The organism is Stenotrophomonas sp. AB1(2024) (assembly GCF_037482345.1).
Taxonomy (GTDB): Bacteria; Pseudomonadota; Gammaproteobacteria; order Xanthomonadales; family Xanthomonadaceae; genus Stenotrophomonas.
In genome coordinates this window covers 1-57671 of the sequence record NZ_JBBHKO020000001.1, presented here as the reverse complement: position 1 = coordinate 57671, position 57671 = coordinate 1, and the positions used below count along the sequence as shown (strand labels likewise).

Annotated in this window: 45 protein-coding genes (1 of these 45 running past the window's edge); 31 read left to right on the top strand and 14 right to left on the bottom strand. The window is 65.6% G+C overall.

The genetic code is table 11. The features are described from left to right. The 3 genes from WIX41_RS00225 to WIX41_RS00215 all read right to left on the bottom strand — a co-directional run. Positions 1 to 1096 carry the beginning of an ATP-binding protein gene (locus WIX41_RS00225; RefSeq protein ID WP_339445195.1) on the bottom strand. The gene continues 1259 nt to the left of window position 1, outside the view, so only the first 1096 of its 2355 coding nucleotides appear in the window; the start codon lies at positions 1094 to 1096; the stop codon falls past the left edge of the window. Further along, positions 1093 to 1704 (bottom strand): response regulator transcription factor, encoded by a 612-nt coding sequence (locus tag WIX41_RS00220; RefSeq protein ID WP_339445194.1) that lies wholly within the window; start codon positions 1702 to 1704, stop codon positions 1093 to 1095. The genes WIX41_RS00225 and WIX41_RS00220 overlap by 4 nt, the downstream gene beginning before the upstream one ends. Positions 1705 to 1851: 147 nt before the next feature. Next, on the bottom strand, positions 1852 to 2841 hold the full coding sequence (locus tag WIX41_RS00215; protein ID WP_339445193.1) for a helix-turn-helix transcriptional regulator: 990 nt from the start codon (positions 2839 to 2841) through the stop codon (positions 1852 to 1854). 118 nt (positions 2842 to 2959) lie between these two features. Between WIX41_RS00215 and WIX41_RS00210 the strand changes: the two genes are divergently transcribed. From WIX41_RS00210 to WIX41_RS00190, 5 genes are all read left to right on the top strand, one after another. Beyond that, positions 2960 to 3565, top strand: coding sequence for a glutathione S-transferase family protein (locus tag WIX41_RS00210; RefSeq protein ID WP_339445192.1), 606 nt, complete (start codon positions 2960 to 2962; stop codon positions 3563 to 3565). 156 nt (positions 3566 to 3721) lie between these two features. Next, a complete protein-coding gene (locus tag WIX41_RS00205) occupies positions 3722 to 5113 on the top strand; it encodes an amidohydrolase family protein (protein WP_409187422.1) in 1392 nt (463 codons plus the stop codon). A gap of 558 nt (positions 5114 to 5671) precedes the next feature. Then, positions 5672 to 5896 carry a hypothetical protein gene (locus WIX41_RS00200; protein ID WP_339445190.1) on the top strand — a complete coding sequence of 75 codons (225 nt, stop codon included), beginning with the start codon at positions 5672 to 5674 and terminating at the stop codon, positions 5894 to 5896. A 51-nt stretch (positions 5897 to 5947) separates the two neighbouring features. After that, positions 5948 to 6325: a hypothetical protein gene (locus WIX41_RS00195; protein WP_339445189.1), complete on the top strand. Its 378-nt coding sequence runs from the start codon at positions 5948 to 5950 to the stop codon at positions 6323 to 6325. 469 nt (positions 6326 to 6794) lie between these two features. Beyond that, positions 6795 to 7346: a hypothetical protein gene (locus WIX41_RS00190; RefSeq protein WP_339445188.1), complete on the top strand. Its 552-nt coding sequence runs from the start codon at positions 6795 to 6797 to the stop codon at positions 7344 to 7346. Here WIX41_RS00190 and WIX41_RS00185 read toward each other — a convergent pair. Further along, positions 7289 to 8899, bottom strand: coding sequence for an MASE1 domain-containing protein (locus WIX41_RS00185; RefSeq protein WP_339445187.1), 1611 nt, complete (start codon positions 8897 to 8899; stop codon positions 7289 to 7291). The genes WIX41_RS00190 and WIX41_RS00185 overlap by 58 nt on opposite strands. Before the next feature lie 731 nt (positions 8900 to 9630). Here WIX41_RS00185 and WIX41_RS00180 point away from each other — a divergent pair. The 10 genes from WIX41_RS00180 (at position 9631) to WIX41_RS00135 (ending at position 20782) form a co-directional block, all read left to right on the top strand. Further along, a complete protein-coding gene (locus WIX41_RS00180; protein WP_339445185.1) occupies positions 9631 to 10386 on the top strand; it encodes a hypothetical protein in 756 nt (251 codons plus the stop codon). A gap of 71 nt (positions 10387 to 10457) precedes the next feature. Continuing rightward, the gene (locus tag WIX41_RS00175) at positions 10458 to 10958 is read left to right on the top strand and encodes a CS1 type fimbrial major subunit (protein WP_339445183.1); all 501 of its coding nucleotides are present in this window, start codon (positions 10458 to 10460) and stop codon (positions 10956 to 10958) included. A 90-nt stretch (positions 10959 to 11048) separates the two neighbouring features. After that, positions 11049 to 13595, top strand: a complete 2547-nt coding sequence (locus WIX41_RS00170) for a TcfC E-set like domain-containing protein (protein WP_339445181.1) — start codon at positions 11049 to 11051, stop codon at positions 13593 to 13595. Next, a complete protein-coding gene (locus tag WIX41_RS00165; protein ID WP_339445179.1) occupies positions 13592 to 14830 on the top strand; it encodes a hypothetical protein in 1239 nt (412 codons plus the stop codon). The genes WIX41_RS00170 and WIX41_RS00165 overlap by 4 nt, the downstream gene beginning before the upstream one ends. Before the next feature lie 182 nt (positions 14831 to 15012). Further along, the gene (locus WIX41_RS00160) at positions 15013 to 15189 is read left to right on the top strand and encodes a hypothetical protein (protein WP_339445177.1); all 177 of its coding nucleotides are present in this window, start codon (positions 15013 to 15015) and stop codon (positions 15187 to 15189) included. A 137-nt stretch (positions 15190 to 15326) separates the two neighbouring features. Next, on the top strand, positions 15327 to 16346 hold the full coding sequence (locus WIX41_RS00155; RefSeq protein ID WP_339445175.1) for an alpha/beta hydrolase: 1020 nt from the start codon (positions 15327 to 15329) through the stop codon (positions 16344 to 16346). A gap of 115 nt (positions 16347 to 16461) precedes the next feature. Further along, positions 16462 to 17844, top strand: a complete 1383-nt coding sequence (locus WIX41_RS00150) for a YncE family protein (protein WP_339445173.1) — start codon at positions 16462 to 16464, stop codon at positions 17842 to 17844. Between the two features lie 52 nt (positions 17845 to 17896). Beyond that, the gene (locus WIX41_RS00145; RefSeq protein WP_339445171.1) at positions 17897 to 18952 is read left to right on the top strand and encodes a heme/hemin ABC transporter substrate-binding protein; all 1056 of its coding nucleotides are present in this window, start codon (positions 17897 to 17899) and stop codon (positions 18950 to 18952) included. A gap of 13 nt (positions 18953 to 18965) precedes the next feature. Next, positions 18966 to 20006 (top strand): FecCD family ABC transporter permease, encoded by a 1041-nt coding sequence (locus WIX41_RS00140; protein ID WP_339445169.1) that lies wholly within the window; start codon positions 18966 to 18968, stop codon positions 20004 to 20006. Beyond that, positions 20003 to 20782 (top strand): heme ABC transporter ATP-binding protein, encoded by a 780-nt coding sequence (locus WIX41_RS00135; protein ID WP_339445167.1) that lies wholly within the window; start codon positions 20003 to 20005, stop codon positions 20780 to 20782. The genes WIX41_RS00140 and WIX41_RS00135 overlap by 4 nt, the downstream gene beginning before the upstream one ends. A 98-nt stretch (positions 20783 to 20880) precedes the next feature. Here WIX41_RS00135 and WIX41_RS00130 read toward each other — a convergent pair whose 3' ends face one another. Together WIX41_RS00130 and WIX41_RS00125 are read right to left on the bottom strand one after the other, a co-directional pair. Continuing rightward, positions 20881 to 22278: a TonB-dependent siderophore receptor gene (locus WIX41_RS00130; RefSeq protein WP_339445165.1), complete on the bottom strand. Its 1398-nt coding sequence runs from the start codon at positions 22276 to 22278 to the stop codon at positions 20881 to 20883. After that, positions 22239 to 23069 (bottom strand): TonB-dependent siderophore receptor, encoded by an 831-nt coding sequence (locus tag WIX41_RS00125; protein WP_339445163.1) that lies wholly within the window; start codon positions 23067 to 23069, stop codon positions 22239 to 22241. The genes WIX41_RS00130 and WIX41_RS00125 overlap by 40 nt, the downstream gene beginning before the upstream one ends. Positions 23070 to 23653: 584 nt before the next feature. On the opposite strand from WIX41_RS00125, the gene fusA reads away from it, so the two are divergent. The 6 genes from fusA to WIX41_RS00095 all read left to right on the top strand — a co-directional run bounded on the left by fusA (position 23654) and on the right by WIX41_RS00095 (position 32844). Beyond that, a complete protein-coding gene (gene fusA / locus WIX41_RS00120; protein WP_339445161.1) occupies positions 23654 to 25690 on the top strand; it encodes an elongation factor G in 2037 nt (678 codons plus the stop codon). A gap of 249 nt (positions 25691 to 25939) precedes the next feature. Next, positions 25940 to 26875 (top strand): M14 family metallopeptidase, encoded by a 936-nt coding sequence (locus WIX41_RS00115; protein ID WP_339445159.1) that lies wholly within the window; start codon positions 25940 to 25942, stop codon positions 26873 to 26875. 43 nt (positions 26876 to 26918) lie between these two features. Further along, complete coding sequence (locus WIX41_RS00110; RefSeq protein WP_339445157.1) at positions 26919 to 28124, top strand: hypothetical protein; 1206 nt, start codon at positions 26919 to 26921, stop codon at positions 28122 to 28124. A 136-nt stretch (positions 28125 to 28260) separates the two neighbouring features. Further along, positions 28261 to 29685 (top strand): basic amino acid/polyamine antiporter, encoded by a 1425-nt coding sequence (locus tag WIX41_RS00105; RefSeq protein WP_339445155.1) that lies wholly within the window; start codon positions 28261 to 28263, stop codon positions 29683 to 29685. Between the two features lie 13 nt (positions 29686 to 29698). Continuing rightward, a complete protein-coding gene (locus WIX41_RS00100) occupies positions 29699 to 31126 on the top strand; it encodes a basic amino acid/polyamine antiporter (RefSeq protein ID WP_339445153.1) in 1428 nt (475 codons plus the stop codon). Further along, positions 31123 to 32844, top strand: coding sequence for an alpha/beta hydrolase (locus tag WIX41_RS00095; protein WP_339445151.1), 1722 nt, complete (start codon positions 31123 to 31125; stop codon positions 32842 to 32844). Before WIX41_RS00100 ends, WIX41_RS00095 begins: the two co-directional genes overlap by 4 nt. A 1-nt stretch (position 32845) precedes the next feature. Here WIX41_RS00095 and WIX41_RS00090 read toward each other — a convergent pair whose 3' ends face one another. The 3 genes from WIX41_RS00090 to WIX41_RS00080 all read right to left on the bottom strand — a co-directional run bounded on the left by WIX41_RS00090 (position 32846) and on the right by WIX41_RS00080 (position 34457). Further along, on the bottom strand, positions 32846 to 33382 hold the full coding sequence (locus WIX41_RS00090) for a YqhA family protein (protein ID WP_339445149.1): 537 nt from the start codon (positions 33380 to 33382) through the stop codon (positions 32846 to 32848). Positions 33383 to 33419: 37 nt separating this feature from the next. Next, the gene (locus WIX41_RS00085) at positions 33420 to 33914 is read right to left on the bottom strand and encodes a DUF6491 family protein (protein ID WP_339445147.1); all 495 of its coding nucleotides are present in this window, start codon (positions 33912 to 33914) and stop codon (positions 33420 to 33422) included. A 78-nt stretch (positions 33915 to 33992) separates the two neighbouring features. Further along, positions 33993 to 34457 (bottom strand): glycine zipper 2TM domain-containing protein, encoded by a 465-nt coding sequence (locus WIX41_RS00080; RefSeq protein ID WP_339445145.1) that lies wholly within the window; start codon positions 34455 to 34457, stop codon positions 33993 to 33995. A 312-nt stretch (positions 34458 to 34769) separates the two neighbouring features. Here WIX41_RS00080 and arcA point away from each other — a divergent pair, with 312 nt between their 5' ends. From arcA to WIX41_RS00050, 6 genes are all read left to right on the top strand, one after another. After that, positions 34770 to 36020 (top strand): arginine deiminase, encoded by a 1251-nt coding sequence (gene arcA, locus WIX41_RS00075; RefSeq protein WP_339445143.1) that lies wholly within the window; start codon positions 34770 to 34772, stop codon positions 36018 to 36020. A gap of 69 nt (positions 36021 to 36089) precedes the next feature. After that, entirely contained in the window at positions 36090 to 37250 is a 1161-nt protein-coding gene (locus WIX41_RS00070; protein WP_339445141.1) for an efflux RND transporter periplasmic adaptor subunit, read from the top strand. After that, entirely contained in the window at positions 37247 to 40396 is a 3150-nt protein-coding gene (locus WIX41_RS00065; RefSeq protein ID WP_339445139.1) for a multidrug efflux RND transporter permease subunit, read from the top strand. Before WIX41_RS00070 ends, WIX41_RS00065 begins: the two co-directional genes overlap by 4 nt. Beyond that, positions 40389 to 41807, top strand: a complete 1419-nt coding sequence (locus WIX41_RS00060; RefSeq protein WP_339445137.1) for an efflux transporter outer membrane subunit — start codon at positions 40389 to 40391, stop codon at positions 41805 to 41807. Before WIX41_RS00065 ends, WIX41_RS00060 begins: the two co-directional genes overlap by 8 nt. A 41-nt stretch (positions 41808 to 41848) precedes the next feature. Then, the gene (locus tag WIX41_RS00055) at positions 41849 to 43300 is read left to right on the top strand and encodes a DcaP family trimeric outer membrane transporter (protein WP_339445135.1); all 1452 of its coding nucleotides are present in this window, start codon (positions 41849 to 41851) and stop codon (positions 43298 to 43300) included. Positions 43301 to 43308: 8 nt separating this feature from the next. Next, positions 43309 to 44691, top strand: coding sequence for a MipA/OmpV family protein (locus WIX41_RS00050; protein WP_339445133.1), 1383 nt, complete (start codon positions 43309 to 43311; stop codon positions 44689 to 44691). Here WIX41_RS00050 and WIX41_RS00045 read toward each other — a convergent pair. Beyond that, positions 44688 to 45284 (bottom strand): DUF308 domain-containing protein, encoded by a 597-nt coding sequence (locus WIX41_RS00045; protein WP_339445131.1) that lies wholly within the window; start codon positions 45282 to 45284, stop codon positions 44688 to 44690. The genes WIX41_RS00050 and WIX41_RS00045 overlap by 4 nt on opposite strands. Before the next feature lie 158 nt (positions 45285 to 45442). On the opposite strand from WIX41_RS00045, the gene WIX41_RS00040 reads away from it, so the two are divergent. Continuing rightward, positions 45443 to 46828 carry a metal-dependent hydrolase family protein gene (locus tag WIX41_RS00040; RefSeq protein WP_339445129.1) on the top strand — a complete coding sequence of 462 codons (1386 nt, stop codon included), beginning with the start codon at positions 45443 to 45445 and terminating at the stop codon, positions 46826 to 46828. A gap of 18 nt (positions 46829 to 46846) precedes the next feature. Here the strand turns inward: WIX41_RS00040 and WIX41_RS00035 are convergent, their stop codons facing one another. Both WIX41_RS00035 and WIX41_RS00030 read right to left on the bottom strand, forming a co-directional pair. After that, positions 46847 to 48265, bottom strand: coding sequence for a DUF1552 domain-containing protein (locus WIX41_RS00035; RefSeq protein WP_339445127.1), 1419 nt, complete (start codon positions 48263 to 48265; stop codon positions 46847 to 46849). Further along, on the bottom strand, positions 48262 to 52281 hold the full coding sequence (locus WIX41_RS00030; RefSeq protein ID WP_339445125.1) for a DUF1592 domain-containing protein: 4020 nt from the start codon (positions 52279 to 52281) through the stop codon (positions 48262 to 48264). The genes WIX41_RS00035 and WIX41_RS00030 overlap by 4 nt, the downstream gene beginning before the upstream one ends. Before the next feature lie 380 nt (positions 52282 to 52661). Here WIX41_RS00030 and WIX41_RS00025 point away from each other — a divergent pair, with 380 nt between their 5' ends. Beyond that, positions 52662 to 55661, top strand: coding sequence for a YadA-like family protein (locus tag WIX41_RS00025; RefSeq protein WP_339445123.1), 3000 nt, complete (start codon positions 52662 to 52664; stop codon positions 55659 to 55661). A gap of 88 nt (positions 55662 to 55749) precedes the next feature. Here the strand turns inward: WIX41_RS00025 and WIX41_RS00020 are convergent, their stop codons facing one another. Beyond that, complete coding sequence (locus WIX41_RS00020; protein WP_339445121.1) at positions 55750 to 56124, bottom strand: hypothetical protein; 375 nt, start codon at positions 56122 to 56124, stop codon at positions 55750 to 55752. A gap of 210 nt (positions 56125 to 56334) precedes the next feature. Here WIX41_RS00020 and WIX41_RS00015 point away from each other — a divergent pair, with 210 nt between their 5' ends. Then, positions 56335 to 56778, top strand: coding sequence for a hypothetical protein (locus WIX41_RS00015; RefSeq protein WP_339445119.1), 444 nt, complete (start codon positions 56335 to 56337; stop codon positions 56776 to 56778). Between the two features lie 77 nt (positions 56779 to 56855). Here WIX41_RS00015 and WIX41_RS00010 read toward each other — a convergent pair whose 3' ends face one another. Next, positions 56856 to 57014 carry a hypothetical protein gene (locus WIX41_RS00010; protein WP_339445117.1) on the bottom strand — a complete coding sequence of 53 codons (159 nt, stop codon included), beginning with the start codon at positions 57012 to 57014 and terminating at the stop codon, positions 56856 to 56858. Positions 57015 to 57094: 80 nt separating this feature from the next. Between WIX41_RS00010 and WIX41_RS00005 the strand changes: the two genes are divergently transcribed. Next, positions 57095 to 57671: ESPR domain-containing protein (locus tag WIX41_RS00005; protein ID WP_339445115.1), on the top strand; the 577-nt coding region annotated here is incomplete at its 3' end.

Here is a 57671-nt window from a genome sequence, read left to right as displayed (position 1 = left end):
CGGTGGCCAGCCGTGAGTAGTCCAGCGCGTGGCCCAGCAGGTGGCGCAGCCCGGCGCCGGCACTACGGGCGGCGTTGACCAACTGCCGCTGGCCCTGGTCCAGGCCCGACTGATGCAGTAGATCGACCGAGGTGACCAGTGCCTGCGCGGCATTGCGCACTTCGTGGCTCATCATCGCGATGAAGCGCGTCTGCTGGCGCTCACTGCGCCGCGCCGACTGCTGCGCGATGCGCATCCATACCCCGGCGCTGAGAAGTGCAAGCAGGGTCAGCCCGGTGGCCAGCAACTCCCAGCGGAAGTGCCGCGACATCACCTGCAGTGACGGTCCGCTCAGGTAGGTGGCCTTGGTCCAGCGCTGCACCAGCATCGCGTGCTCCTGCGGGCTGATCGAGCGCATGGCCTGGTGGATCTGGTCCAGCAGGCCGCGGTCGCGGTGGCGCACCACCAGGTGCAGGCTGCCGGGAAGGGTCGACGGGCCGCCGTGCAGCAACAGGCTGTCGCCGAATTCGCGGCGTGCCAGCGGGCGCATGGCCACGTCCAGGTCCAGGGCCGCATCCACCACGCCTGCTTCCACCGCAGATAGTGCCTCGCGCAGGCTGGGCAGGCCGATCACCTGCAGGTGCGGGTGGTAGGTGCCCAGCCATTCGGCCAGGCGGGTGCCGCGCACTACCGCCACCCGGCGCAGGTGCGCAAATTCCGGCGCATGCGCCTGGGTGTGGCGGCTGGCAAGCAGGGTCTGGCCGCGGTAGTACGCCGGCGAGGCGGCAAGTGAGGTGCAGGGCGTGTTGTCCAGGGGGCCCAGCAGCACCATCAGGTCTGCGCGTCCATCGCAGAGCGCCTGCAGCGCAGCGGCGGCCGATTCAACCGGCTGCTCGCGGAATGTCAGGCCTGCCTGTTCTTCAACCAGCCGGGCATAGCCGCTGATCAGGTTGGTGTTGCGCGCCGCGCGGCTGTTGCTGGCCAGCAGGCCGTGCTGCGAGGGATCGGCGGCAACCCGGACCACCTGCGGTTCTGCCGCGGTGCCTGCCGCAACCGGCAACAGCAGGGCGACCAGCGCCCCGGTCAGGGTGCCGGTCCAGGCCCGGTCGGCGCTCACCACACCGCCAGCTGGTGACGCAGGGTGAACAGATCGCGGTCGGTACGCAGGCCCAGCTTGCGGAACGCGGCGTGCTTCTGCGTGCTGATGGTCTTGATGCTGCGCTTCCGTTGCAGTGCGATATCGGTCACGGTCATGCCGCTCAGGCACAGCTGCAGTACTTCGCGCTCGCTCTGCGACAGCCGATGCTCGGCATGTTCATCGCGGTAGTTGGCTGGCACATGCGTGTGCCCGGCGGCAACGCGGATGGCCGCGCCTGCCAGGGCCTCCAGCGTTTCACCCTTGGACACCACGCCTGCCGCGCCAGCTGCCATGGCGTTGGAAATCATGACGTGATGTACGTTGGCCGAAAACATCAGCACGCGTACCTGCGGAAACCGCCGTCGCAGCATGCGCAGCAGTTCCATGCCCTGCAGGTCGCCTTCGGCCAGGGTGTAGTCGATCACCGCCACATCCACATGGTGGCGGTGCAGGGTGCTGATCAGCGCACGGGTGTGGGCATGGTTGCCGACCACGTGGAAGCGTGGGTCGGTGGACAGGTGTACATAGCTGCCATGCCGGACGACATCGTGGTCATCGAGCAGGACGATGTTCAGGACGGACGGCAACAGCGGTCCGTATACGGGGCCTGGATAGCGTCGGGACAAAGGAGGCACGCAATCGTGGGATTTGCGCCATTCTTACTGCTTCGATGCGCGTTGGAGATACTCTGATGTCAGATTAGGACTATTCCTATGCGCGGGACGAGAGGTGCGTCACTTTCTGAGCGCACCCGGATCACCGTCTGCGCGCGCCAGGCTGCGCGCCACCCGCGCACCGGCGGCGCGCATCATCGCGTGCAGGGCGGGCGGCCCGAGCACCTCGAATTCAAGCTCCAGTGCCAGCAGCCAGTAGACCACCGGGCCCTGCGGGTGCGCGCCGCACCGCAGCAGGCAACGCTGCGCGTCCACCGCTTCGAGCATGCCTGCCGACGCAGGTATGCGTTCGCGCACGATGTCGATCGGCGCGTGCAGGATCACCCGCGCTTCATCACCGTAAGGGCCCAGCGACAGTGACTGGCTGACGAATGCGCGCAGGTCACCGTTGGCTGGCGACGGGCGCGGGCGGAAGTGCGCACCCACCTCCGGCGCGCTGGTCATGCGGTCGATGCGGAACGTGCGCCAGTCCAGGCGCAGCGTATCCCATGCCACCAGGTACCAGCGGCGTTCGGCATGCACCACGCCCTGCGGTTCCACCTGGCGACGGCTGGGCTGGCCCTGGCGGTCGGCGTAGTCGAACCGCAACTGCAACTGGTCGCGGCAGGCGCCGGCCAACGTGGCCAGCAGGCCGGCGTCGACCATGGGCCCGGTCTGATCGATCGGCAGGATCGCCGTGCGAAGCGCATCCAGGCGCCGCCGCAGCCGTGCTGGCATGACCTGCTCCAGCTTGACCAGTGCGGTGATGGCGGTCTGCTCGATGCCGCTGATGGTGCCGGTCACCGCAGTGCGCAGCGCCAGCGCGGCCGCCAGCGCCTCTTCATCGTCGAGCAGCAGCGGTGGCAACGCGCGTCCGGCGCGGAATGCATAGCCGCCGGCCACGCCACTGCTGGCCTGGATCGGATAGCCGAGTTCGCGCAGGCGCTCGATGTCGCGGCGCAGCGTGCGCGGATGCACGCCGATGTCGGCGGCCAGCGTGGTGCCGGGCCAGTGCGGTCGGGATTGCAGCAGCGAGAGCAGGCGCAGCAGTCGGGCGGAGGTGGTGAGCATGGTGGCAGGATCGCGCCTGTCGAGGACAGGATCTGTCCGCAATGGTGGCTAGCCTGTGGCCACGGTGCAAGGCCCGTCGCGGCGCACCTTTCCACACGACCATCACAAGGAGTTCCGCATGTCCGTCGTCTTCTACTGGCACCCCATGTCCAGCGCCACCCCCGTCGCCTGCGCCCTGGCCGAACTGGGTGTTGCCCATGACCGGGTACGGATCGACATCCGCAACGGTGAGCAGCGCATGCCGGAGTACCTGGCGATCAATCCCAACGGCAAGGTGCCCTGCCTGGTGGTGGATGGCACGCCGATCTTCGAAGGCCTGGCCATCCACCTGTGGTTGGGTGACCGCTTCGGCGTTGCGCGCGGGCTGTGGCCGGCGTCCGGCACGCCCGAGCGCCTGCAGGCGCTGTCGTGGTGCGCGTGGGCTTATGTGACCTACGCGGCGGTGATCAACCGGCTGATGCTGGCCACCGTCCCGGGGCCGCTGCGCGATGCCGTGCAGGCCGCCGCTGCGGGGGAGGGTGCGGCCGAACTCCTGGCGCTGCTGGAGGCCCGTCTTGGTGGGCAACCCTGGATGCTGGGTGACCAGTACTCGTTGGTGGACCTGGTGGTGGCACAGGTGGTTGGCTATGGCACCTATGTTGGTGCCCGCGTGGATGCGTACCCCGCCGTGGCTGCCTGGCTGGCGCAGGTGCAGGCCCGCCCGGCAATGCAGGGCGAGGTCTGAGTGGCACCTGGTTTGCAGATGATCGGCAAACCGGATTTCAGCTGGTCAATGAGGACCTCCACGCCTTATGGTGGAGGTCTTTCCTGTCGCCTCGTTGCCATGAACCCATTCGTGCTTTCTGCCTTCCCGGTGCTGCTTGCGCTGGCCCCCTCCGCCATGGCCGTCGAGCAGGCCGATCTGATCATCCGCCACGCCACGGTTGTCGATGTCGAACAGGCCACCACCCGCGCCGGCCAGGCAGTGGTGGTGCGCGGCAATGACATCGTGGCAGTGGGCGATGACCGCGCCATCGCCAAGGCATGGAGCGCGCCGCAGCGGATCGATGGCAAGGGCCGCTACCTGATTCCCGGTTTGTGGGACATGCATGTGCATTTCGGCGGTGGGCCGGAGCTCATCGACGAGAACAAGGCGCTGCTGCCGCTGTACATCGCCCATGGCATCACCACCATCCGCGACTGCTCCGGCGACCTGCCCGCGCAGGTGCTGCAGTGGCGCGACCAGATCGCCGAAGGCAGCCTGGAAGGCCCGCAGCTGTTCAGCTCCGGCGCCAAGATCGAGGGCATCAAGCCGGTCTGGAAGGGCACCCTTGAAGTAGGCAGCCAGGCCGATCTGGATGCGGCGCTGGCGCAGCTCAAGCGTGATCGCGTCGACTTCGTCAAGATCACCGACAGCACCCTGACCCCGCCGCTGTTCCTGGCAGCGGTAAGCGGGGCGCGCGCCAACGGACTGCGCGCCTCCGGCCACATTCCGATGGCCTTGACCGTGCAGCAGGCGGTGGATGCCGGGATCAGTTCGATCGAGCACCTCGATTACGCGTACAAGGCTGGCGTGAAGGACGAGGCGGGCATCGCCGCCGATTTCGCCGCCAAGCGCATCGATCGTGCCGAAGCGAACCGCCGCTTGGACGCTGGATTCGATCGTGAAACGGCGATGGCCGCCTACCGCGGCTTCGCGGCGAAGGGGGTGTATGTCACGCCGACCCTCAATGGCGGGCGCATCCTTGATTTCCTCGACCAGGACAACCACGCCAACGATCCCTACCTGGCCTATATCGGCCCGAAGCTGCAGGCGACGTACCAGTGGCGCGTGGAGCGCGCCGCCAAGGCCAGCCCGGAGCAGATCGCCGAGCGCCACCAGCAGTACCACCAGGTGGCGGCGGTGTTGCCGATGCTGCAGCAGGCAGGTGTGACCATCATGGCCGGTACCGACGCCGGCTTCCTCAACTCCTTCAACTACCCGGGTATCGGCCTGCACGACGAGCTCGGCCTGTTCGTCAAGGAAGGCCTGACCCCTGCGCAGGCGCTGTCGTCGGCCACCCGTGCCGGCCCGTCCTGGTTCGGTACGCTGGACCGTTATGGCGGCATCGCGCAGGGCAAGGCGGCAGATCTGGTGTTGCTGGATGCCAATCCGCTGGATGACATCCAGGCCACGCGCGCGATCAATACCGTGGTACTGCGTGGCCAGGTGTACGACCGCAAGGCGCTGGATGCACTGCTTGCGCAGGCGCGCGCCAACGTGGCAGCGTGGCAGGATGCCGCTCTGAAGTAAGCCCCGGGAATGCCCGCCGCCGGCGGGGACGGACGACAGAGATTGATTGACAGTGTCGATATGGGAACGCGGGAAACACCGACTACGCAATATGACTGGAGCAACGGGGGGTATGTGCTTGTCGCCGTACCAAGCAGGGCAATTCAGCGGCCCGGGCTCAATGAGGATCTGAAGTTGATAGCGGACCTAGCAGTCTTCAAGTCCATCGACTTCTCCCAGCATGTAATCGTCTCGGTAGGCTCCATGACCGAGGTGATCCAGCCTGGTATGTGATGTTGCCGGCAGCTTCGGTAACGCTAGCCCATGGCTGGCAGCATCAACGGGGTGACTTGGGCAGCCCACAGCGAGCTGGCTGCCAATGGCTCTCGATCTCCCGCAAGCCAACAGGCAACTACCGCTATCGGGTAAGTGCCGGCAACGATGCGGGCTGGAGTGGGGTTTATTCCAATATGGCAAGCGTGGCATCGCTGCAGCCCCGCAGGCAACGGCGGTTACCTCTTTCCCGGGTGAGTTGGACGAGTGTTACGTTCATGGCTGGGGCGATGACTGGAATTGGTATTGGCGGTTCCGTTATTTACAATGCCCGATAATGAGCTTGATACCTTTTTAAAGGGAGTAAATGATATGCGTGAATTGACGAGTCTTGAGGTTGAGGGCGTCGACGGAGCTGTTGTGCCGGTCGTCATTGCGGTTGGCATTGCCTTTGGCAAGGGCTTTGTTACCGGCGTTGGTATTGCTGGTGCTGGGTATGCTGGCTCCCAGTTCTATCAGATGGCTTGGTAAATAATTAGCTGGAGCGCAAGGATTTCGTCTTGCGCTCTTTTGAGGGCGGGTATGAGAATTACTGATGGATTTGACGGGCGACATGGAAAGTTCTATTTTATTTCGCTGGCAGCAATGGCGTTTGCCTCAGGGCTTATGCTGGTGGTTGCGCTTCGGGGTGTTAAACCTATGCAGGTGCCTCAGGAGGTTGGGGTTTCCGTGGCCGCATTCTCGCTGCTGTGTTCGACAGCAAGTTATCTGTTAATTAAAAATGTTAAGTATTCATTTCCGCTGCTTGGAGTTTCGGCTGTCGTATTTTCCGGTGCGCTCTGGACGTTTGGTGCGCCCTTGTCGTTTGTGCTGCTTTTAGGGCTTCCAGCTCTATTAATGTCTTTCATTTCAATTCTTTGTAAGGATAAAGCTGATGTGCAGATCGAGAGGGATGACTAACGCTCTTTATCTATAGCGGGATTTCTTTTAATTCATTGGCTGAGGCTGACCTCCCTGATGCTACTTGTTGTTTTTGGGGTTCTTGAAATCGGTGGGTAGTGAAAGGTTGACGTTCCGGGGATGGGGCGCCCCGTGCCAATCCCGATGGAACTACCGCGCCGACTCCTCATGTGAAAGATGCCGGTCAGAAGGGCGTGCGATCGGTTGGAGAAATCAAGGGCACTAAGGATGCTCTGAACAAATGCTCCGATAGTGCCAGCCGCTGGCCAGTAGCCTGAGAGACAATGGCAGCACGCGTTGAGGAGGCATCCATGCAGCTGACATTCGGCGACGCCGAAGGCTTGGGCAAGCAGTCGGCCGCAGATCGAGCCTGACCCGAGAATTCAGGGCTCAAAGATGGTTGTTCAGAGCATCCCAAGCGAGCGGTAAACACTCTGGAAGCTGCGCCACACCGCCCGCCATCTTTAGGATGCTATTCAATGTGGTAGCGCCCTGCACCGGCTACAGTGATCTCCAGGTATATCTTTTGAACTTGGAGGTTGGTGTGGGCATTTTACAGCGTAGTACTGCGATATCTGCGGTGGTGCTGGCGGCGATGCCGATGGTGGCATTTGCTGCGGGTCAATTGGAAGAAACGGTCTCAGGTTTTTGTTGCCTAGGCGGAGATCACGGGCAGGAAGCGCTTTCAACTGGCTTGGGTCAATCACACCCGTCGGTTGCTGACTTGAGTCTGGATCCAACGTGGCGGGTTTATAGGTTCAAGCGTGATGGCATTGAGTACTTTCAAGTAAATGATCTTGGAGGGCGGGTGCAGCTGATTGTCGGCAGCCTGGACGGCCTTCTCTGGGCATTGCCTGCCGGCGAAGCGTCGACTCAGCTCGTACTTCCCCCGCAGCGCATAGTGATCCCGCAGACCGCCATACGCTCCGAGGTTTACCTGCACCCCTCGTTCTCGATTGCGCGCTATCGAGCGGGCGACAGCGTGGTGTGGTCAGTAGAAGTATCCAGCGCTGCGCATTGAGCGCCTGGCGCCTCCACGAACAGCATGCGGATACGATTGCGGCGGCACTGCACGGTGCCGTCGTAGGTCAGAGCGCGACCTGATAGCCGGTTGATCGCCAGTGCGCGGGTTTTCTTGGATAGTCGATAGTGCGAATCAAGAACTGCCACCACAACAAGAATGCCTTCGCGGTCACCGACGCGCCCGCAACGGGCGCTGACGCGCATTTGTCCGGACTCATGTTGCAGCAGGAGTGATACCGCTTCGGTAAGCGTGCGGTAAGCAGCCAGCTGCAAGGCTGTCGTCAGGCGACACGGATCGCCGATCAGCCGTGGTTGGGCGATGCATCCGGTATTGGACCACGCTTCGCTGATTCCGCCCACCTGCAACGCCAGATACAAGCCCACATGCTCCAGTGTAGTGGGGTAGACCATGCTGGCCTGTTCGCGGAACTTGCGTGAGTACAGGCTGGTGGTGCGGATCAGGTTGCTGGCAATCTCGTCATGGCCTTGGCGCTTCAACCAGTCAGCTGTTTCGCTGAGGTAGGAGTCGATGCCGTCGCCGATACGGTTTATTTCCATGGCGCGATGCCGAAGGTCCATTTCGCCGGCCAGCTGCGACGTCTTGGCAAGTGATGCGGCATTTTCTCCATTGACAGCGTGGACCCTGTAGCGGTGGTAGTAGTTGCTGATGGTTGATCCAAGTGCAAGCAAGGCAGCGCTTGCCACTGCAAGGATCTGCTGAAGGGTGAACGTCGCAGAGTCGAATGACCAAGGCAGGCCACTGGTAGGCATCGTCAGACCCACGATCAGATTCAGCAGTGGGACAGAGAGTGCCGCACCTCGCCAACCGCAGATGCAGGTAAGGGCAATGGCCGGAAGGGCCGTCAGCAACAGCAGGCTGGTTTTGGCTGCTATGTGATCCGTAGCAATTTGTGTGGATAAGAAGCCAAGCACGAGCATCATGGAAAGGGAAATGCTGGTAGGAACAATCATCCGGCTACTCCAGTCCACCAGCGTGTTCCGTCGCACCCACAGCAGCGCGAGGGGGGCCAGGGTCAGAATGCCGATGAAGTCGCCGAGGACGTAACGAGTTGCTCGGGAGACCAGCGGAATACTTGGCGGAGCTGGCCACAGTAGTTGAGACATGCCGACATTAAGCAGTGTAACGACGATGGCCGTCGTTGCCGCCATAGAAAGTATCCAGGCATCTTTCGAACCTTCCAGAATTTTGCCATCCAACACCTTGCGATGCAGTCTCACGATCAGCATCACAACCGGCATCAGGATGGCCGAGCCGAGCACTACCCAAGGGAGTCCGTGTGTTTCGATCATCGGAGACCGCGTGTATGCAAAACAAGCGTACTCGCCTATGAGGAGGTATGGCCATAGCCGAGGCGGGCAAACCAGCAGCGCTGCGACACGGGTTCCGGCAGCGAGTGAGAATTGATCCACTGACATCTGTCGCGCAGTCCAGAAGATCAGCCCGTAGAGAGCCGAAATCAGCAGTCCATCGGGATAGATACGCATCCCCAGCTTCACCTGAAGCCCGTTCTTCCACCAGTTCAACAGCACTTTCCGCCTCCTGTTCAGTGCACAACTGCATCAATGGTGTGATGTCGGCGCGCATCGGTGCGGGGAAGATATCTGCGGCAGGTGGCGTATGCAATTGGATGGATGCAATTTCAGAGTTGGTTGAATTTCCGATCCTGATCTCGAAATGAGATGGCTATCACTGTGCTGGTCGGATGTGATGCCATCGTCGGTGTCAGGAGCGACTTTTCATGTCTATTTTCTGCGTGATTGACGCGTCGAGTCACTTGGCGTCAATGGCTCGCCGTGATGCGGGGATTTCATGAATGTTCAATCCACATCGTGGCCGGCGTCAGCACCTTCGCTCGACATCGCATGACGCAGCCGTTGTGTGACCGAGCGACTCGTCTGTAGAACCGCATCTGCCCGACACCGGCCCGGCACGGCGCCTCATCGTGGTGGTTAATGCATATAAGTGTGTACGAAATTTGCGTCTTTTATCCGCAGTCACTACAACAAGTTGCACTTATGTTTGAAGAATCTTGCATGTGACGACATGGCGAGGCTGCCTAAGCTGCGCACCTCATTCAACAAGGCAATACCCGTCGACTTGAATGATCACCATGTCAATCACACTTGCAATAAGTTGCAGTGACGTTTGAAAGATGTTGCATATGACGACATGGGGGTGACGCATAACCTGCGCACTCGATTCAGGGCAGTTATGACAACTGAGCTGAACATTCACCCAGTCAATCATAGGAGCATCTTCGATGAAGCGTCTGATGACCGCCATGGCGGTGCTGTTGGCGATGTCCGCCGTGCAGGGCAGTGCGCATGCCGCGGCGCCCAGCATCCACGTAGGCGCGATGTATGAATATGCAGAGCCCGGCAAGGGCGCGTTGCTCAAGCGCGTGCGCAATACCGGCGACGCCACCGCGTTTGTCCGGGTGCAGATCACCGAAGTGCGGTATGCCGCAGACGGCACCCACCACGAAGTTCCGGTCGATACCTCCGGTGCAGGCGCGGGCGCGGGCCTGATCGCCAGCCCTTCGCGGCTGATCGTTCCCGCCCAGGGCCAACAGGCCACGCGTCTGCTGGTGCAGGGCGACCGCAGTACTGAGCGCTACTACCGCGTGCGCTTCGTGCCCGTGCTGCCGCAGTCTGAAGATGAGTTCGCGCTGACCGATGCCCAGCGGGAGGACTACCGCAAGGAACTGTCGGCCGGCGTCAACGTGCTCACCGGCTATGGCGTGTTCGTGATCGTCCATCCCGACCAGACGCGTTACGACGTGCAGACCGAAACCCACGACACCTACGTGCAGCTGAGCAATGCCGGCAACACCACCGTCGTGCTGGACGACATCCGCCAATGCAGCACGCAGGACAAGGCGGCCAAGTGCTCGCCGTCGCGCAAGGTCCATCTGCTGCCCGGGCGCAGTGAACGCTTCCCGCGCGAAGCGGGCAAGCAGCATCAGTTCCAGATCGTTGAGGGGGACGCCCGCAAGGACGTCCTGCTCAGCCCCTAGGTTCCGCTTGGAACCACCGTCCCGTCGCCGGACTCCAGGCGACACCTTTCCACTCTCGGAGATGTACTGACATGAGCTTCAAAACCACCGTCCTGGCCGCTGCGGCTGCCCTGATCCTCACCCCGGCCGCCGCGATGGCTGCCACCGAACAGTTCCCCATCCAGGTCACTGTTGAAGCGGTCGTGCCGTCGGCTACCGGCCTGCAGATCTCGCCGGTTGGCGACTGGGCCGGCCAGACCCAGAACATGCGCTGGAACATCGCCACCCAGCGTCTGGATCCGATCCAGCAGCAGGTCGACATGAAGAGCGGCCTGGGCGCGATCAATGCCTACCTGACCACCGAGGCGATGCTGACCAGCGCCGGTAACGCGATCGACCTGACCGTGGCCGTTGCCGGCCAGGACCTGCAGGTTGGCGCCGCCAACGCGGTCGAAGTTGCCACCCCGACCGAAGCCGCTGCCAGCAAGCGTGCGGCCGTGGCGATCACCGCCGCTGCTGCGGGCGAAGAAGGCTACGCCCACGGCAACTACCAGGGCAACGTTTTCATGATGTTCGAAAGCGGCACCCCGTAAGTCAACGCGCCTCAGCACGCGTTACCCCGGCAGCCCCGGCTGCCACAGGAGGGGCGCTCACGCGCCCCTCTTTCATACACAGGAATGGCCATGTCACCGCGTCTGCTTCCCATCGCCACCGCCGTAATGCTCTATTGCAGCAGTGCAGTAGTGCAGGCTGCGCCTGCGGCACTGGAAAGCCTCACCCTGCTTGACCAGGCGGGGGGCTTGCCCGATGACTTCCGTGACCACTTCTTCGACGTACCCCTGGTGGTGCGTGTCGAACGCGATGGGCAGTACCTGGGCGACGCCCGGGCCGTACTGTCCCGCGAAAATACCTTGTCGCTGTTGGAGTTCACCGACAGCCACGACAGCACCGAACCGGCCGCCGAACGCGAGCGCTGGTTGAAGGCGCTGTCCGCGCCGCGTCCGCTGGGCGCATGCGCGCAGGCCTGCACAGACGGCCTGCTGCAGCTGCACTACAGCCTGGAGAGCTCGCTGCTGTCCATTGCCACCGAAAACGGGGGCCGCGCCGGCGTGGCCCAACGCCACCTCGCGCTGCCCGAAGGCGGCAGCCGTGGCCTGATCCTGCGCCACCAGCTCAACGCCTATGCAGGGCAGGGCATCGATGCGGCCGGCCGCTACGCGCTCGACGCGCAGGGCAGCCTGGGCCAGTGGAGCCTGGTGGGCAATTACCAGGTAGACCGCAGTGGCGACGAGGAGGGCGAGCTGCGCCACTCGGTGCAGAGCCTGTACGCGCAGCGCGAATTCCGCGACAACTTCCTGCGCGTGGGGTACTTCCTGCCCAACTTCCAGGGCGTCACCCGCCAGCCGCGTGCGCCTGGGTCGCTCAGTCATACCACCGTGGGCATGATGGCCGGCTCGTCGGACAGCCTGGCCATCGATTCGCGCGCGCCCAGCCTGTACCCGGTCTACGTCACCGCCAACCGCGAGGGCACGGTGGAAGTGTTCCGCGACGGCAGCCTGATCCTGACCCAGCCGCTGCAGCCGGGCCTGCAGGAGCTCGATACCCGGCGCCTGCCGGGCGGCATCTACGAGGTTGAACTGCGGGTGATCGAGGACGGGCGCGAAAGCTCGCGCGAGACCACGGTGATCCACAAGCCGGGCAACTGGCGCGATCCGAGCCGCCGCTGGCGCTACAGTGCATTCGCCGGTGTCCAGCACAGCCTGCTGGACAGCCTGGAGGACCCGAACGCCGGTGCATTCGCCGCAGGCGGCATCGTCAACTACCTGGCCCATCCGCGTGCGATTGTCGGCCTGTCCGCCCAGCACCTGGACGGCGAGAACGCGTTCGCCGGTTCGCTTGACTGGCAGATCAACGACCGCGCCAACCTCTACACCAACGCCTATTCCGGCGACCACGGTAGTGGCGTGGACCTGCAGGGCATGTGGCGCTACCGCCACGGCACGGTGATCGCCTCACACAACCGCAGCTGGCAGGAGCGTCGCCGCCCCGGCGATGATGCCTTCCCGCCGCTGCCGCCGGGCGCCGAGTTGCCGCAGACCCGTTCGGGCTGGCTGCAGACCAGCGCTCTGAGCGTGAATCATCGCCTGGGCGACAGCAGCCACATTGCCGCACGCGTGTCGCATCACTCCGGCGTCAGCAATGGTGTCGGCGTGGACCTGTCGTTCAGCCGACGCCAGATGCTGTTCGGCAGCGATGCCACCTGGCGCGCGGCCGTGTTCGACCGCCCGGCCAACGTGAGCAGCGGCATGCGCCGCAACCGCGGGGTCGACTTCACCCTGAACATCGCGCTCGGCCGCGAAGATCGTCGCTACAGCGGCAGCCTGGGCAGCCGCACCGCCACCGACGGCGGGCGCAGCCTGTATGCCAGCGCGGGCGTACAGCAAAGCTTCGAGCAGGGCCTGCTGCGCAGCGTGGCCGGCCAGGCTACGGTGGACAGCGACGGGCTGGGCCTGAGCACCAACGCGTTGTTCGAACACCCGGCGCTGCGCGGCGACGTGCATGCGCAGCGCTCGTCGCTGGGCGGCACCCTCAGCGGTGGCCTGAACCTGGAAAGCACCATGGCCATTGGTGGCGGCAAGCTGGCCATCGCCGGTGCAGGGCAGATGAGCAGCATCGATACCGGCATGATCGTGGATGTGAGCTCGGAGCTGCCCGATGTGGAGCTGCGCGCACACGACAGCCGCGGCGGTTCGTACGTCCTCCAGCCGGGCCGCAACTTCCTGCCGGTGACCGCCTACCGCAACGGCGCGCTGCAGATTGACTTCGATGGGCGTGCCGCGCCGGCCGCGAGCATCCAGCCGGCGACCCTGGACTATCACCTCAACAAGGGTGGGGTGGCGTACGGCAAGGTGGAAGTGCTGAGCACCTTCACCGTGATGGGCCACCTCAAGGATGCCGCCGGCCAGCCGCTGGCCGGCGCGCACGTGATCAACCATGCCGGGCGCAGCGTGGCCGAAGCCGATGGTTTCTTCGCGCTGGAAATGAGCGCAAAGGCGCCGAGCCTGGAAGTGCGCCACCCGGCAGTGGCCGGCTGCAGTTTCGTGCTGGATGGCACCACCACCCGCCCGCAGGGCGACACATGGATGGCCGGCATCCTGAAATGCCCGCCGACCTCCCTTGACACTGCGCAGTCGTCGTCGGCTGCATCCGCTGCAGGAGCAATGCCGTGATCCGTGATTTTTCCCTCTCTGCCGGGTTGCGCCGGCTGCGTGGCGCAGTGTGTGTCATTGCGCTGGTCGCCGCTGCCGGCGGCGCCCATGCGGCCGATATCCACATCACGGCGGAGTTCAAGCCTGATATCAATGACCCCAACAAGCGCGAGTTCGTCAATACCACGCCGTGGTCGGGTGTGTGCAACGGCACGCACCTGCAGGCGTGCATCAACAACAACTGGTGGAGCATCGATACCAAGGTCCGTGGCACCAAGCAGGGCATTCGCACGAACGATTATGGGCGCGACAGCTTCTTCATCGGCATGCCGGAGCCGCGCACCGTCACGGTCACCTCCGATGATGGCCTGCACACGTTCGACCTGGGGGTGAAGATCATCGGTGCTGCGCTGCGTCTGGTCGACCAGGACGGGGACGGACCCACCGAGCCTGCGTCCACGGGCAACGCGAGGAACTGCAGCCGGGCATTGAGCAACACCAACGCAAACAACCGGAGTGTCATGCGCCTGTGGCTGCGCCAGGACGGGGGTGACGGTGTGCTGGAGTGCTCGCTGCATTGGCTAAACACGAACAATTACGCCATCTCGGAGTTCGACTTCACCTACAAGCTGACAACCCCGGCGCCGTTGGCAATGCGCAGCGGCATCTATACGGGCATGACCACCTACCGGGTGGGAGGAACCGGCGAAGGCGCCGATTTCGACCTGGGCAACGGCGTGGTGCTGGACGACAATATCGTGAACGTTCATTTCCGGCTGGATGTCCAGCATGCCTTCCAGCTCGACCTGCCGCCGGGCAGCGATCGCGCGGTGCTCGCGCCGAAGGGTGGCTGGACGCAGTGGAGCGACCACGGCATCGTGCCGAAGGCGCTGGAGCGCGAGCTGCCGTTCAGTCTGAGCAGTTCCGGTCAGTTCAGCGTGTCGCTTGAATGCCAGTACCCGCTGCCGGACGGCCGCTGCGCGATCCGCAACGTCACTGAAACGGCGGACGATGCGCCGCTGGATATCCGCCTGACGCTGCCTGGGTTCCGCGATGCGGCGTCCGGGGTCGACGCGGTGGGACTGCCATTGACCACGACCATGGCGCCACCGGTGCTCACGGCGGACGCTTTCATCATCCGCCGTCCCTCGCAACTGCATTTCGCGGTCAACGGCGACGCGGTCAAGGCAATGCTGGATCATCCCGGTAGTCACTACCGGGGTGAGGTTACCGTGATATTCGACGCTGATCCGTGATGCTGCGCGGTCTGTATCGCGTTGCTACAACGGTGTGACTGCCACCAGTTGAGTTGTGAACTGTTTACCCAGATGCGCGATACGTGTACGTGGGCTTGCATCCACGTACGCGGTGGTAACAGGCAGGCCCCTAGTGTGGATTCACCGGCATCGCTTTCGACGCCGTCTACCGGAGATACGTAATGGGCAACCAGCAGAATCCGCAGAAGGGGCAACAGAACCCGCAACAGGGCCAGCAGAACCAGCAGAACCAGAAAGACCAGCACGACAAGCAGCGCCAGGGTCAGCAGCAACAGCAGGACCCGAACCAGAAGAGCGAGCCCAACCAGCAGGGCGGCCAGCAGGACGAAGAAGAATAAACCCCTGCGCAAACGGAATAACCGAAGTCCGGCCATCTGGCCGGACTTTTCGTACGCGCGGCGCTCACAAGGCAAGTGATACCCATTCGCATTTGAGGTACACTGGGGTGATCGCCTTGCCTTGAGTCGCACCTGCCGTGCTTTCCAGCCTGATTCCTGCTTTTTCTCCGTGGTTGCGCAATGTGGGCGTGGCCGCTGCATTGGGCGTGGTTGCGATGGCACCGGCACCGGCAGCGGCACAGCAGCGCAACCCGCTGCAGAAGGTCGGTGAAACGGTGTTGGACCAGCCGGCACAGAGTTACCGCTTCGAGCGTTTCGTGATCGAGAGCGGCGCACCCACGCGGCGCTGGCGCGTCAATGTCGGCATACCAACACGCAATGCGGCCGCGCTGGCGCCGGTGCTGTACATGCTGGACGGCAACGCCGCGGCGATGGTGTTCGACCAGGCGCTGTTGAGCGACCTGGCCGCGCATGCAGCACCGGTGCTGGTGTTCATCGGCTACGACAACGACCTTCGCATCGATTCGCCTGCACGCACGTTGGATTACACCGCCTGGGTGGACACGGCCGATGATGAGAACGGCACCTCGCAATCCAGCGGCGGTGGCGCCAAGGCCTTCCTCGATGTCATCCAGCAGCAGATCAAGCCAGAGGTGGAACGCCGCGCCCGCGTGGACACGCAGCAGCAGTCGCTCTGGGGCCACTCGTTGGGCGGGCTGTTCGTGCTCAGCACGCTGTATACCCAGCCCACCGCATTCCAGCAGTACGTGAGCGCGAGCCCCTCGTTGTGGTGGAGCCAGGGCGCACCGCAGGGCACGATGGAGCGGGGCTTCATCGCCCATCCTGCGCCTGCCAAGGTATGGCTGATGCTCGGCGGTGACGAACGCAGCGGCAACCGTGGCGTGCGTGACATGAACAATCCACGCGTGGTTGCGCACCTGCGCCGCATTGCAGGCGCCACGCCGGATGCAGCGCATGCGCTGGGCGGGCGCCTGGCAGATGTACCGGGCCTGCAGGTGACCTACCGCGAGTTTCCCGGTCTCGGCCACGGTCCGATGCTGCCGGCATCGCTGAAGGCGACGTTGGCCGCGTTGTATGGCGTGGCCGACCGCAGCGCTGCACCGGCTGTGGCGCCCGCCGATACAAGCACCGATTGATTTCCCCCCTACCCAGGCAGTACGTGGCCCCGTGTCACCGCCGCAGCGATGCGGCCACGCCAAGGCAACCCTTGTGACACGCGCTTCCGGCGCGCCCCTACAGAAGGAGTCTGCTATGTCCCGATTGGTTTCCCTGCCGCGTGTTGCGGCGTTGGCTTTGGCCTTGTCGCTGGTGACCGGTGCGGTGTCCGCACAGCCGGTGTTCGATACGCCGGCCAATGGCTTCCGTGGCAAGGTCAGTGCGCGCAATGAGAATGTGATTCCAGGCAGCACCGCCGAAGTGACCGGGCGCGCGTTCGTGCCGGGCCAGCAGGTGACCCTGCTGCGCGGCGAAACCGTGCTCAATGCAACCCCGGTAGTGGTGGATGAGCAGGGCAGCTTCAAGGCGAGTGTGCAGATCCCGGCCGATGCCGTGCCGGGCCAGCACCCGGTGGTGGTGCGTGCCAGCCGGCCGGCTGCGGCGGTGGTGGTGGCACTGCGGGTATCGCCGAACCTGCCGCTGAGCGGCCAGCAGGCGTTCCAGCAGCAGTCCGGCAAGCTGGTGCAGGGCCTGTACCAGAGCGCCTACAGCGCCGGCAGCACTGCCTTGTTCGTGACCTCGGCGGTAGGCCGCCCGCCGGTGACCCAGTCCCAGCTGCTCAAGGTGGACCCGAAGACGCTGAAAGTGGTCAAGGCGATCACCCCGGCGCAGGTGCCCGACGCCAAGGGCGGCAGCGTGTTCGCGGTATACGGCGTGGGCGTGGACGATGCCAACGGCAACGTGTGGGTCAGCAATACGCGGCAGGACACGGTCGCGGTGTATCGCCAGTCCGACCTGTCCCTGGTGCACCAGTTCCCGGTGGGCGCGGTGCCGCACGCGCGCGACGTGGTGGTGGATGCCAAGCGGGGCAGGGTGTTTGCTTCGGCGGCCGGTGAAGACCATCTGTCGGTGTTCGATGCGAAAACCTTCAAGGCGCTGGAGCCGATCACGCTGGCCTCCGGTGTGGATGACGAGAAGTTCGTACCGATGAGCCTGGTGCTGGATGAAGCCAGCGGCAAACTGTTCACGGTGAGCATCGGCACGCCCGAAGCGGCGGTGATCGACGTGGCCAGCGGCAAGGTCGACAAGGTCATCGACCTGGGCAACGCGATCAGCGCCTCCGGCGTCGCCTTCGACGCGAAGCAGAACCGGCTCTACGTGGCTTCGCAGGGGACCGATAACCTGCTGATCGTGGACGTGGCCAGCGGCACGGTCCTGCACGATGTGCCGGTGGGCGCCGGCGCCTTGAACGTGGCGTTCGAACCGGTGTCCGGCCTGGCCTATGTCACCAACCGCGGCGCCGGCACGGTGACCGTGGTGGATGGCGACGGCAAGGTGGTCGGCAACCTGGATGGCGGCACCTTCCCGAACCATGTCCGCGAGGACGGCAAGGGCAACGTGTTCGCGGTCAACAAGTCGCGCGGTGCGGAGGACCCCAAGGGCGACCGCATCACCCGTATCACGCCAACGCGTCGTTGATGGGCATCGTGCGCGGGGCTTGGGCCTTGCGCGCACCTGACTGGAGAAATACATGTCGAGTTCACTGACCGTGCACCGAAGCGTACTGCTGCTGGCCCTGACGGCAGCGCTTGCTGCCTGCGGTGGCAAGCCTGCGGATCCGCCGGCACCTGAGAGTGCCGCACCGCAGGCAACCGTTGTGGCTGATCCGTCTGCACCCGCTTCGCTGCCGCAGGGTTGGCTGCACCTGGCCGGCACCGACGTGCCGTCCAGCACGAACCTGACCCCGGTGTTGCCGGTAACGGTCACCTCGGACGACGGCGAGCAGGTAACAGTGAAGGACGCTTCGCGGATCGTGGCTGGCGGTGACGATGTGATCGCGGTGATCGAAGCGCTGGGTATGGGCGCGCAGGTGTACGCCGCGCCGCTGCGTTCGGCCACCGAAGCCGGACGCAAGGCGCCCAGGCAGTTCCTGTTCAATCGCACCACCGGCGTGGAAGGTGTGCTCAGCCTGGAAGGCACGTTGTTCTTGGGCAACAGCCTGCGCCGGCATACCGAACTGGCGAAGAAGCTGCGCGGGGCGGGCGAGGCAGCGGTGGTGATCGATGACCTGCAGCCTGCGCCGGACAAGGTGCGCAAGGTGGCGGCCGCGCTCGGCGTGGCCGAGGCAGGCAATGCGCTGGCAGCACAGGTGCAGGCGCAGCTGGATGAGGCCGCCGCGATTGCGACGGCCAGCAAGGTACATCCGCGGGTGATCCACTTGTCGGCCACTGGTGCCGGTGGCGCGCCTACCGTGGCCGGCGCAGATAGTGCGTCGGGCAAGCTGATCGGGTTGGCGGGCGGCATCAACATCGGTACCGAAGCTGGCGTGGCCAACTATTCGGCGCTGAGCAACGAAGGCGTGGTGGCGGCAGCGCCCGAGGTGATCCTGGTCACCGGGAACGATCTGCAGCTGTTGGGTGGCGAGGCAGGGCTATGGAAGGCCTACCCGACGCTGAAGCAGACCCCGGCCGGGGCGGCCAACCGTGTCTGGGTGATGCCGGACGTGCAGTTGAAGGCGGCCAGCATCGGGTCGGGCAGCGGCGCGGTGGCGTTGGCCAAGGCATTGGCGGCAGTGCCGTCGCCATGAGCATGACGCAGTGATGGAACGCAATACACGCCGACGTGCGGGCGGGTGGGTGCTGGCCATGATGGCGCTGGCGTTGCTGGGCGCGATCCTGGCCTCGTTCGCGGTCGGGCCGCTGCGCCTGCCACCGCTGGAGGTGGTGCAGGCAGTGGCGGTCAAGTTTGGGATGCTCGATCCGTCGCAGGTCAGCCAGCGCGACATGGCGGTGGTCTGGAACCTGCGCATTCCGCGCGCCCTGCTCGGTGCGCTGGTGGGGGCGTCGCTGGCGATGGCCGGGGCGAGCCTGCAGGGTCTGTTCGGCAATCCCCTGGCGGATCCCGGCATCGTGGGGGTGACGCAGGGCGCGGCGCTCGGCGCGGTGGCAGCGATCGTGCTGGGCGCGGGCAGCGCGGGCGGCTGGACGTTGCCGTTGGCGGCGTTCGCCGGCGGTGCGGCGGCGATCAGCCTTACGTACGCGCTGGCACGGCCGGGGCGCAATACCGGCACGGCCACGTTGTTGCTGGTGGGCATCGCGATGGCGGCGTTCTGCTCGGCGGCGATAGGTTTCCTGACCTACATCGCCAGCGAAAGCGAGCTGCAGTCGCTGGTGTTCTGGCAGATGGGCTCGCTGGCGCAGGCTGACTGGGCCGATCTGGCGGCAGCGCTGCCGGTGTTCGTGCTGGGTACGTTCGCCCTGCGGCGGCTGGCCACGCCGCTGGACATGCTGGCGCTGGGGGAGCGCCAGGCACAGCACCTGGGCCTGGATGTGAAGCGCACGCGGCTGAAGCTGATTGCGTTCAGTGCGCTGCTGGTCGGTGCGGCGGTGGCGTTCGCAGGTTCCATCGGCTTCGTGGGCCTGGTGGTGCCGCACGTGGTGCGCATGCTGGTAGGCCCGGGGCACCGCTGGTTGCTGCCGGTGTCGGCGGTGACCGGTGCGTTGCTGATCGTGGTGGCCGATACGGCCGCACGCACGCTGGATCCGCCGGCGGAGATTCCGCTGGGGCTGTTCTCGGCGGCGTTGGGCGCACCGTTCTTCCTGTGGATGGTGCTGCACCAGCGCCGGAGCGGCACGCTATGACAGCGCCGTTCCTGCAGCTGGACGGGGTGGGGGTGTGCTTTGGCGAGCGCCCCATCCTGCACGATATCCATCTGGGCTTTGCCCCCGGCACGCTGACCGCATTGGTGGGGCCGAACGGGGCGGGCAAGTCGACGCTGCTGGCGGTGGCCAGTGGGGATGTGGAGGCGGATGCGGGGCAGGTGATCCTGCACGACAAGCCGATTGCGCACTGGAAGGCGATGGCACTGGCGCGCGAGCGCGCGGTGATGCCGCAGGACCACGCGGTGCGGTTCGCCTTCACGGTGGACGAGGTGGTGGCGATGGGGCGGCTGCCACACGCGGCCGATGCGCTGCGCGATGCGGCGCTGGTGGAGCAGTCGCTGGGCCAGGCGGAGATGGTGGGGCTGCGGCGGCGCGAAGTGCAGACGCTGTCCGGTGGCGAGGCGGCGCGCGCCACCTTCGCGCGGGTGCTGACCCAGGACACGCCGTTGCTGCTGCTCGATGAGCCGACCGCAGCGCTGGACCTTCGCCATCAAGAGCGCACGTTGCGCGCCGTGCGAAAACTGGCCGATGTCGGCGCCTGCGTGATCGTGGTACTGCACGACCTGAACCTGGCGGCGGGTTACGCTGACCGCATCGTGCTGCTGGAACAGGGCCGGGTGGCCGCCGATGGCACGCCGGACGAGGTGCTCACGCGTGAACACATAGAGCGCGTGTACCAGCAACCGGTACTGGTGTTGAGGCACCCGCAGCGGGATGTACCGCTGGTGGTGGTCTCAGACCCTCACGGCAGCTGATCTTCGACGTAGAGCCACGCCCTGCGTGGCTGAACCCCATCCGAAGACATGTGCAGGGTTGCCACGCAGGGCGTGGCACTACGTCGCGTCAGTGCCGGTCACCAGCCGAACGTTGCCGTCGCCATCACCGTGCGGCCACTGCCGTAGTAACACGACGACACCCCCGTGCACGTCGACACAAAACGCTTGTCGGCCAGGTTGCTGGCGTTGAGCGCCAGCTTGACGTCGGTGCTGCCGAACCGGCCCAGGTCATAACGCAGCGCGGCGTCGAACAGCGTGTAGGAGGGAATGCGGTACAGGTTGGCGCTGTCGCCGTAGCTGACACCGTTGTAGCGCGCACCGGCGGCCACGCTCAAGCCGCGCAGCGCGCCGGCCTGGAAGGTGTAATCGGCCCAGAACGAAGCACTGTAATCGGGCACCATGGCCAATTGCTTGCCCTTGTACGCCGACGACTTCAGCATTTCCGAGTCCATCCGCGAGGCGGCGCCGATCAAGCTCAGGCCGTCGGTGGGCGTGATCCTGCCTTCCAGTTCGATGCCACGCACGCGGCCTTCGTCGCCCTGGATGGAGCAGGTCGCGGTGCCGGTGGCGCCGCAGTTGCGGTGGCTGGTCACCGGGTCGTCGACGATCATGTTCTCCTGGCGCAGGTCGTACACGGCCAGAGTGACCAGGCCGTCGACGCTGGCCGGCTGGTACTTCACGCCGGCTTCCCACTGCGAACCGGTGACTGGATCGAACGCGGTCTGGGTGAAGCTGTCCAGCGGCGATCTGGTCGAGGGTTGGAACGATTCGGCATAGCTCACGTACGGGGTCAGGCCGTTCTCGAACACGTACAGCAGCCCGGCGCGGCCGGTGAACGCTTCGTTCTTGATCACGCTGTGCGCACCCGGCTGGGAGATGCCGGTGGCAATGTTGCGGGTGGCGCTCAGGGTGTCGTCCTTGGTCCAATCGTAGCGCCCGCCCAAGGTAAGGCGCCAGTTGCCGGCGGCCAGCTGGTCCTGCAGGTACACCCCGCTCTGGCGATTGATGCCGGCGGTGGGCGTTTCGGTGGTGATGGTGGGCTGGTAGGGGGAGTAGACCGGGTCGAAGATGTCGATCGGGCGCGGGTTGCTCATCGCGCTGCGCACGCCTTCCCAGTCCGCCCGCTGCCAGTCCCAGCCCAGCAGCACGGTGTGGTCCACCGCACCGGTGTTGAAGCGTGCCTGCAGGCGGGTGTCGAACGTATCGCCGTCGGAATCGCCGGTGCCCTGCACGCCGCGACGGTTCTGGGTGCGGCCATCGGCATTGAGCGCGCCGAAGGTAACCACGCCGCGGTACAGCGAATCCACATGGGTGCGACGCGCGTTCTGGGTCAGGGTGAGGTGGTCGTTGAACTGGTGCTCGAACATCCACCCGGCCGTCCACAGCGTGCGGTCGAAGGTGTTCCAGTCCGGCTGGCCGATGAAGGTGCTGTTCTTCATGTGGCCGTAGGGCGTGGCGTCGAGCGTGCCGGCCATCGGCAGGTGGAACCCCCGTCGTCCTTCTGGTACATGCCCAGCAGGGTCAGGCGGGTGCGCTCGGCAATCTGCCAGGTGTAGCTGGGGGCCAGGAACCAGTGCTCCTGCGCGGTGTGCTTGATCTGGGTGTCGCCGTCGCGGTACAGGCCGACCAGGCGCACCAGGTGCGCGTTGTCATCGGTGCCGGTACCGACGTCGAACGCCGCGCTGTACTGGCCGTTGGCATCCACGCCCAGGCGCAGCAGCTGCTGCGGGTCCGGGGTGGGGGTCTTGCTGACCAGGTTGACCATGCCGCCGGGAGCGACCTGGCCGTACATCACGGCGGAGGGGCCCTTGAGTACTTCCACCCGCTCCAGGTTCCAGCTGTCGAACATGCTGCGGTTCCACTGGCTGCCCTGCGGTGCGCGCATGCCGTCCAGGGTTACGTTGTTGGCCCAGCTGCCGGCGTCGAAACCGCGGATGCGGAAATCGTCCACGCGGTTGTCGATGCCGCTGCTTTCCAGGCTGACGCCTGCCACGTAACGCATGGCGTCGTTGAGCGACTGCACGCCGCGCGCATCCAGTTCGGCGCGCTCGATCACGGCGATGGACTGCGGCGTTTCGGCAATGCTGGTGCTGGTCTTGGTGGCGCCGCTGGTGCTGTTGGCGGCGCGGTATGCATTGACCTGGACCGCTTCCAGGGCGGTGGCGGTCTGGGCAAGGGCGGCGGGTGCGGCGGCGCTGGCGATGCAGCAGGCGAGGGCAAGCAGGTTGGGACGCAACCGGCGGAACGAAACGGGGGAGGCAGTCATGTGGGATCCGGAGCCAAAGGAGCGCTGGCGCTGGCCAAACGCATGTGGCCCGGTGCCACTGCCAGCGTCGTTGTTGTCGCTAAGCGACGTCGGCTGCCTATTCTAGGGACTTTCACATGCAATGCAATTGCGACCTATTCGCATATACAAGACTGGGCATGTCGTGATTGTTGCTCACGACAGGACCATTCAATAAAAATGACTGTCAGTGTTCCATATATGTTTCTTAAAACCGCTTGCAAGCCGGAACAACAGGTCTAGAATTCGCCCCAGATCCTTTCAACCACCGCCATGAACTCGATGCCGCTCCTGACGTTCTTTACTCGCACCCGCGCTTTCGCGGGACGGGCGCGTCTGCCTCGCGGCTCCCTTGGCGGCTGATCGATTCCCGATCACCGCAGGACCCCCAGACAGAGCGCCCACCGGGCGCTCTTTTCGTTTCCGTGTTCCCAACCCACCGCACTACAACCGCATGAAGGAGAACGTGCCATGCACCAGATCGCCGAGCCCCAAACCTGGCCGCACGCCCGTCAGCCAACGGCGGCGTGCGGCTCCCTGATGTTGGCAACAGCGAGACCCCATCCATGAACACCCAGACCCGGAACCTCCGGCGCAACCTCGGCATCATTGCCCACATCGACGCCGGCAAGACCACGCTCACCGAACGCCTGCTGTGGAAAACCGGCGAGATCCATCGCGTTGGCGAGGTCCACGACGGCGCGGCGACCACCGACTTTTCGGCGATCGAACGCGAGCGCGGCATCACCATCGGCGCGGCCGCCGTACAGGCGCATTGGGCGCCGCGTGGCGAGCCCACCCACCACCTGACCCTGATTGATACGCCCGGCCACATCGACTTCGCCATTGAAGTGGAACGTTCGCTGCGCGTACTCGACGGCGCGGTGGCGGTGTTCTCCGCCGTGGACGGCGTGCAGCCACAATCGGAAACCGTATGGCACCAGGCCCGCCGCCATGGCGTGCCGCTGATCGCGTTCGTCAACAAGATGGACCGCATCGGCGCGTCGTTCGAACGCGTGCTGGCGCAGCTGCAGGACAAGCTGCAGGCGCGACCGTGGGCGATCGGCTGGCCGCTGGGTGCCGAAAATGCATTCCACGGCTGGATCGACCTGGTCGACCGCAGCACCGTGCACTGGGACGACACCGGCACGCCGACGCGCACCGCGTGGACCACCGCCGAACACAGCGAGTGGGAGCCACGGCGCGCAGAGCTGGTCGAGTCGGTGGCCGACCACGACGAGCAGCTGGCCGAAGCCTGGCTGGAGGGCAGTGCCCCGGAACCGGACGCACTCCGCGCCGCGCTGCGCCGGGCCACGCTGGCCGGTGCCGGCGTACCGGTGCTGGCGGGGGCGGCGTTCAAGAGCAAGGGCATTGAAACCCTGCTCGATGCCATCGTGGATTACCTGCCCGCGCCGGAAGACCGGCCGGCGGTGGTGGCTGCCAGCGACGAAGGCGAGGTCAGCCTGCCGCCGGACCCGAACGGCCCGCTGGCGGCGCTGCTGTTCAAGATCACGCACCAGCACCATGGTGCACTGAGCTTCGTGCGGGTGTATTCGGGCACGCTGCGGGTGGGCGATGCGTTGGCCAGTTCGCAGCATGCGCAGGGACGTCGGGTCAGCCGGCTGGTGCGGGTGCAGGCCGACCAGACCCACGACATCAAGCAGGCCGTGGCCGGTGACATCGTCGCGGTGCTGGGCTGGAAGGATGCGGTGAGCGGTGAAACGCTCAGTGCGCCGTCGCGCCCGCTGTTGCTGGACACCATCCAGGCGCAGCACGCGGTGCTGGCGTGGCGGTTGACCGCGGAAAAGGCGACCGACCTGATCCGCATCGCCCAGGGCCTGTCCAGCCTGACCCAGGAAGATCCGTCGTTCCGCGTCGAAACCGAGGCCGACAGCGGGGAAACCCTGGTCTGGGGCATGGGCGAGCTGCACCTGGAGGTGATGGTTGAACGCCTGCGCACCGAATGGAACGTCAACGTGCGTACCGGTGCGCCACGCGTGGCCTACCAGGAAACGCTGAAGCAGGCAGTTCGTGGCGTGGAAGGCAAGGTGGTCAAGCAGACCGGCGGCCAGGGCCAGTACGCCCGGGTCGTGCTGGATGTGAGCCCGCGCGAGGACGGCCAGGTGCATTTCGTCGACCGCACCGTGGGCGGCGTGATCCCGCGCGGGTTTGTGGCGGCGGTGGAGAAGGGCGTGCGAGGCGCGCTGTCGGAGGGGCCGCGTGGCCATCCGGTGGTGGGCATCGAGGTGGCGCTGGTCGACGGGCAGACCCATGCCAAGGATTCGTCGGACATGGCATTCCATCGTGCCGGTGCCGAAGCGGTCAAGGCTGCGCTGCTGCAGGCCGGTACGCGCCTGCTGGAACCGGTGATGGAAGTGGCCATCCACGTGCCGTCGGTGAATGTCGGCGATGTGGTGGGCGACCTCAACCGCCGCAGTGGCCGTATTGCGTCCATCGAGGACCAGGGCGGGCGCGCGGAAGTGGTGGGCTATGCGCCGTTGGCGCAGTTGTCCGGCTATACCACCTCGCTGCGCTCGCTTACCCAGGGGCGCGCGTCGAGCGACATGCGCTTCAACGGGTATGAAGAGGTGCAGGCGGCTTGAATGTTGGAAAGGGAAGGGGAGCCGGGTTCTGCCGGCTCCCCGCGCATGTGTCGGTATCCGGGTCTCACCGGCGCCGCGCGGCGCAAGGGTCCGAAGAGGACCCGGTATCGGTGGCCGTGATCCGACCGGCGTTTAGACGATCCGGAGCCGACCGTCAGGCGTCATGGCGCCGGAACGAAGAGCAGCCACGCAGGGCGTGGCTCTACCAGCAAGCATTTACAATGGGGCATCCGCTTCAGGAGCATCACCATGGCCACTCCCCATTTCTACCCCGTCGGCACCCCCGGACAGCCTTGGGGCGATACCGAACGCGCGGCGTGGCGCTCGCGCCAGGTGGTGCAACGCCATTACGCCGCCGACGTGGTCGCCGCGTTGAACGCGCTTCCCGATGCACTGGAGGTGGTGCAATACGGCCAGCTCGAATCGATGACCGACACCTACCCGCTGTTGCTGGCAATGACCCGCAACTGGGACCCGGCACTGCCCACCGCCCTGGTCACCGGCGGCGTACACGGCTACGAAACCAGCGGCGTGCACGGCGCGCTGCAGTTCCTGCGCAATCATGCCCACGAGTATGCCGGCCGCATCAACCTGATCGTCGTACCCTGCGTATGCCCCTGGGGCTACGAACGCATCCAGCGCTGGAATCGCGACGCGATCGATCCCAACCGCAGCTTTCGTGACGGTGGGCGGATCGTAGAATCGGCATCGCTGATGAACTGGATCGCCGCACGCAACGACACCCTGCTGGTCCACCTGGACCTGCACGAAACCACCGACAGCGATGCGCATGAATTCGATCCGGCGCTGGCTTCGCGTGATGGCAAGGCGTGGACCCCGGAAACCATTCCGGACGGCTTCTATGTCATCGGCAACAGCGAAAATCCTGAGCCGGCCTTCCAGCGTGCCCTGATCGCTGCTGTCTCACCCATCACCCACATCGCACCGGCCGACGCCCACGGCAACCTGGTGGGCCTGCCGTTGCAGTCGCCGGGCGTGGTCTGGGGCGAATCGCGCTCGATCGGTGCATGTGCCGGCTTCACCAATGCGCGTTTGGCCACCACCACCGAAGTGTATCCGGACAGCCCGCGCACCACGCCGGCCCAGTGCAACGCCGCGCAGGTGGCTGCAGTGCGGGCAGGGCTGGACTTCGCCCTTGCATCGGAGGATCGCGCACGGCCTTGATCCGGATCAAGGCGGCATGTGTGCACCGATGGCAGGATGCGCCATGCCTGAGGCCACGACATTGCGCTCCGCTTCGCACCTGCCCGACTGCCTTGTGCAGCAGCCGGATCACGTGCTGTTTCATTCCGCCCTGCAGTTCAGCAGTGGGTTCGGCGAGGCCGGTTGGCGCAACGCGCTGCTGGCCAGCAACGAGCACCTGATCCCGCGTTCGCTGACGCTGGGCTTCCAGGCGGCGCGCGCGGAGGTGGGCGGGGAGGCCTGCCTGCACGCACTGCTGGATGGGTTGCGCCTGCACGCGGGGCTGCTGGCCGACGACCGCGAGGTGGTGGCGCTGGTGCTGCAGTTGGGCCTGGCCGAGTGCCTGGCGCCGGCGCTGCTGGAACAGCTGCTGGAGGCGGTGCCCGAGCACCTGCGTACGGTGGCGCGGCCGCAGGTGGAGGTCCGGGTGGATGCGGGCAGTGGGCGCGAGCCGGACGCGTTGCGCGCGGTAGGCTGTACGCGCTTGACCGTGATCGACCGACCGGGCGCCGACGGCCCGGGACTGCTGGCGCGCGCGCAGCCTGCCGGCTTCACCGCCTGCTACTACCAGCTGCGGGTGCCTTCGCGCGGCGACCGGCACTACCTGCAACGGCTGCAGCGGGTGATCGAACATGGCCCGGCGCGGATCCTGCTGCCGGCGCCGTGCCTGGCGCCGCCGCAACCCTGTGCAGCGACGTGGTTCGGCGCGTGGCAACAACTGGTAGCCGCCGGGTATGTGCCGATCGGTGGCGACCACTACCAGCACCCGGACCGTGCGCCGCCCGTCACGGCCCGCGACACCTATCGTTACTGCGACGTGGCCGGCGTACCGCGCCGCGAGCGCAGCGATTTCATCGGCATTGGCGCGGGTGCCTGCAGCCAGGTGGGGGAGGTGTTGTGCAGGCTGGATGAAGATCCGCTGCGCTGGCAGGCGCGCATGGCGGCCGGCCATGCCGGTGTGGTGACCGGTCTGATCCTGTCGGAGGAGGAGGCATTGGCCAGCGACGCGGTCCAGCGCATCGCCTGCGACCATGCGCTGGACGTGGCCGATTTCGAGTGGTGCAACGCACGTTCCTTCGCCGAGGTGTTCGAGGACGCGCGGGCACGGCTGCAGCCGTGCCTGGCGCAGGGCTGGGCCTGCTGGGACGGCCAGGTATTGCGTCTTCGCGCGGAGGGCATCCTGCTGTGGCGCATCGTCGCCGCGTGCTTCCGACCCGCGCTGGCACGATGAATACGCGAGTGTGACGGATAGTGGATAGTCCAGCCGCCCAGTTGGGAATGTGCAGAAATTACTGAGCTGGAACTCACGTCGAATTGACGATTTGCTCTCCATCCTGAATGCTCCAACCTGCATGCGGACGCCCGATATGTCCTCCAACGTTGTGAAGATGACGCGCACGCAACTTACCGCCATGGTGGTTGGCGGCATGATCGGGGCGGGTATTTTCTCCCTCCCCCGGACTTTCGCCGGTGCCACCGGCCCGCTGGGTGCGGTGGTGGCCTGGCTTATCGCCGGCCTGGGCATGTACACCCTGGCGCGCGTGTTCCAGATGCTGGCCGAACGCAAGCCCGACCTGGACGCCGGTGTATTCGCCTATGCGAAGGAGGGCTTCGGCGACTACCCCGGGTTTCTTTCTGCGTTCGGCTACTGGATCGGCAGCTGTATCGGCAACGTCTCCTACTGGGTGCTGATCAAGTCCACCCTGGGCGCGTTCTTCCCGATCTTCGGCGACGGCAACACGGTGGTGGCGATCCTGGTCGCATCGGCCGGCATCTGGCTGTTCCACTTCATGATCCTGCGCGGCGTGCAGCAGGCGGCGGCCATCAACAAGATCGTCACCATCGCCAAAGTGATCCCGATCCTGGTGTTCCTGGTCATCATGGCCTTTGCCATGAAGATGGAGGTGTTCCGGTTCAACTTCTACGGCGGCGGCCTGGAAGGCAACATCTTCGAGCAGGTCCGCGCGACGATGCTGGTGACGGTCTTCGTGTTCCTGGGTATCGAGGGTGCCAGCGTCTACTCGCGCTACGCCAAGGAGCGCAAGGATGTGGGCGCGGCCACCATCACCGGCTTCCTGGTGGTCACCACGCTGATGGTACTGGTGACCCTGCTGCCATTTGCGGTGCTCGAGCGGGCCGACATCGCCGGCATGCGCCAGCCTTCGATGGCCGCCGTGCTTGAAGCTGTAGTGGGCCATTGGGGCGCAGTCTTCGTCAGCGTCGGCCTGCTGATTTCCGTGCTCGGTGCCTACCTGGCCTGGTCGCTGATCTGCGCCGAGGTGCTGTCGGCTGCGGCCCGCACCAAGGACATGCCCGCCATCTTCGCGCGGGAGAACGCCAACGGGGTTCCGGCGGCGGCACTTTGGGCGACCAACATCATCGTGCAGCTGATCGTGATCACCACCTACTGGTCGCGCGATGCGTTTTCGCTGATGCTCAACCTGACCAGCGCGATGTCGCTGATCCCGTTCCTGCTGGTAGCGGCCTACGGGTTGAAGATCACCCGACGGGGGGAGACCTACAACGAGCGGCCCAATGAGCGCGGGCGCGACCTTACCCTGGCCATCCTGGCTACGGTCTACACCGCCTTCCTGCTGTATGCCGGCGGCATCAAGTTCATCGTGCTGTCGGCGGTGCTGTATGCGCCGGGCAGCCTGCTGTACTTCTGGGCGCGGCGCGAGCAGGGCGAGAAGATCTTCACCAAGGCCTCGGATTTCATCATCCTGGCGCTGGCGGTGGTCGCTGCAGTAATTGGTGTGTACTGGATCGCGACGGGTTACATCCAAATCTAAGGACTGAGCCGCGATGAGCCCCACCGTGGGTAGCCGCAAGTTGTCGCTGCTGGAGCTGACCGCGCTTGTGGTCGGCTCGATGATCGGTTCGGGCATCTTTGCGCTGCCCGCTGCGTTCGCTGCCAACACCGGGGTGCACGGTGCGCTGCTGGCGTGGGCCATCGCCGGCACCGGCATGCTGATGCTGGCCTTCGTGTTCCAGTCGCTGTCGCGGCTGAAACCGGAGCTGGACACCGGCATCTACGCCTATGCCAAAGCCGGCTTCGGCGACTACGCTGGTCTATTGTCGGCCGTGGGCTATTGGCTGGGCTGCTGCCTGGCGGACGTGGCCTGCCTGATCCTGATCAAGGCCACGCTGGGCCAGTTCTTCCCGGTATTCGGCGATGGCACCACCGTGGTGGCGATCCTCTCTGCCTCGGCGTTGCTGTGGGGCTTCCACTTCCTGATCCTGCGCGGAATCAAGGAAGCGGCGCTGATCAACACCATTGCGACAGTGGCCAAGCTGGTGCCGCTGGCGGTGTTCATCGTCTTCCTGTTCCTGGGCTTCCGCGCCGATGTCTTCGCGCTGAACCTGTGGGGGGGCGAGCCGCCAGGCGCCGGTACCCTGTGGCAACAGACCCGGGGCACCCTGCTGCTCACCGTGTTCGTGTTCGTCGGCATCGAAGGGGCCAGCGTGTATTCGCGGCACGCGCGCCGCCGCGAGGACGTGGGCATCGCCACCGTGGCCGGCTTCCTGGGCGTACTGTGCCTGCTGGTGATGGTCACCATCCTGTCTTACGGCATCATGCTGCGCCCGGACCTGGCCGCGCTGCGCACACCGTCGATGGCGGGCGTGATGGAGGCCATCGCCGGACGTTGGGGCGCCTTGTTCATCAGTATCGGGTTGTTGATCTCGGTGTTGGGCAACTACCTGTCCTGGTCGCTGCTGGCCGCCGAGGTGCTGCATTCGGCCGCGCTCAACGACGCCATGCCGCGCGTACTTGCCCGCGAGAACCGCGCCGGCGTGCCGGACGCGGCGCTGTGGTTGACCAACGGGGTGATCCAGAGCTTCCTGCTGGTCAGCTGGTTCGCCGATTACGCCTTTACGCTGGCGCTGAAGATGACCAGCGCGATGACGCTGGTGCCGTACCTGCTGGTGGCGGCCTACCAGCTCAAGCTGTCGCTGGGCGGCGAGACCGGGGTGGACGCTGCTGCCCATGCGCGGATGCGTTGGATAGCCGGCATCGCTACGGTCTACGCCGCCTCCATGCTGTTGGCCGGCGGCAGCCGCTACCTGCTGCTGTCCAGCCTGCTGTACGTGCCGGGGTCGATCCTGTTCTGGGCCTGGCAGCGGCATCGTGGCATTGCATTCCGGCCGGCCGAGATGGCCGTGCTGTTGCTGCTGTGCGCCATGGCAGTGGCGGGCCTTGTCGGGTTGGCCAGTGGGTGGCTGCGCTTGTGACCGCGCCGCCCGCCAAGCCGTTTCGTTCCCTGCTGGCACGCCTGACCGCGCCGTATCGCGGGCCTCTGTGCCGAACAGGGCAGGTGCTGGGTGCGCTGTGCTTCATCGCCTCGTTGACCCCCAGCCTGGTGCCGCGCGGCTATGTGGCGCAGGGGCTGCTGTCGGGTGTGTGTTTCGCCGTGGGCTACCTTATCGGTGTGGCGCTTGCCGCGCTGTGGCGGCGCCTGATGCTGCCTGAGCTGAGCCGTAGCCGGTTGCCGCGGGTGCTGCGCTGGCTGCCGTGGGTGAGCCTGCTGGCGTGTGCGTTGACGGTGTGGTGGGTGCGCCCATGGCAGGACTCGGTGCGCGCGGTGATGGGCCTGCCGCCAATGGACGAGAGTTTCTCGCTGCGGCTGCTGGTGATCGCGCTGGCGGTGTTTGCCGTGCTGCTGGTGGTGGGCCGCGCCTTTGCCTGGGTGGCGCGGCGGGTCGGCGCATTGTCCCAGCGGATCATGCCGGCGCCGGTGGCGCGGCTGCTGGGCATCGGGGTGGCCGCAGTGCTGTTTTTCAACATCGCCAACGGCGTGCTGCTGCGCGGCGCGCTGCACGCGGCCGACGCGTCGTTCCGCAAGGCCGATGCGCTGATTCCGCCGGATGCAACCGCGCCGACGCGACCCGGCGCAACCGGCGGCCCCGGTTCGCTGGTGGTCTGGGAGCAGATGGGCAGGGCAGGGCGCGATTACGTGAGCGCCGGGCCGGATGCAGCCGACATCGCCGCCTTCACCGGCAAGCCCGCGCTGCAACCCATCCGGGTCTACGCCGGCCTGCCGGCGGCCGAGAGTGCGCGTGCCCGCGCCCGGTTGGCGCTACGCGAACTGCAGCGCCAGGGGGGATTCGAGCGCGCCAACCTGGTGGTCATCACCCCAACCGGCACTGGCTGGGTAGACCCGGCAGCGGCGGACAGCCTGGAGTACCTGCTGCATGGCGACGTGGCCAGCGTTGCGGTGCAGTACTCCTATCTGTCCAGCCCGTTGTCGCTGCTGGTCGAACCCGAGTACGGCGAGGAAACCTCGCGGCTGCTGTTTGCCGAGGTCTACGCGTACTGGCGAACGTTGCCGGTGGACGCCCGGCCGCGCCTGTACGTGCACGGTTTGAGCCTGGGCGCGATGAACTCCGAGCGCTCGGTGAACCTGTTTGACATGATCGATACACCCATCGATGGCGCGCTGTGGAGTGGCCCACCGTTCGCCACCCGTACCTGGCGGCAGACCACCGACCAGCGCAACGCCGGGTCCACCGAATGGCTGCCGGTGTTCCGTGACAGCCGCACGGTGCGCTTCATGAACCAGGCCGGCGCGCCGGTGCCAGCGGATGCCCCATGGGGGCGGATGCGGGTGGTGTACCTGCAGTACGCCAGCGACCCGATCACCTTCTTCACTCCCTACGACGCCTGGCGGAAACCGGACTGGATGGCCGAGCCGCGCGCGCCGGACGTGTCCCCGGCGGTCCGCTGGTACCCGCTGGTAAGCATGCTGCAGCTGGCGCTGGACATGCTGTTGGCCGACCGCACCCCGATGGGCTACGGGCATGTGTTTGCGCCCGCGCACTACATCGCGGGGTGGCAGGCAGTACTGGGTACCGGGGATTGGAATGCCGCCGACACACGGCGCTTGATGGATCTTCTCGACCCACTGCGCCGACGCGAAATCGAGCGGCGGCGCAGTACCAGCGGCGGTTGAGTCAGGAGGGCGGTGGTGGCGGATCGACCGGGGGCCGGATCGTCGGGCGGGCCAGCCGCTCGGTGATGGCCAGGATCAGCGCCGACAACAACAACATGCCGTGGATGGCCGCCATCCAGCGTAGTACCTCCGGGTCGATCGAATTGCCTTCCTCCAGCTTCATGAAGATCCGCAGCAGGGCAATCGCCGAGATGGCGATGATCGAGCCCATCAACTTGCTCTTCATGCCGGAGAAATCGACCGTGCCCATCCAGGAGGGACGCTTCTCCTGACCGGAATCGATCCGCGTCACGAAGTTTTCATAACCGGCCAGGGTGACGATGAGCAGCAGGTTGGCCACCAGCGACAGGTCGATCAGCGACAGCGCCAGCAGCACTGCATCGGCCGGGCCAAGCTGGCCAATGCGCAGCACATAGTTGAGCAGCTCGCGCAGGAACACGAACAGCAACAGCAGCAGTGCCACCACCAGCCCGAAGTAGAACGGCGCCATGATCCATCGCGCATCGAACAGACTGCGCGACACATTGCGGCGGATCATGTTGCGTAATCGTTCCATCGCCGGCCCTCGTCAACACTCATTCTTCGAAGCTGTCGGTTACATCCGGCCCGGTATCTTCCACTACATCCGCCGGGCGGTCGCCGTAGATCGTGTTGCGCATTTCGCGGCGCGCGTCACGAATCGCGGTGCCATCGAGCGGACGGATCCGGATGATGCGGCAGGACTGTGGCATGGCCACACTCGCCGTGCGTGGAATCACGCTGTCCCAGCGGGCATTGACCGTGCCGAACGAGTTGGTGATCTGCACCGTGTGGGCGATCGACAGGCCGGGGCACCGGCCGCGCAGCTCGAGCAGGTGGCCACGGCTCTGGCTGGTCCACACCGCCAGTGCCCGGTCGCCCAATGGGGTCCACTGGGTATGGCGTACGAAGCGGGCCAGCCGGAACGAGGACACCGGCGGCCCGGCGTGCTGCACGTAAAGGTTGAAGCGTTCCTGGGTGGTCATGGTGGGCGTAGTGGCGCACCCTCCCAAGGATGCCACGGCGAGCAGCGTCATCAGCAAACGGCGCATGATGGTTCCTTCTGCTAGGCAAAACAGCGAGATGCCCGTCCACGCGGGACGGGCCGGTTCACAGGAGCGCCCCCCGGCTCAGCGACGGGTGACGCGGGTGGTGCTGCCGTCGCTTGAGACGTTCACGCGGTCGCCGACGCGGTAGTCGGTCGGGTTGCCGTCCTGTACGACCGCGACGGTGCGGCCGTTTTCCAGCTGGACGGTGATCTCAACGCCGTTGCGCGCTCCACGTGCCAGCGCATTGCCCGCTGCACCACCCGCTGCGGCGCCTGCGATCGCACCGATGGTGTTGGCGCGGCTGCCACCACCGATCGTACTGCCGGCGACACCGCCGATCCCCGCGCCGACCAGGGTCGCCACCCCGCGCGAATCGTTCTGGATCTGAACGCCACGGATGGACTGGACCGTGCCGGCCTCCACCGTCTGGGCGCGCCCGACCTCGGAGCGGTTGAAGGTGCTGGGGGTGGTGTGGGTCGCGCAGCCCGCCATGAACAGGGCAGACGCCAACAGCGCCGTTGCGGCGCCTGCATGTTGAAGTTTCATCGTGTGTCTCCATCAAATGAATACGAGGGGCTACGGTTGGCCAGCCATCCTGGCGTTGAAATCTGCTCCATGCAGCAGCGATTAACTACGCAACCTGTAACGGCAACGTGAAAGAAACCGTGTCCTCCAGCCCGCACAACACATTCAGCATTCCCAGGTCTTTCCATCCACTATCCATTTTCCGACGTTCACGTGCCCATGACCTTTTGGGGAATAGTTGTGCACGCATCGACAACATATCCCGTGGCCGCCGCAACGACGGTCGGATGCTTCGCTTTCCCTGTTCATATCCGTGAAATGGAGAAGTCCGCAATGTCCAGTGCAACTGTCTATGGCGTTCATTCCGAAGTTGGTGTCCTGAAGAAGGTGATGGTGTGCGCCCCCGGCATGGCGCACAGCCGGCTGACCCCGCGCAACAAGGACGACCTGCTGTTCGATGACGTGATCTGGGTAGACAACGCCAAGCGCGACCATTTCGACTTCATGTCCAAGATGCGTGCCCGTGGCGTGGACGTGGTGGAAATGCACGATCTGCTCACCGAGACACTGGAAATCGACGATGCCCGCAACTGGATCCTGGACCACCAGATCAACGCCAACGAAGTGGGCGTGGAATTCATGTCCGAAGTGCGCGCCTACCTGCAGGCGCTGCCGGCCCGGCAACTGGCCGAAACGCTGATCGGTGGCCTGAGCGTGTTCGACCTGCCGGACGACTTCGCCGGACCCACGCTGCAGGCCGCGCGCGCGCAGCCGGACATCGTCGGCTACCTGCTGCCGCCGCTGCCCAACACGCTGTACACCCGCGACACCACCTGCTGGATCTACCAGGGCGTGACCCTCAATCCGCTGTACTGGCCGGCGCGCCACGAGGAAACCATCCTCACCACCGCGATCTACAAGTTCCATCCGGATTTCACCAAGGCCAAGTTCCCGATCTGGTTCGGTGACCCCACCGTCGACCACGGCAATGCCACGCTGGAAGGCGGTGACGTATTGATTCCCGGCAACGGCATCGTGCTGATCGGCATGAGCGAGCGCACTTCGCGCACGGCCATCACCCAGTTGGCGCAGTCGCTGTTCAAGAACGGTGCGGCCAAGCGGGTGATCGTGGCGGTCATGCCCAAGCTGCGCTCGGCCATGCACCTGGATACGGTGTTCACCTTCGCCGATCGCGATGTGGTGACGGTGTTCCCGGGCATCGTCGACCAGATCCACACCGTATCGCTGCACCCCAGCGACAAGGCGCCGGGCTTCGAGATCGTGTTCGAGAAGAAGCACTTCAACGACGTGGTCGCCGAGGCACTGGGCTTCAAGCAGCTGCGCATCGTCGAATCCGGCGGCGACCGCTACGCGGCCGAACGCTCGCAATGGGATAGCGGCAACAACCTGGTGGCGATGGCGCCGGGCGTGGTGGTGGCGTATGACCGCAGTACCCAGACCAATACCGATCTGCGCAAGCAGGGTATCGAAGTGATCAGCATCGTCGGGGCCGAGCTGGGGCGTGGTCGCGGTGGCGGCCACTGCATGACCTGTCCGTTGATCCGCGACGCGGTGGCCTTCTAGGCGCAGCGCCGACATTTCCCGTCACGGCGGCCGGGTGCCGCCGCCGTGCGAACTGCGGAGACCGGAAGGATGCAATCCCTTGGGTGGATGGCGCGTGCATGGCTGTTGGCGGCGGTTGCACTGGCGGCGGGGTGTGGACGCGGTGGTGGTCCCGACGACACACAACGGCCGCCCACGCTGGTGGCCGTGGAAGTGGTCAAGGCGCAGGTCGTACCCAACCTGGTAGAGCTGCCGGGCCGGGTGGAGGCCAGCCGTTCGGCCGAAGTGCGGGCGCGTGCCGATGGCATCGTCGAGCGCCAGTTGTATGTCGACGGCACCGAAGTGGAGGCCAACGCGCCGCTGTTCCAGATCGACCCGCGCGACCTGCAGGCGCGGGTGCAGCAGGCCCGCGCCTCGCTGGCCTCGGCTCGCGCGGCCAAGGCGCAGACCTCCTCGCTGCGCGCCAGGCTGTCCACGTTGGTGCAGCGCAAAGCCGTGAGTGTGCAGGAGTACGAATCGGCGCAGGCTTCGTTCCGCCAGGCCGATGCGGCGCTGATGGAGGCCCAGGCAGCGGTGGACCGCGCCACGCTGCAGCTCGACCACGCCACCGTACGCGCGCCCATCAAGGGCCGCACCGGCCGCGCCCAGGTCAGCGAAGGCGCATTGGTCAGTGCAGCGGCGGCCACGCTGCTTACCCGGATCGATCAGGTCGATCCGGCATTCGTCATTTTCAATCCCTCCAACATCGCCATGAACGAGATCCAGCGGGGCGTCGCCGACGGCCGCATCGACATGGGCGACGATCACCGCGTGCAGGTGACCCTCCTGCTGGAGGGGGGTGAACGCCTGCCCGAAGCCGGTGTCGTGGACTTCAGCGAAACCGCCATCGATCCGGCCACCGGCAGCCGAACGCTGCGTGCGCGCTTCGCCAATCCGGATGGCCGCTTGCTGCCGGGGCAGTTCGTGCGCGGCATCCTGGCCATCGGCAGCATCCGCAACGGCACCAGCCTGCCCGAACGTGCCATCCAGGTGGGCGAGGATGAAGCCACGGTCATGCTGGTCAATGACGAGAACGTTGCCGTACGTCGCGCCGTGACCCTGGCCGGCCAGGCCGGCGGGCGTTGGGTGGTGCAGTCCGGGCTCACCCCCGGCGACAAGGTGATCGTCGATGGCTGGCACAAGATCCAGCCCGGCCAACCCGTGGCGATCCAGTCCAAACCCATTGCCAAGGCGAAGGCCGACACCCCATGAGTGGCTACTTCGTCTACCGGCCGGTGCTGGCGTGGGTGATCGCGCTGTTCGCCATCCTGTTCGGTGGCATTGCGCTGAGCAGCCTGCCGGTGGAGCAGTACCCCGACGTGGCACCGCCGTCGCTGAGTATCTCGGCCACGTTCGTCGGCGCCGATGCGCAGACCCTGGACCGCACCGTGACCTCGGTGATCGAGAACGAGCTGAGCGGCGTGGATGATTTCCTGTTCATGACCTCCACCAGCCGCGCCAACGGCACCGCGCAGATCCGGGTGACCTTCCGCAGCGGCACCGACCTGGACATTGCCCGTTCGCAGGTGCAGGACCGCCTGGCCCGGGTCGAGCCGCGCCTGCCCGAAGAAGTGCGGCAGATGGGCGTGCGGGTCACCCAGGCCAGCAACGGCTTCCTGATGCTGATTTCGTTGCAGTCCGACAAGGGCCGCTATTCGGCACTGGAACTGGGCGACTACGCCAACAGCAACATCGCCGACGAACTGCGCCGTGTGCATGGGGTGGGCGACGTCACCCTGTTTGGCTCCAGCTACGCCATGCGGATCTGGCTGGACCGCGAAAAGCTGGTCAGCTACGGCATCTCACCTGGTGAGGTGATGGCCGCGGTACGAGAGCAGAACGCGCAGACGGCCGGCGGCGGCCTTGGTCTGCAGCCAACCACGCCATCGACCGAAACCACCGCGCAGATCGTCATGCGTGGCCGCTTCAGCACGCCCGAACAGTTCCGCCAGGTGATCATCCGCGCCACCCCCGGTGCGGCCACGGTGCGGCTGGGCGATGTGGCGCGGGTGGAGCTGGGCAACGACAACTACGCTTTCAACCTGCGCTTGAACGGCCAGGAAACCGCCGGCCTGGCGGTATCGCTGGCCACCGGCGCCAACGCGCTGTCCACCGCCACCGCCGTGCGCCAGCGCATGCAGGACCTGGAGGCCAGCTTCCCCGATGGCATGCAGTGGACCACGCCGTTCGACACCACCCCGTTCATTACCGAATCGGTCAACGGCGTGGCCGTCACCATGCTGCAGTCGCTGGTGCTGGTGTCCATCGTGGTGCTGCTGTTCCTGCAGAGCTGGCGTGCGGTGTTCCTGCCCACCATCGTGGTGCCGGTGTCGCTGCTGGGCGCCTGCCTGGGCCTGCTCGCATTCGGGGTATCGATCAACCTGCTGTCGTTGTTCGCGATGGTGGTGGCGATCGGCATCCTCAACGACGATGCCATCGTGATCGTGGAAAGCGTCGAGCGGATCATGCGCGAAGAAGAGCTGCCGCCGCGCGAAGCCACTGCCAAGGCGATGGGCCAGCTCTCCGGCGCGATCATCGCCACCACGCTGGTACTGCTGGCGGTGTTCATTCCCATGGGCTTCTTCCCCGGTTCGGCCGGTGGCATCTACCGGCAGTTCGCGGTCACGCTCAGCGTATCGCTGGTGGTCTCCACCATCCTGTCGTTGACCCTGGCCCCGGCCATCTGCGGCGCCATGCTGCGCCCGGCCAGGGAGCAGGTGGGGAAGGGCGGCCCCGGGCGCCGGTTGTTCAGCGCCATCAACACCGGACTGGATAAGAGCAGCCGCCGCTACGCCGGCTGGGTGGGCAGCATGCTGGTGCGGCCGTGGCTGTGGATCGGGGTATTCGTGGTGGTCACGCTGATCACCGGCCTGTTGTATGCAAGGCTGCCAGGCGGCTTCCTGCCCACCGAAGACCAGGGCTACATCTTCGTGGCCTACAACGCCGCCCCCGGTGCCACGATGGAACGCACCCGTGCCGCGGCCGAGCAGGCCGAAGCGATCCTGCGCCAGCAGCCGGAAGTGCGCAACGTGGCCACGGTGATCGGCTTCAGCTTCTTCGGCCAGGGCCAGGCGGTGGGCATGTCGTTCGTCGACCTGCACCCATGGGCTGAACGCAGTGGCAGCGAGCGCAGTGCGATGTCGCTGGCGGCGCGCATGAGCGCGGCGTTTACCCGCATTCCACAGGCGCAGGTGTTCGCGCTCAATCCACCGGCCATCCAGTCGCTGGGCAATGCGTCGGGCTTCAGCATGAAAATCGAGGACCGCAGCGGTGTCGGCGGCACCGGGTTGAGCGCGGCCGCCATGGGCATTGCCGCCCGCGCTGCCACCAACGACCGGCTTACCGGCGTGCGCCCGGAAGGCATGCCACGCGCGCCGCAGCTGTTCGTGGATATCGATCGCACCCAGGCGCGGGCGCTGGGCGTGCAGCTGTCGCAGGTCAACCAGGCGCTGGGCATCATGTTCGGCTCGGCCTACGTCAATGACTTCGTGCGCCAGGGCAATGTGCTGCGGGTCTTCATCCAGGGCGATGCCGAGCAGCGCATGCGCGCCGAGGATGTCTCTGACCTGCGGGTGATCGGCAACAACGGCCAGTCGGTACCGTTCTCCGCGTTCGCCACCACCCGCTGGACGGTGGGCGAGCAGCAGGTGGAACGTTACAACGGCTTCCTCTCGGCCACGGTGTCGGGGCAGGGCGCGCCGGGCGTGTCCAGCGGCGCGGCACTGGTGGAGATGGAACGCATCGCCGACGACGTGCTGCCGCCGGGCATGCGCCACGAATGGACCGGCACGGCGCGCGAAGAACGCGAGGCTTCGGGGCAGGTGGGCATGCTGCTCGGCCTGGCCTTCGTGGTGGCGTTCCTGCTGCTGGCCGCACTCTATGAAAGCTGGGTGACCCCGGTGATCGTGCTGCTGGTGGTGCCGCTGGGCATCCTGGGCGCGGTGGTGTTCACCGCCGCACGCGGGATGTCCGCCGATGTGTACTTCACCGTGGGCCTGGTCACCATCATCGGCCTGGCCGCCAAGAACGCCATTCTGATCGTGCAGTTCGGGCTGGACGAGGAAGCGCGCGGGGTGCCGGTACGCGATGCGATCCTGCAGGCCGCGCAGCAGCGCCTGCGCCCGATCCTGATGACCAGCCTGACCTTCATCGTGGGCATGGTGCCGCTGGTGATCGCCACCGGCGCCGGCGCGGCCAGCCGCCAGGCGGTGGGTACCGGCGTGCTCGGCAGCATGCTCAGCGCCACGCTGTTCGGCATCTTCTTCACCCCGCTGTTCTACTTCCTGTTGCGCCGCCGCGCGCGTCCGCGCACGGCAGACCCGGCCGCACCCGCAGCCAGGGAGGATGCCGATGCGTAACGGCATGCCTTGGCGGATGGGGGCGTTGCTGGCGGTCTGCCAGCTGTGCGGCTGCAACCTTGCGCCGGACTACGTTCGCCCGGAGGCGCCAGTACCTGACCGCTTCCCGCCATCTGCTGCCGAGGGTGCACTCGCGCCGGGCATTCCGTGGCAGGGCTTCTTCCATGACCCGGTACTGCGCGACCTGATCGGCAAGGCACTGGTCTACAACCGCGACCTGGCTGGCGCTGCGGCCCGGATCGAACAGGCCCGCGCGCAGTTCCGCATCCAGCGCAGCCAGCGCCTGCCCGGGTTGGATGCCAGTGCGTCGGGCCAGCGCCTGCGCACGCCGCTCAGCGCCGCCGACGGTGCGCCCCGGGTTACCGTGGACAGCTACGCGGTGCAGGTGGGCATCCCGTCGTTCGAGCTGGATTTCTGGGGCCGCGTGGCCAACCTCAACGAAGCAGCACGGCGCCAGTATCTGGCCACGGAGGAGGCCCGCAATACCGCCGAGCTGTCGCTGGTCGCCAACGTGGCCGCCAGCTACTACGCGGTGCGCGCCAGCGACGAAGGCATCGTGCTGGCCGAGCGCTCGCTGGCCAGCCGCAACGAAACCCTGGAGCTGGCGCAGCTGCGCATGGACGCCGGGCTGACCTCGTCCATCGATTTCAACCAGTCCTACGCGCTGGTCACCCAGACCGAACTGCAGCTGGCGCAGCTGCGCCGCACCCAGGGCCAGGCGCTGCAGCTGCTGCAGTTCCTGGTCGGCGCGCCGCTTCCGCCCGCATTGCCTGCCGGGCTGCCGCTGGATCCCAACGCGCAGCTCACCCGGCTCGATCCCGGCCTGCCATCGGCGCTGCTTGAAGCGCGCCCGGACGTGCGTCTGGCCGAACATCAGCTGCGTGCGGCCAATGCCAACATCGGCGCGGCGAGGGCGTTGTATTTTCCCATCATCTCGTTGACCGGCGCCGGCGGCTACGCCTCCAGCGAGCTGTCCGGGCTGGTCTCAGACAGCAACCGGGTGTGGTCCTTCGGCGCCGGTGCGGTACTGCCGCTGCTCGACTGGGGTGCCCGCCGCGCCCGCGTGGACGCGGCCAACGCCGCCCGCGACGAACGCGAGGTGGCCTACCAGTCCACCGTGCAGAACGCCTTCCGCGAAGTTGCCAGCGGGCTGGTCGCCGCCGAACAGAACGATCTTCAGATCCAGGCCCAGATACGTGCGGTGGAAGTCCAGCAGGCGCTGGTGGTGACCGCGCACGACCGCTACGACGTGGGCCTGACCCCGTACCTGGAAGTGCTCGACGCCGAGCGCAACCACTTCGCCGCCGAACAGAACCTGCTGCAGCTGCGCGCAGCGGCATTGCAGGACGCGGTGAACCTGTACGCCGCACTGGGCGGCGGGCAGGGCCAGCGGGAGATCCCCGTCAACTGATCCATTCCGTGTTTTCGACTTCCCAGCGAGGGCCGCCTTCCATGCGCATTCCTACCCGATCACTTTGCCTGGCTGCCGTGCTGCTGCCCGGCGCCGTCGCCGCACAGACCCGCGACGCCACCCAGGACGCGGAGATACAGCGGCTGCGCCAGACCGTGGACATGCTCACTGCGCGCATCCAGGCGCTCGAATCCGGGCAGGCCAGCACCGCCCCGGCGGCGCCCACGCAGCCGGCCAGTGCCGTGGCGGCGACGCCCAGCGCGGTTTCGGTGCCTGCCGCACCGCTGGTTGCGGCCACGCCGGCAGCATTGAACGTACCGCCATCGCCGCTGCCGCCACGCGAAACCTTCGATGAGGACGACCAGGCCAGCGCCCGTGTCGACAATGAGGTGCCACCGGGCGACGGGCTGGAGGGCTTCTTCCTCATTCCCGGCACCGGCACCTGGTTGCGGTTGGGCGGCTACGCCAAGCTGGATGCGATGTTCGACAGCGGCGATGCCGGGGTGACCGACGAGTTCGTTCCATCCTCCATTCCGGTCGATGGTGGCCGGGACAGCACGCGGTTCAACATGCACGCCCGGCAGACCCGGCTGACCATCGAAGGCCGGCGCGATACCGGCGCCGGCCAACTGCGGTTCCTGATCCAGAACGATTTCTTCGGTTCTGGTGGCAGCTACGGCTATCGCCTGCGCCACGCCTGGGGCCAGCTTGGCAATACCTACGTGGGCTTTGGCTGGTCGGCTTTCATGGACCTGGATTCCGGTCCGGATACGCTGGATTTCGCCGGCCCGCCGGCATCGCCGTTCGCACGGCTGGCCAGCGTCCGCCAGTACTTCCCGCTGGGCAACGGCAACCAGTTGATCCTGGCCGCAGAGCACCGGGCGCCGGAGCTGCAGTTCTCCGGCGTTACCCAACGCTCGCGCACCGCCGCGCCCAACCTGGTACTGGCCGCCCGGCATGAGGCGGACTGGGGCAGCCTGCAGGCATCGGGCCTGCTGCGCTACCTGGCCTACGATTCGGCGCAGGACAGCAACGAAGGCAGCGACAGCGCCACCGCCGGCGGCCTGGCCCTGAGCGGGACCTGGGGCTGGGGCGACAACGGCGATTACATGGTGTTCGGCGCCGTGGGCGGGCAGGGCATCGGGGCGTTCATCGGCGACCTGGGCGGCTTGAACGTCGATGGCGTGGTCGACCCGCAGGGCGACCTGCAGGTGCTGCAGCAGTATGGCGGCTGGCTGGGCTACACCCACCACTGGACGCAGCGCTGGCGCTCCACCGTGACCTACAGCCGGCTGTACCTGGAACGCGACCCATTGCTCGATCCGACCGCGTTCCGCCGCAGTGATTACGCCGCCGCCAACGTCATCTGGCAGCCGGCGCCGAGCTGGAGCTGGGGCGTGGAGTTGCTGTACGGCAAGCTGCAGGAGCAGAGTGGTGCCAACGGCGACGTGTTCCGCCTGCAGACCGCGCTCAAGTACGACTTCGTGAAGTAGGAGACGTCATGGCATCCCACAGAACAAGACCGCTGCTGCTGGCCGTCGCGCTGGCCGCCACCGCACCCGTGGCAGCGCAGGACGCCATGCTCGGTACCATTCTTGAAGAGCCGGGCAGCGCCGGGTTGGGCTTCCTCAGCCGGATCGAATCGTCGCCCTACAAGGGCGCCGACGACCGCATCGACCTGATGCCGCTGTACCTGTACGAAGGCGAGCGCTTCTTCCTGCGCTCCAACGCCGCGGGCGTGCGTTTCACTCCACGCGAGGACCAGGGCCTGGAACTGTTCGTCGAACGCCGGCTGGAAGGCTACCCGGAAGATGAAACCCCGGACATCCTCGAGGGCATGGAAACCCGCAACAGCGAAGCTGACGTGGGCGCACGCTATTACTTCAAGCGCGACAACCACGCACTGGACTTCACCGTCCGCCAGGACATCTCCAACAACTCCAACGGCACCGAAGTGCGCGCCGGCTACGGCTACACCTTGCGCAGCGACCGCTGGGCGCTGCAGCCGGTACTCACCGTAGGTTGGCGCAGCGCCAAGCTCAACGACTATTACTTCGGCGTGGCGCCCGACGAAGTAACGCCCGAGCGCACCGCGTACTCGGCCGGCAGCGGCGTGGACATCACCGCCGGCCTGTACGGGCGCTACCACATCCTGCAGAACTGGAGCCTGGTCGGTGGCGTGTTCGTCAAACGCTATTCCAGCACGATCCGCAACAGCCCGCTGGTGGACAGCGACATGCAGTGGGGCGCCATGCTCGGCGCCGCCTACGACTTCGGCAACGGCCAGGTACGCTGGGACAAGGAGGGTACTCCGACGTACGTAAAGGTGTTTTACGGCCGCGATTCGGCCGACGGCTGCCATATGGTCAAGATCATGACCTTCAGTTGCCTGGACCTGAACGATGAAGACCCCACCGACATCTGGGGCGTGCATGTGGGCCGTCCGTTCGTGTCCGGACTCAACGGCTGGCCGCTGGACCTGGTCGGCTACGTGGGCGTGCTGCGCCACAACGAACGCGGCCACCAACCCGATTCGTGGCAGATCGATGCCTACATGAAGGGCTTCTACTATGGCTTCCCGTGGTCGCACCGGGTCAAGACCCGGCTCGGCTTCGGCTTCGGCGTGTCCTACGCCGAACGCGTGCCCTATGCCGAAGTTCAGTCGCAGGCACGCCGTGAGCGCAACACCTCCAAGCTGCTCAACTACCTGGATCCCAGCATCGACGTGAGCCTGGGCGACATTTTCGGCAGCGAGCGCTGGCATGAGCTGTATTTCGGGTTCGGCATCTCGCACCGTTCGGGCATCTTCGGCTCGGCCCAGATGCTGGGCACCGTGGACGGCGGTTCCAACTATATCTACACCTACCTGGAAGCGGCACTCTAGTGTGGGGCGGACGGTTGCGCGGGGTGGCGATCCTGCCGGAACAGCAGGGCGATGGCGATGTAGGCCGCGCCCATCGCCAGCAGCGCCAGGCCCACGCCCCACGAGGCCGACGCGCGGCCGGCCCAGGCCACGCCACTGACGCACACCACCGCGGCCACCAGCGCGACCAGTCCGGATACCAGCGAGATCCAGCGCTTTCCACCGGGTTGGAAACGGAACGCCAGGCTGATCTGCGCGATCGCCTGTACCACCAGCACTGCGGCCACCGTGGTTGCCACCGCGTAGGCGGCCCATTCGGGATGCGTGTAGATGGCAATGCCGCCGATGATCTGCGCCGCCCCCAGCAGGATGGTCATGGCAAAACTGGGCAGCCCGTGCAGCAGGAAGGCTTCGGCCAGCTGCAATGCGCCGGCGATCACCAGCAGGCCCGCAACCAGCACCGTCATGGTGCGTACCATCAATGAGGACGCATAGATGCCGAACGCTCCCATCACCAGCAGCAGCACGCCAACGATGAGCAGGCGTTGCCAGCTGGATTTCATTGCCACGCCGATGGAACCGGGATCCTTGCCAAATCGGGAAAGCACGGTCATGACAGCCACTCCTGGAGAGACAATTCAATTACCCACCCAGCGTCGTTATGCAGCGGTGAAACCAGGACCAGTACTTCCCGCAAACACATGGCACTAACACGTGCGCTTTTATACCAACGCAACAACCGCTATGGGGGTGCAGTACCATGTCGCATCGATTGACTGTCCGTATTCTGGGTGCCTTGATTTCCATCGGCGTGGCGTCTTCGGTTGGCGCGCATTCGGTGATGCCGCAGGAGCCGGAAGGTGTAGCGCCAGAAGCCGCCACGACTGAAGCGCTGCCGACCGCCACGCTCTTCACCAACGTGCGCATCTTCGACGGCACCCATGGGCGGCTCTCTGCTCCCAGCAACGTGCTGGTGCAGGGCAACACCATCGCGCGCATTTCCACCGGCGCCATCGACGCCCCCGGTGCACGCCGCATCGACGGGCGCGGCCGGACGCTCATGCCCGGGCTGATCGACATGCACTGGCACAGCATGTTCGCCGGCATCCCGATCCAGACGTTGCTGACGGCCGACACCGGCTACATCAACATCGTGGCCGGTGCCGAATCGCGCAAGACCCTGCTGCGCGGGTTCACCACCGTACGCGACGTCGGTGGTGCGGTGTGGGGCCTGAAGTCCGCCATCGACGCCGGGCATGCCGAGGGCCCGCGCATCTGGCCCTCCGGTGCGATGATTACGGTGACCAGCGGGCATGGCGATTTTCGTGAGGCCTCCGACCTGCCACGCACCGTCGGCCAGCCCGGATCGCGGCACGACGTGATCGGCGACAGTGCCATCGCCGATACCCCCGACGAGCTGCGGGTGCGCGTGCGTGAGCAGCTGATGCGCGGTGCCAGCCAGATCAAGCTCACCGCCGGTGGCGGCGTCTCCTCGCCGCACAGCCCGCTGGACGTGGTGACCTTCACCGAGCCGGAGCTGCGTGCCGCTGTGGACGCGGCCACCGACTGGGGCACTTATGTGACCGTGCATGCCTACACCCCGGAGGCGATCCAGCGGTCCATCCGTGCCGGGGTGAAGTGCATCGAGCACGGCAGCCTGATGGATGACGCCACCGCCCGGCGGATCCGCGATACCGGCACCTGGCTCAGCACCCAGCCGTTCCCGCCGGAACTGGCCAACGCCTTCCCGAAGGGTTCGGAGCAGTGGGAAAAAGCGCAGGAGGTCTTTGCCGGGACCGACCAGACCTACCGCTTTGCCATCAAGTACAAGCTCAAGACCGCTTTTGGTACCGACGTGCTGTTCTCCAGCGCGCTGGCCTCCCGTCAGAACCACATCCTGGCCGGCCTGACCCGCTGGTATACACCGGCTGAGACCCTGATCATGGCCACCGGTACCAACGCCCAACTGCTGGCATTGTCTGGCAAGCGCAGCCCCTATGCCGGTCGCCTCGGCGTGGTGGAGGAGGGCGCACTGGCCGACCTGCTGCTGGTTGACGGCGACCCGCTCGCCGACATCGCGGTGATCACCCGGCCGGAAACGAATTTCAACGTGATCATGAAAGACGGGAAGATCTACAAGGATGACCTGCGCAACTGAGTGCCCGGCCGCAGCTGGTCACGCAGGCCGGAACAGGTCCGGTATGGGGTCCATGTTTCCTGCGTAGGGCACCTCCACCCCGAGCGCCCGGCCCAGTTCGCCCCACACCCGTTGCATGCGGACCAGCCGCCTGGGGCGGCCGGTCTGCCATTGGTTGTCGACATCGCCCAGGGCCATGACGTCGTAGTAGCGGCCATTGCCGGTGCCGTTGATCAGGCGGCCACTGGCGCCGCCGAGGAACACCAGCGGCATGTCCATCATGTGCTCGCGCGCACCGCAGGCCATCTCGCTGGTGTACACCACCAGGGTGTGGTCAAGCAGCGAATCGCCGGGCACGTCAGGGTCCGCATAACGGGACAGCGTATCCAGGAAATCGCTTACTTTGGCGGTGTACCACGTGGCGCGGTCCTGCCAGCGTCGCCGGTCCGCTTCCACTGCGGACTCTTCCGATCCCATCTGGCCCCAGTGCGCGATGTCGTGCGCGCTGCGCGGGTCGATCCCGGGAATGGGCGACTGTTCGGAGGAATACGCGACCTGGATCGTGGCCACGCGCATGATGCCGCACGAGAGCGCCGTGGCGATCACCTGGTGGTGCGCGGCCTGCACTTCATTGCGGAAATTCGGGTCGTCGACGGGATGCGCTTCCGGTGGTGCGGCATCATCGCATGACGGGGGCAGGGTGCCGCCGATGTCTTCGATCAGCTGCTCCATCGAATCCATGTGGGTGTCCAGCTTTGCCCGCTCGCTGCCGTGGACTTTGCCGCGGATATCCTCCAGATCGGCCATGGCCGGGTCGAGGATGGCAGAGGCGCTGCGTGTCCGGCGCAGGATGCCCGGGGTGCCCACCAGGTTTTCGAACAACACGCGCGGGTCCTTCTGCGGAGTGCGCATCACCCCGTTGTCGTAGGACACGTACCACGCGTTGCCGCCGACGCCCACTTTGCTCATGGGGCCGGCAAAGGCCGCTCCGACCACGGGATTGTTGCCCGGCAGGGCCCTGGCCAGCAGCACGTCGATGCTGCTGCCGGTGCCGCCGCCGGTGGCGCGCAGGATGCTGGTCCACGCATTGTGGCCGCCGAACGCGCTGGAGTTTTCCAGGTAGCGCAGGAACAGGGCCTTGTCGCGGTGCTTCTCCAGCGCCTGGCTGGCCACGTTCAGCGTGAACTGATCGGTATCGGTGACCCCGTCCGGCACCGCCGGATGCCAGATCGCCCCTTGCGGGTTCCACTCGGCGCCAGCGCTGGCAAAGCCGTTGATCCCCAGCCCATCGGGTATCACGAAGAACACGACCTTGATTCTGGGGCCGTCTGCACGGCGCCCGGCCGTGGCCAGTCGCGCCAGGCCCGGGCGGCTGAAGAAGGGAACGGCAGCGGCGGCGGCAACGCCCGCACAGGCCGCGCCAATGAGGAAACGTCGACGTCCGGAAGCAGCGTTCATTGGGGCGGTTTCCTTGCAGGATGTTCGTAGACGGGGGCGTCGATGCGTACCTTCCTGGCGATGTCCTTGCGCCGGGTGAACGAGGGGGACGCTGCGATATCCAGCAGCATCCTGCGCATGTCCCCGTTCTCCATGAGCTGGCGGCGCAGGTGGCTGTGCAGGCTGACCACGTTGGGGGTCACTTCCGTGCCCAGGGTGTAACGCAGATAGCCATCGGCGAGGCAGCTCATTGCCGAGGGGTTGTCCGGAATCAGCTCGGCAATCCCGCGCACGTTCCGCAGGTTGGTTCCCCAGTAGCCGGTATCGCTTGCGTTGCGGAAATCAAGCGTGGCGTCCAGGTCCACCCGTTGGCTGGTGTAAGGCGGGTTCACCGCGAACTCCTGGGTGCGGAATTTTCCCGTCCAGTCGTAATTCTCCATGGACGCGCCGGTGTCGTTCACGAACTTGTGGCAGTTCCAGCAGGTTTCATCGGCATACCTGCCATTGATGAGGTCCCAGCGGAAGCGCATCGTGACGCCGTGATCGGGAAACTGCGGGTTGCCCGGATCGGCGATGGGGGTGCCGAACACATGGCAGAAGAACTGCTCGCGGATACGGAACCCGCGAGGTATCAGGCCGCTGGTGTCCTGGCCGGAGTGCGTGATCTGGAACTGCCCCTGGTGCAGCAGTCCTCCCCGATCGCCCCCGGCCGGAAGGGGAACGCGTTGCATCTGGTCGCCGGCCACACCGGTGATGCCGTAATGCTGGGCCAGCGCCTGGTTGAGGTAGGTGTACGCCGGGTTGAAAAGATCGCGGACGTTGCCCGAACCTTCACCCATCAGATAACGCACGCTGAGCGACTGCTCCTGCCCCATGGCGTCGATCAATGGCTTGCCCAGCCCGGGCTTTTCGCCCATGGCCTGCAGGGTGCGCGTGTAATAGCGCACAAATCGCTCGAACTGGGCCAGGCCCCTGGGCGACTGCATCATCTCCGACGCAGTGGCGTTGATCTGCTCCTGCGTGGCCAGCTCGCCATTGGCCGCCTTGGCCAGCAGCGCATCGTCAGGCGTGGTGCCCAGGTATGCGAACGAAAGCGCTGTTGCGGTTTCGTAGGGATCGAGCCGGTAGTCGCCCGAGCCGTCGTCAATCGCCTGGCCCAGTTCCTGCCGGTACAGGAAATGGGGCGACATCAGCATGCTCGCCAGCATCAGCCGCGGCCCCTCCATGTCGCCATCGGAGATGTCGAGCACGGCCTTGTAGCGGGTTACCTCGGCCGGCAGCAGCGGTCGCCTGAACATCAGCCGGCCAATGCTCCCCACGAACGGCGTGGCGTCGCTCCCCGGGGTATATCCCAGCGCGTCCAGGTCTGCGCCCTGCGCCACTTTTCGGGCCAGCAGGTAATACTGGTAGAGCGGGTCCTTGCGAACCACGCCCAACGCAGCAGGGGCTGGGTATTTGAATGACTTGTACGAATTCTCCGGTGGCACGTCCGCCTTGTCGACCACGACCCCGAGAACATCCTGTACGGCGCTGGCGTATTCGTCGGTGGCCAGCAGGCGCACCTGGCGGGTGCCGACCGCTGGGGGCGGGTCCAGATAGTCTCCCCATACGGTATCCAGCAGGTAGTGGGCGGTCGCGCTGGAGCAGGTACGGTCGCAATGGCCGGGGACGCCCATCGACTCGATCTTGGTGATCAGCAGGTCCACCCCTGCGCTGTCCCATCGGTCCGCGAGGTCGCCGTTGTCCCAGAACAGCGGCTGATGGCAGCCGGAGCAGGTCTCCTCCAGGACGGTCTTGCCCAGCGACTCCACCGGCGTATACGTGGGGGCGACAGTCGGGTCGCCGGAGTTCTCGTCTACCCGCACCTTGTCCAGAGTAGGCGAGGGCATGGCGGCCTCGAAGTATGGATAGACCACGTTGTATTCGCCATTCCCGACCTCGTGGCGCAGCTGCTGGCCCCATTCCACGACCAGGGGTTCCCCCTCTCCGGATTCGCCGATGGTGCGCAGGTGGACGGTCCAGTTCGGCGCAGTGACGTTGCTGGGGCGCGGTGGCGCCTTGATGATGATGTCCGCCCTGACCTGGACGGGCTCCCGGTAGCCGAGCTCCACGGTAGTGATCCCCTCTTCGGCGAGGGTGAAGGTCTGCTCGCGGGTTACCGGGACCCAGTCGCCCGCATCGCGCATCTCGAACACATATTCGCCCGGCGCCAGCCCCGCGAAGGTCAGCGGCGGCGCACCCCAGCCCAGCTGCACCAGGCGCTGCTTCCCGGAAGGTTCGGTGAGGATGCCGCTGGGCTTGGCGTCGGCCAGGGCAGGGACGGGCGCACTGGCGGGCACCTGGAACGACAGGGTGGTCTGGGGCAGGGAGTCGGGGGTGTAGGTGACCTTGTAGATGACGCCGGCCACGTCGTCCGAGATCAGCAGGCTGCCGTCGGGCAGTTCCAGGAAGTCCACCGGCTTCCCGGTGAAGGCCCCGCTCGGGGGCTTCCAGCCGGTGATCAGCGGCACGTCGTGCACCACCTTGTTGTTGAGCACGGTCAACATGCGGACGTCGGTGGATGGGTCTTCCGCGGTGCCGCCGCCATGCTGCGCCACCAGCAGCTGCCGCGCACCTGCAGGCGCGGGATAGTGGTTCCAGAAGTGAATGCCAAGCGGTGCCGAATTGGATGCCAGGGGGTACACCGGCGGGGTCTGTCGACGGATGTCGATCTCGTCGGGCATCAGGTCTGAAATGATCGCGCCCGGCAGCAGCTTGCCGTCGTTCGGGGCTTGGGGATCGTCGAACTCGGCCTGCGTATACCCGAGCGTGGACTTGCCGAATACGTATGGCACGCCGAAAAACTCGCCGGTGCGGGAGATGCGGTTGATCTCGTCGGTGTTGAGAAACCCCTGGCGGTTGTTGTCGCTGAACCATATCTGCCCGGTATCCGGATGCCAGGCCAGGCCCACCGCATTACGCACACCCGTGGCCAGCAGCGTGGATTCGCCGGTGCGGACGTTGTACTTCAGCACCGAACCGTAACGGGTATCCTGCGGCACCTTGCAGATATTGCAGGGAATCCCGACGGCCGTGTACAGGTTGTCGTCGGCTGGATCGTTCGGATTGAAATACAGCGGGTGCTTCTGGTGCCACACCCGGTAGGGGCCGTCATCGCCGGAGGGGGGAAGTTTCACGCGGGTGTCGTCGGCAGGGAACACCATCAACGTCTCGGCGATCGGATTATCCAGGTGCGTGTCCACCTCCTTGATCCGGTACAGCCCGCCGGTGGAGCCGAAGTAGAGGTCGCCATTGCGATAGGCCACGCCATGCGGTTCCTGCAGTCGTGTCGCCAGCAGTTGCACGCCGGTGGGCTTGCCTTCACCGTCCAGGGGCAGTGCATAGATGAAATCGGCAATGCGCTTGTCGTAGGCGAAATGCGGAATGGCGCTGGAGCCCACGTAGAGCACATGGTTGCCCATCGCCATCTGGCGTGGCTGCAGCAGGCCGGTAGCGAAGACCTCGATGGTGACCCCGGGTGCCAATACCAGATCCTGAAGCGGCACCTCCGGGCGGAAGCGCGCTTCGAACGTGATCACCTGGCCGCCGGTTTCGGTGAACGGCAGTATCGCCGGTGTATTGAGCGGAAGCTGACCCCCAACGCCTTTGATGTAGAGCTGATAATCACACCGGCCCAGGTCGTCGACGGTGATGCTCTGGCCCCATTCCCCGGTGAAACTGCGCACGCTGGCGTTCGGTCCGGTGCAGCGCACGGTACCGGTAACCGGCCCGGGCGTGGTGTCCGGCGGGGTGGCGGGCAGGACCAGGGAAAGGCGGTTGCCGGCGAAGGTAGCGTCCGGAACGGTGCAGCTGCCCTGGGCCTCCCAGGCATCACGCCAGAGATGCTCGGTGGCGGTGCCCGGCTCAAAGGCATCCTGGTTGCAGAAACGGCCATCGCCCCATTCGGTACAGGCATATACCTGTCCCCGGTTCTGCACCCGATCGCCGGGGTTATAGGCGCCGACGCCGTTCGGCGCCGGGCTGCGCCACGGCGGCACGCCCTCGCAACTGGCTGCCCGGCCCGCACGCTGGTCTTGTCCGAAACCGGGGATTCCTGCTTCCCGCAGGCGCTGGCACCCCGTGACAAACATGAATGTCATCAGCAGCAGGGCCAAACCAACGGGGAATATCGATATCCGAGCAGCCATGGGCCCCCTCCTTGACCCCCGTCAAGCGGAATCCTGCCGTCACCCTTGTTAAGTCAGGGTAAACGGCGAGTCCGCTGTTTCCGTATTTGAAACTAATTGGATATTTCCAGGAACAGCCCGTCCCGAGAATGCGCCACTCATTCGTGGCGGTATTCCTCGCAGCTGGCAGGGCAACGGGAAGAACGTCGACATCGCTTCCCCAATGCACCGCCTTCTTCCTGGATTATCAAATGAACATCATCTATCGAATCATCTGGAGCGCTTCGCTCAAGACCTGGGTTGTTGCCTCTGAACTCTCGAGCGGCCGCCGCAAGCGCAAGACCCGCGCACTGCTGCTGGCTTCGGCGCTGCTTTCCTGCAGTGCCGTTACTGCTGCGGCGGCACCGGACGCCGAGCTGCCCCTGCAGCCCGGGGTCGCACCGGCGTGCGTCAGCGTCGCAGGCGACGCCGTGGACGAACAGCAGTGCGATGCTGTTGAAGAGGCAACGTCGCGCTCGGTCCGCGCCGGAGATTCGGCGGACTACATGGTGGTCAACAGCAGCGGTGCCGCTGCCGCTGCTGGTGGCCTGGATGCCATTGCCGTGGGCACCGGCGCCAATGCCGAGGCGCGCAACACCATCGCGCTCGGCTCGAACGCGGGTTCCACCGCCGTGGGCGGCATTGCCATTGGCCATGACGCCAGCGTCGAGCGCGATCCGGAAGGTCCCGCCGGTTCGGGCGGCATGCACGGCATCGCCATCGGCGAAGGTGCCAAGGTGGGCATGAACATGGATGACCCGGACTGGCATTACATGAAGGCCGACAAAGCCATGGCGCTGGGTGCCTACAGCAGTGCCTCCGGCGAACGGTCGGTGGCACTGGGCGCCGAGTCGGTGGCCGATGAAGACATGACGGTGTCGGTGGGCAGCAACTCGCTCAAGCGCAGGATCACCAACGTGGCCGCCGGCACGCAGAGCCACCACGCCGCCACCTTCGGCCAGCTGCAGGGCGCCGCCCAGGCGCTGGGCGGCGGTGCCGGCTTCAATACCGAAACGGGTGCGTTCAAGGGACCGTCGTACGTCTTCGGAAACGGTGCAACCTTCAACACGGTGGGCGACGCGCTGGGTGATCTGGATGCGCGCGTGGGCACGCTGGAAGACGGCGGCGCCGGCGACCCGCTGATCGGCCAGGATGCGGACAGCGGCGTGATCGGTGTCGGCGCGGCCGTGGGCGGTAGCGAGGTCAACTTCGCCGGCACCGACGGCGACCGTCGCCTGGGTGGCGTGGCCGCAGGTACCGAAGACAACGATGCGGTGAACGTGGCGCAGCTGACCACGGTGAACGACGCCGTGCAGGCCAATGCTGTCGACATCGGGCAGAACACCCGCGATATTGCGGCTAACCTGGGCAAGATCGAAGCCAACGCGACCGAAATCGGCCAGAACGCCAGCGATATCGCGGCCAACGCGGGCAGGATCGAGACCAATGCCACCGGCATCGGGCAGAACGCCAGCGATATTGCGGCCAACGCGGGCAAGATCGAAAGCAACGCAACCGGGATTGGCCAGAACGCTGCCGATATCGCAGCCAACCTAGGCAAGATCGAAACCAACGCCACCGACATCGGCCAGAACACCCGTGATATCGCGGTAAACACTGCCTCGATCACGGGTCTGGACACCCGGGTTGGCACCAACACCACTGCCATTGAAGGCCTGGACACGCGCGTCACCTCGCTGGAATCGGGGGCGGGCGGCGATGACCTGGTCGGCCAGGACGCTGAGACCGGTGTGATCGGCGTCGGCGCAGCCGTGGGCGGTAATGAAGTCAACTTCGCGGGCACCGACGGCGACCGTCGCCTGAGTGGCGTGGCCGCGGGTACCGAAGACAATGATGCGGTGAACGTGGCGCAGCTGACCACGGTGAACGACGCCGTGCAGGCCAACGCCGCCGACATTGGCCGGAACGCTGCCGATATTGCCAGCAACGTGTCCGCCATCGAGGCCAACACCACCGGGATCGGCCAGAACGCCACCGATATTGCCGCCAACCAGGACAGGATTGAAACCAACACTGCCGACATCGGCCAGAACGCGAACGACATCGCCAGCCACAAGGATCTGATCTCCGGTCTGGACACCCGCGTGACCGACAACAGCCGCCGCATCGGGCTGTTGGAGTCGGGTGCAGGCGGCGATGATCTGGTCGGGCAGGACCCCACGACCGGGGCCATCCAGGTGGGTGCAGCCGCGGGCGGCAAGGAAGTCAGCTTCGCCGGCACGGAAGGCGACCGCCGCCTCAGCGGTGTCGCCGCAGGCGAGGAAGACAACGACGCAGTCAACGTTGCCCAGCTCAAGGCCGTCGGCCTGGTGGACGAGACCGGCAAGGCAATGGAAGCGGTGACCTACGACAGTGCCGCCAGCGCGGACGGTACCCGTAGTGTCAGTTTCGCCGGGCCGAACGGCGCCGTGCTGAACAACGTGGCAGACGGCATGATTGGTGCCGGCAGCCGCCAGGCGGTGAACGGCGGCCAGCTGGCGCAGATCCGCGATGCGTTGCAGGGCCAGGTGGATGGACTGGAAGATCGCGTGAGTGAGCTGGAATCCACCCCGTCCAACCCCGGCCCCGGGCCGAACCCGGACCCGGGTCCCAACCCCGACCCGAACCCGGGCCATGGCGGGGAAGGCGAGGGCAGCGTCGCCATTGGCGAGGGTGCTTCGGCCAGCGGAAAGGGCTCAACCGCCATCGGCAACGGCGCGTCGGCCAGCGCCGACGGCTCGGTCGCCCTCGGCGAAGGCTCTGTTGCCGATCGCGAGGACAGCGTTTCGGTGGGCTCGGCCGGCAATGAGCGCCAGATCACCAACGTGGCCGCCGGCACCGCCGATACCGACGCGGCGAATGTGGGCCAGATGAAGGAAGCCAACGCACAGACGCTTTCTGCCGCCAAGGACTACACCGACCAGCGCATCGACGACATGTGGAGCGAACTGGGCGGCCGGATCGACGATGTGGAGCGTAGCGCCAACAAGGGCATCGCTGCATCGGCCGCACTGATCATGACCACCCCGTATGTGCCCGGTCGGGTGACCCTCAATGCAGGCATGGCCAGCTACAAGGGCGAAACCGCGTTGGGCGTCGGCATCTCCCGCTGGAGCGAGAACGGCAAGGTGAACTTCAACACCGGTGTCTCTGCCGCGCGGGGCGATGCGCCGCTGTTCCGGGTGGGTGTTGGGATCATCTTCGGGGAGTGATCCAGGCTACAGGCTGCCGGCTCCACGCCGGCAGCATTCGGATACCTGGAAAGCCCGGTGCATTGCATCGGGCTTTTCCGTGTTCATGTCACTGTCCCGCTGTCATGCCGCCGCCGCCTCCGGCCTTGAAGTACAACACCAGGTACACGACTCGCCAGAAGATGAAGGCGTAGGCACAGCACAGCAGCACCTGCAGGATCAGATGGGACTTCATGCGGCTGAGCCGCCACAGGCCGTCCATCAGATTGAGCAGCAGCAGCGCGACACCGATGGCCACGACGGCGTAACCGGCCAGGGTCGGATGAAGCAGGTCCAGGTCACCTGGCCCGGCCCGTACGACGTCGAGGCCGGCGGCCGTGATCAGCGTGGACACCGCCATATTGCGGGTGTTCTCGAAGATCAGCCGCAGCACGCCGTTGTCAAACAACTGGACAGCAATACGTCGGAGCGGGGCGGGAAGCATGAGGTCACTCCTTGCGGTACGAACCGGGCAGCGCACAGGGTTGTACCCGGGGCATGAAGGTCGCGTGGAAGCGCGGATTGGCCATTCTGCCTCCCGGCAGACGCCGGGCGCTCAGTAAGACTACGCACGTCCGGCCCGCGCCTTTTACTGATGCGCGTGATGCCGGTTGTACCCAGACTGCCTTGACCTCGCAGATTCTTGGGTGCCCCTATGTCCAGACCAGTGCCGCAAGGCAAGACCGCAATACTGATGCCCTCGCTGGGCCTCCGGCCCGCCACCCTGGGCGGCGTCTCCGGCGTCGTGTCGGCAAGATGTGTGCGCCTGTCCGCACCGCGGCTGGTGAGGTTCGGGACCCAGGCGGCTACGCCGCCCAACGACGAAGCGCTGGTGGAACCCCAGCGCGACGAAAACATGCAAACCAGACAGCCACCCGTGGCCAGCGCCGTCTTCGATGCGGCGTACCGACGGGTCGATTATCACGTCACGGCATGGCAGCCACTGGGCAAGCGAGCATTCGTATTTGCGATAGTGATGAATGACCAACGCCTGGTCCAGCCAAACCTACCAGAGGGCGCCGACCTGGATGAGGTACTGCAGAACGCGGTCCGGTTCGTAGAGCAGTTTCTGGATGGGGATGCCAGCGATCCTGATTGATCCCCAGGGAAAGTCGTGCGTCCTGCATCATTGCTGTCTTCAGGTCCGGCGCGACTTCGTTCCTCGGCATATCGCCCTCAGGCCCACGCATGAGAGCGGGCATGCTCCTGCCTGGAGGGCATGTTGAAGTCGGTGACAAGCAGATCTCCATCGATCTTCTCCAGCGCCTCGATCAACGCATCGGAAGAAGACGCTTCTGCCACGATGACTTCCGTACCGGCCTCCCCCAGCAGCATGCACAAGCCCCGTCGGGCGATGGTGTTATCGCCTGGAACAATGACACGTGGGAGTGTCTTGGATTTCGCGCGAATCGTCTATGAAGAGCCGCCTATCCAATGCGAATCAATCGAAAAAATCAGAAGAGGATTTCACGATGAACAGAATATTCACCAAGATTTGGAGTGTGAAATTGGGCCAGTTTGTTGTCGCTTCCGAGCATGCTCGACTGAGCGGCGGCAAGCGTGCCCGCACGACCATTCGCGCTATTGGCGGTGTGGCTTTGGCTCTTATGACACTACAAATCATGCCGATGGCCTTGGCACAAAATTCCGGCTTGCAGCTGTGCAATCCCGATGGCACCGGAACTCCCAATTCGGGTAAATCCCTGGGATCCGGAAGCACGGCACCGGTCGCCTTGACGTGTGGCGATCAGGACTATTCGTTCTCACTGAACAATCGAGGCGAAGCTGACGGTAGCATGGGGTTTTCCGCAGCGACTGCGCGGGTAACCGGTTACTACAATGGGATGCTGGAGCTGAAGGCTGATTCCGGCATCAGCGTGCTTGGCAACATGCAGCTGAACAACAACACCATAAGCGGGCTGAATGCAGGACTTCTATCCTCGACCAGCACGGAGGCGGTCAACGGCAGCCAGTTGTTCACGACCAACGAAC

Bases quoted from the DNA above. Each gene is read 5' to 3' on its own strand.
- WIX41_RS00110 (WP_339445157.1), top strand. From the start codon at position 26,919: ATGCCTGAGGCCACGACATTGCGCTCCGCTTCGCACCTGCCCGACTGC.
- WIX41_RS00150 (WP_339445173.1), top strand. From the start codon at position 16,462: ATGTCCCGATTGGTTTCCCTGCCGCGTGTTGCGGCGTTGGCTTTGGCC.
- WIX41_RS00015 (WP_339445119.1), top strand. From the start codon at position 56,335: ATGTCCAGACCAGTGCCGCAAGGCAAGACCGCAATACTGATGCCCTCG.
- WIX41_RS00105 (WP_339445155.1), top strand. From the start codon at position 28,261: ATGTCCTCCAACGTTGTGAAGATGACGCGCACGCAACTTACCGCCATG.
- WIX41_RS00170 (WP_339445181.1), top strand. From the start codon at position 11,049: ATGTCACCGCGTCTGCTTCCCATCGCCACCGCCGTAATGCTCTATTGC.
- WIX41_RS00070 (WP_339445141.1), top strand. From the start codon at position 36,090: ATGCAATCCCTTGGGTGGATGGCGCGTGCATGGCTGTTGGCGGCGGTT.
- WIX41_RS00060 (WP_339445137.1), top strand. From the start codon at position 40,389: ATGCGTAACGGCATGCCTTGGCGGATGGGGGCGTTGCTGGCGGTCTGC.
- WIX41_RS00045 (WP_339445131.1), bottom strand. From the start codon at position 45,284: ATGACCGTGCTTTCCCGATTTGGCAAGGATCCCGGTTCCATCGGCGTG.
- WIX41_RS00100 (WP_339445153.1), top strand. From the start codon at position 29,699: ATGAGCCCCACCGTGGGTAGCCGCAAGTTGTCGCTGCTGGAGCTGACC.
- WIX41_RS00050 (WP_339445133.1), top strand. From the start codon at position 43,309: ATGGCATCCCACAGAACAAGACCGCTGCTGCTGGCCGTCGCGCTGGCC.
- WIX41_RS00065 (WP_339445139.1), top strand. From the start codon at position 37,247: ATGAGTGGCTACTTCGTCTACCGGCCGGTGCTGGCGTGGGTGATCGCG.
- WIX41_RS00160 (WP_339445177.1), top strand. From the start codon at position 15,013: ATGGGCAACCAGCAGAATCCGCAGAAGGGGCAACAGAACCCGCAACAG.
- WIX41_RS00180 (WP_339445185.1), top strand. From the start codon at position 9,631: ATGAAGCGTCTGATGACCGCCATGGCGGTGCTGTTGGCGATGTCCGCC.
- WIX41_RS00130 (WP_339445165.1), bottom strand. From the start codon at position 22,278: ATGGCCGGCACGCTCGACGCCACGCCCTACGGCCACATGAAGAACAGC.
- WIX41_RS00135 (WP_339445167.1), top strand. From the start codon at position 20,003: ATGACAGCGCCGTTCCTGCAGCTGGACGGGGTGGGGGTGTGCTTTGGC.
- WIX41_RS00125 (WP_339445163.1), bottom strand. From the start codon at position 23,069: ATGACTGCCTCCCCCGTTTCGTTCCGCCGGTTGCGTCCCAACCTGCTT.
- WIX41_RS00115 (WP_339445159.1), top strand. From the start codon at position 25,940: ATGGCCACTCCCCATTTCTACCCCGTCGGCACCCCCGGACAGCCTTGG.
- WIX41_RS00140 (WP_339445169.1), top strand. From the start codon at position 18,966: ATGGAACGCAATACACGCCGACGTGCGGGCGGGTGGGTGCTGGCCATG.
- WIX41_RS00080 (WP_339445145.1), bottom strand. From the start codon at position 34,457: ATGAAACTTCAACATGCAGGCGCCGCAACGGCGCTGTTGGCGTCTGCC.
- WIX41_RS00025 (WP_339445123.1), top strand. From the start codon at position 52,662: ATGAACATCATCTATCGAATCATCTGGAGCGCTTCGCTCAAGACCTGG.
- WIX41_RS00210 (WP_339445192.1), top strand. From the start codon at position 2,960: ATGTCCGTCGTCTTCTACTGGCACCCCATGTCCAGCGCCACCCCCGTC.
- WIX41_RS00010 (WP_339445117.1), bottom strand. From the start codon at position 57,014: ATGCTGCTGGGGGAGGCCGGTACGGAAGTCATCGTGGCAGAAGCGTCT.
- WIX41_RS00175 (WP_339445183.1), top strand. From the start codon at position 10,458: ATGAGCTTCAAAACCACCGTCCTGGCCGCTGCGGCTGCCCTGATCCTC.
- WIX41_RS00195 (WP_339445189.1), top strand. From the start codon at position 5,948: ATGAGAATTACTGATGGATTTGACGGGCGACATGGAAAGTTCTATTTT.
- WIX41_RS00085 (WP_339445147.1), bottom strand. From the start codon at position 33,914: ATGCGCCGTTTGCTGATGACGCTGCTCGCCGTGGCATCCTTGGGAGGG.
- WIX41_RS00020 (WP_339445121.1), bottom strand. From the start codon at position 56,124: ATGCTTCCCGCCCCGCTCCGACGTATTGCTGTCCAGTTGTTTGACAAC.
- fusA (WP_339445161.1), top strand. From the start codon at position 23,654: ATGAACACCCAGACCCGGAACCTCCGGCGCAACCTCGGCATCATTGCC.
- WIX41_RS00215 (WP_339445193.1), bottom strand. From the start codon at position 2,841: ATGCTCACCACCTCCGCCCGACTGCTGCGCCTGCTCTCGCTGCTGCAA.
- WIX41_RS00205 (WP_409187422.1), top strand. From the start codon at position 3,722: ATGGCCGTCGAGCAGGCCGATCTGATCATCCGCCACGCCACGGTTGTC.
- WIX41_RS00055 (WP_339445135.1), top strand. From the start codon at position 41,849: ATGCGCATTCCTACCCGATCACTTTGCCTGGCTGCCGTGCTGCTGCCC.
- arcA (WP_339445143.1), top strand. From the start codon at position 34,770: ATGTCCAGTGCAACTGTCTATGGCGTTCATTCCGAAGTTGGTGTCCTG.
- WIX41_RS00190 (WP_339445188.1), top strand. From the start codon at position 6,795: ATGCTATTCAATGTGGTAGCGCCCTGCACCGGCTACAGTGATCTCCAG.
- WIX41_RS00145 (WP_339445171.1), top strand. From the start codon at position 17,897: ATGTCGAGTTCACTGACCGTGCACCGAAGCGTACTGCTGCTGGCCCTG.
- WIX41_RS00035 (WP_339445127.1), bottom strand. From the start codon at position 48,265: ATGAACGCTGCTTCCGGACGTCGACGTTTCCTCATTGGCGCGGCCTGT.
- WIX41_RS00090 (WP_339445149.1), bottom strand. From the start codon at position 33,382: ATGATCCGCCGCAATGTGTCGCGCAGTCTGTTCGATGCGCGATGGATC.